Origin of the sequence: Methylomonas koyamae (assembly GCF_001644025.1) — a bacterium.
In the GTDB taxonomy this organism is placed as follows: domain Bacteria; phylum Pseudomonadota; class Gammaproteobacteria; order Methylococcales; family Methylomonadaceae; genus Methylomonas; species Methylomonas koyamae_A.
The window spans coordinates 1-47,779 of the sequence record NZ_LUUK01000173.1 but is presented as its reverse complement, the minus strand read 5'-3'; the positions used below and the strand labels follow the sequence as shown (position 1 = coordinate 47,779).

Genomic DNA, 47,779 nt, shown 5'->3' with positions numbered 1-47,779 from the left:
CGATCTCGCCGCGCCAGCCGTCGACGATGCCCAGGCCCCGGCTGCCGGCCGCCGGAATTTGCCACTCGCCGACCAGCGCGCCCGGCGCCAGCCGGTCGATAAACTGTTCGATCAGCTTCATCGAGGCGATGATTTCCTTATAACGCACCCAAAAACGCGAGGCGATATCGCCCTGATTTTCCAGCACCACCTTGAAACCGACCGCGTCGTAGGGCGGATAGGCCGCATCGCGGCGCACATCGAAATCCTGACCGCTGGCCCTACCGACATAGCCGACCGTGCCGTAGGCGGCGGCGATATCCTCGGACAAAAATCCGGCGGTATATAGACGGTCTTCCAGCGACGAATTCAAATCCAGCGTGGTCATTAGGTCGGCCAATTCGTCTCTGAGCTTGACGATACCGACGCGCATGGCTTGGCATTGCTCAGCCGACAAGTCCGATGTCACGCCGCCAGGAACGACGCAATCCATCATCAACCGATGCCCGAACATCGCGGCCTGGGTGCGCAACCAGTCTTCGCGCAGTCGGGTAAATTGGATTTGCGCGAACGTAAACGCCACGTCGTTGCAGATCGCGCCGATGTCGCCCAGATGATTGGCGACCCGCTCGCGTTCGGCCAGAATGCCGCGTATCAGCGCCGCGCGCGGCGGAATTTCGACACCGGCCGCCCGCTCCATCGCCATGCAGGCGGCCCAGGCGTGTCCGACGGTCGTATCGCCGGACACCCGGCCGGCCAGCCTGGCCAAGCCCGGCGGATCGCGGCCCTCGGCGATTTTTTCGATGCCTTTATGGACGTAACCCAGGCGTTCTTCCAAATTCAGTATCAATTCGCCGACCGCCTGAAACCGAAAATGACCGGGTTCGATGATGCCGGCATGGACCGGACCGACCGGGATTTCGTAGGTGCCGGCGCCGTGCGATTTCACGAAGGCATAATCCATGTCCGGCGGCGTCACGGTTTCCGGGCGGCCTTCGACCGGAAAGTCCTTGCGCAACGGATGTTGGTGTTTGTCCCACGCCTTGTGGCGCGTCCACGGCCGGTTATCCGGATGGCCGACGAACTGGATGCCGAACATATCCTGGGTGTGGCGCTCGCTGCGATTGGCGGCCGGATACACGCCGGCCTGACTGGGCACTTCCGGCTTTGCCGGACCCAGCTCGGTTTGCGCCCAAAGATAAACGCCGTGTTTTTCCAGCAATACATGCACGACAAAACCGGCCGCGCGTTGTTCGGCCCAGCCGGCCGACCAGCGCACGCTATCGGCTAGCGCCAGCTCGGCCAACATGCGCCAATGTTCGGAAGCCACCCGCCAACGGGAAATGGCGTCGCCGGCGGCGTCCGATTCGACGGCGACGCCGGCCGCCGAGAGGGATGAGCGCAAGGCTTCGGTCCAATTCGGATTGCTCATAGCGGCACGCTCCCGGAAATCAACTGCGTGGCTTGCGAAAACCAATTCGCCAGAAAATCGGGAATTGCCAGACCCAACCACAATACCAGCGCCAGATGAATCATCACCGGCCACAGATTGGCTTTAATCGGCTGCTGGCCCTCGGGGCGCTCGCCGTAGACGATGGGTTGAATGTGCCGAAACAAGCCGGCGAAGGCGACGCCTATTCCCAGCAACAATACCGGCGCCAGCCACGGATAACTATGCATCGTCGCCACCAATACCAAAAATTCGCTGGTAAACACGCCGAACGGCGGAAAGCCGGCAATCGCCACGGTACCGATCAACAGCCCCCAACCGATCTCGGGTTGAGTTTTGATCAAACCGCGAATTTTCTCCATCTGCTGGGTGCCGGCCAGTTGCGCGGCATGGCCCACCGTCACGAAGATCGCCGATTTGGTCAACGAATGCACCGTCATGTGCAGCAGCGCCGCGAAGGTCGCCGATGCGCCGCCCATGCCGAAGGCAAAGGTCATCACACCCATGTGCTCTATCGACGAATAACTGAACAAGCGCTTGATGTCTTTTTGCCGGTGCAAAAACAAGGCGGCCACCAAAAACGACAGCAAGCCGAATCCCATCATCAACAAACCGGCCATGTTGGTGTGGGTGGCGCCGTCCACCAGCATCTTATTGCGCACCACCGCGTACAAGGCGTCGTTGAGCAACAATCCGGACAACACCGCCGACATCGGCGTCGGGCCTTCGGAATGGGCGTCCGGCAACCAGTTGTGCAAGGGCACCAGACCGATCTTGGTGCCGTAACCGATCAGCATGAACACGAAGGCCAGCTCCAAAATTTCCGGATTCAAACGCGCGGCGTTGTCGAACAGCACCGACCACAGCAAGGCGTTATCGCCGTCGCCGATCTGCACCGCCGCGTAATACAGCAAGATCGTGCCGAACAAGGCCTGAGCGATACCGACCCCGCACAGAATGAAATATTTCCAGGCGGCTTCTATCGATTCCGGTGTGCGGTAAAGGCTGACCAATAATACGGTCGCCAGCGTCGCCCCCTCCATCGCCACCCACATCACTCCCATGTTGTTGGTAGTCAACACCAGATACATCGCCAGCATAAAGCCTTGATACATCGAGTAATACAGCTTCAGCCGCTTCTCGGTCAATTTACCCCGCTGCTTTTCGTGCTCCATGTAAGGCGCGGAAAAGATCGAGGTGGTCAGGCCGACGAACGCGGTCAACACGATCAGATACACGTTGAACGAATCGACGATGAAGGCCTTGCCGGCCGACAGAATGGTGCCGTTGTTCAACACGTTGACCGCCAGCCAAATCGTCGCCAGCAACGTAACGGCGTTGAAGCGCACGTTGAGTTGGCCGGTTTCGCGCTGGTGACCGACGAACGCGAAAAACAGGATGCCGATCAGCGGAATCAGCATGACCAGATAAGCGGCGATCATCGGTCCACCTCGTGCAAACGGTTCATGCGATCGACATCCAGCGAGTCGATGCTGGTGCTGATATGAAAGAAAAAGATCCCGAACAACACCGCCGCGACCAGCACGTCGAAGGCTATCCCCAATTCGACGACCATCGGCATGCCGCGCGTGGCCACGATGGCGGCGAAAAACAAGCCGTTTTCGATGGACATGAAGCCGACCACGTGGGCAATCGCCTGGCGATGCGAAATCATCAATAACATCCCCAGCAGCACCACCGACAGGCTGACCGCCAACGCATTCAACATCACCGCCGACGAGGTCTGCACGATGGGATGCAGCACGTAATAGCTGAACACCATCAGCGCCGCGCCGCCCAGCATCACGAAGGTGTTGTTTTTCAAGGCCTCCACGTCGCGGTGCAGATTCAGCATCAGTACCTGCCGCCGCAGCATCCACGGAATGAACAACACCTTCAGTACCAAGGTCAACAGCGCGGAAATGTAGAGATGATGGCTATCCAGGCTGTAGGCCGCCAAGGCCGTGGTCAGCGTCAACAGCAAACCTTGCAGCGCGAACACGAAGATCAGCCGCAACAAACGGCCCTGCCCCAGCATCAGAAACGAGGTCAAGCCGACCAGCGCGGCCATCGACAAAATCGCCTGGGTGTAAAAATCCTGTTGTTCGAGATTCATTAGCGCGCCGCCTCCAAGATGATGTGGCTCAACATGCCCAGCAAACCCAGCAGGTAGGCGAAGCTGAGATATTCCTGCACCCGAAACAAGCGCATCTTCGCCACCAGGGTTTCCGAAATCGCCAAGCACACCGCCAACACCGCCAACTTGCCCGCAATCGCCAGCAAACCGTAGCCAAGCGCCGGCAACGTCAATTCCCGCGCGATACCCCAAGGCGCGAAGATATTGGCAAGCAACACCCCGTACAACGCCAACTTCAACTGACTGGCCCACTCGATCAACGCCAAATGGCGGCCGCTGTATTCCAGGATCATCGCTTCGTGGATCATCGTCAGCTCCAGGTGAGTGGTCGGGTTGTCGACCGGAATCCGGCCGGTCTCGGCGATCGCCACCAGCATCAGCGCGAACATCGCGAACACGAAGGACGGCCTTAACACCAAGCCTTCGTAGAGTACATGTTCGATCGCCAGCGACAGATTGGTGGTCGATGCGGTCATCGTCAGCGTGAACACCGCCATCAGCATTGCCGGTTCGGCCAGCGACGAAATCGTCATTTCCCGCGACGCGCCCATACCGCCGAATGCGGTCCCGATGTCGAGCGCGGCCAGCGCCAGAAAAAACCGGGCAAACGCAAAAAATCCGACCAATACGATGACGTCGGCGCTGGCCGAGGTCGGCAAGTCCACCGCTATCAACGGCACCACCGATGCGGCCAGCACCATCGCCGAAAACACGATATACGGTGTGTAGATGAATAGCCACGAAGCATGTTCGGCCACAACCGGCTGTTTACGGGTTAACTTAAGCAAATCGCGATAGGGTTGCAGCAAGGACGGCGCCCGGCGATTTTGCAAATGGCATTTGCACCATTTCAACCAACCGCTCAGTAGCGGCGCCAAGGCCACGAACAGCGTGGTTTGAATCACGGCAACGAACCAGTTCATAGGCTGACCACCCACAACATCAAAATTAACGTAGCAAACGAGTAACCGAGATAAACCCGGATATTCCCGGTCTGGATGCGGCCAACCAGCCTGGCCAGTTGATTGATGCCATGGGCAATGGGTAGATAGAGCCTGGGCCAGCTGTGATCCTGCACTTGCAGGCGGTAATGAATCGCCGCGACCTCGATGTCCCCGGCACCGTGCAGGTCTTTATCGATTTGCTCGTCGATCAACCAGACCTTGGCGAAAATGCGCCGGAACGGCATCGTAAACGCGCTGCAACTGTATTGCATGCGCGCGTTCAAACCGCCGAAGCCGCAATCCCAAGCCGGCGCGCGGCGCATGGTTTTAGTTTCCGGATTGCGGCGCAGATACCAGAACGCCGCGCCGGACGCCAACAAAACGCTGATCAACACCAACAGCGGCGCGTAGGATGCCTGTTGATGCGACACCGGCGCCAGCCGCAACCAGCTCAGCGCGGTGTCGTTGGGCAAGGCTTGACCCAACAATTGCCTGGCCACCTGATTGAGTAAGTCGATGATGAAAGCCGGAAAAATCCCGATGAAAAAACACAAGCCAGCCAACAATTTCAAGGCCAACAGCATGCCGTGATCGTCCACTTCCTGGGCTTTTTCGGCGTTGCGCGAACGCGGCAACCCTAAGAAAATCATGCCGAACACTTTGACGAAGCAAGCCGCCGCCAAGGCCGCGGTCAAGGCCAGGGCCGCCGCCGACACCGGTATCAGACTGCGCAGCACGCCGTTTTCCAGCGCGTCCACCTGCAGTGCGGTCTGGAAGGCCAGCCACTCCGACACAAAGCCGTTGAACAGCGGCAACGACGAGATACTCATGCAGCCAATCAGGAACAGGAAACTGGTCTTGGGCAAGCGTTGGATCAGCCCGCCCATCGTATCGATATTCAAATCGTGAACCTGATGCTGCAGTATGCCGGCCCCTAAAAACAGCAGGTTTTTGAACAAGGCATGATTGAAGGCGTGAAATAAGGCCGCCAATAAGCCTAAGGCCGCCAGCTGCGGAAAGCCGTTGGCCATGAAGATCACCGCCAAGCCCAGCACCATGAAGATAATGCCGATGTTTTCCACCGAACTGTACGCCAGCAGGCGTTTCAGGTTAGGCTGCATCATCGCGTACAGAATGCCGCCCAAGGCCGAGAACGTGCCCAGCACCAACAGCACGACGCCCCATTGCCAATGCACGTCGCCCAGCAAATCGAAGCAAAACCGGATCAGTCCGTAGACGGCCACCTTCAGCATGACGCCGCTCATCAGCGCGGAAATATGCGACGGCGCGACCGGATGCGCTTCCGGCAACCAAACATGAATCGGCACGATGCCGGCCTTCATGCCGAAACCCAACAAGGCCAGCACGAAAGCCAAGGTCGCCCAATTCGAGGACAGTTGCGCTTGACGCAAGGCGTCGAAGGTAAAGCCGTCGGTAAACGCCGCCAACACCCCAAATCCCAGAATGATGGCGAGCGCGCCGACCTCGGCCATCAGCAAATACAGAAAAGCGGCGCGGCGGTTGGCCGGGTGTTCGTGCTGAAACGCCACCAGGAAATAACTGGCGACCGACATCAGCTCCCAGGCGATCATGAAAAAGAAGGCGTCGTCCGCCAGTAGAACCAACAACATACCGGCAACGAACAGACCGGTGAACAAGCCCAACACCGCGAACGGATGTTTTTCTTCTTGATAGGCCGCCACATAACCCGGTCCGTACAGGCTGACCGCGCCAACGGCGATGCCGATTATCAAGTAGAAGAAACCGGACAGACCGTCGAAACGTACATGCCAAGGCAACCACGGCAAGCCCAAGCCAATTCGGTCGGTGACCACCGACGTTTGACTTAACAGCACTGTTAAGCCGGCAAGAACGGCTGCAGTCCCCGCCGCGCCCAACAGCCTGAATACCGTGGTTTTCAGTAACGCCGCGTATCGGCTTTCTTCCAGCCAGGCATCGGCGCTAGTCCAACATCGCCTGCCGGCCGGCCAACGCCGGAACGCGGCGTGGCCTAGCCGAAGCAAACCGGCGCGGCGGTTGACCAGCAGCGCCAGCAGCCCGGACGCAAAACTCAACAGCACCGCGGCATAGGCCAATATCAACACCATGAGGCTATCTCTCCGTTTTCAGCCGGATTCGCTACCGAATCGCTCATTGCCACACCTCGCCGATCTTGTGTTACGACAGATGCGCTCAGGCAATACCCGAGCCAATCGCGCCAACACCCTTACAAAACAAGCGACCGCATCATCGTCGTGCGCTTAATCGACGCTCCAGCGAAACTTTTGGTTGATTTCAACCGGCGCAATTGGTTGATCCGAACCAGTTTCACCACACCCAAGCAGTCGCCTCCCCCTCGAGCTACGCAAAGCAGTGGAACGACTTACGCCACACGGTCTGACGAACACTGTACGCCCACTTTCCGGTGTCAAGTGAGTTATCTCGCAACGCACCGATGCCGTTATTCACAGACACCAACCGGCGCTGGATTTATTGTTTCATCACGCCGACACGGTTGCGGATATCAGTAGAAATGACCGGCGGCACGGGATTCCAGTCCTTAGAGCCGGCGCGTCGTTACCAAGCGTGCCATTCGAACTCAACCCATTCCGGAGACATGCGCGATGAGCCAGCCGATTTTGGAAAGGTCTCGGACCGACGACACCCAACACAGCGGCGGCTGCCCGTTTCACGCCGACTTGACCGAAACGCCGGAACTGGCGGAACTGAGCCAGGACGATTGGCTGTTTCTGCCGATGCATAAACGCACGATCGCCCAATACGTCACCAACGAGACCGGCGCCACCGAACTACGCCTGTATTACGAAGACAAGGAAATCAGCTTCGACGAACCCGAGTTGTTCGCATTCGGCGAAAACCTGGCCAAGCAAGCCAGCTTTCCAGCCATAAGCGCCACCGGTTGGGGCCAGGGCTACGATTGGCCGGTGGTTAAGGATCTGCTCGAAGAGTTGATTCTACAAGGCATCCTGCAAACCACCAACCCGGCACCCGCCCCTAAAATGGCGCAAACCGGCGCCAACCACCTACTACCAACGGCTCCCGCCCAATCGCCGCGCACTTGGTTCGAATGCGAGGCCATCATGGCCGAACTGACCGGCCGGCCGGTGGAATTGGGCTATCTGGAATTGATGATCCCGGTATTTCGGGTGGCTCATATCGCTGTGGATAACGAAGGCCGCCAAGTCGGCGAATCCAACGTCTTCCCGAAACCGTTGCGCGTCGAAGTGGCGACCGAATGGACGACCTGCCCCTACCCCGGCAGCCGCTACCAAAACGAGCGGCCGATGAATTTGACCGCGCTGAAAAGCATGGGCCAGCATTGGTTGCCGGCGATTGCCGCCTTGCTGCAAATCCGCGCCGCCTATCTGCGGCGTTTTCCGGAAGCCCGCGCCGGCTGGACCGTCGGTCATTTGGAGCGCTTGTCGGCGCTGGTGCTGGCGGTTCCGGCCTACCAACTGATGAAAACCGCGCCCCGCGTCGCGAACGGCGAGTTGCATCCGGTGTTGTCATCGATGTACCGCGTCACCGACGGTGTGCGGATGACCACCCATCAAATGCTGTTCCTGCCGGTCGTCGAAACCACGCTCGCCCCCGACGCGCCAATGACAGCCCAAGGTATTTACGACTACGCCGAACGCAACTACGTGTTTCAGTCCGCGCACGGCGTTTGCGCCGGACCGCGCAAGATGATCGAAGAATTTTTGGGCGTGCTGGTCGACGGCACGACGCTGGCCGGCATGGACGACGTTCCGCAAGCCCCGGAGGTCGCGGCCGCGCTGGACGCATTGCCGGCCGCGCTGGATTACGGTCTGTACGGCTTGCAGGCCCACGCCATCGCCTTCTCGGTGTGGCCGCTGATGAGCCGCCATTACGAAGAGCTGTGGACGATTTTGGATACTTGGCCGAACGTCGATTCCGAGCGATTTAACGCGTTCAAGGCGCTAGTGCAAACTCAGATCAAACAGTTGCAATCCAAATCGCTGATCGCTAGCGAAGCATGGCGGGCCGATCGGGAAAAGGTCTACGCCGACATGTATCAAAAAACCTGCGAAGGTTTGGGACTGACGGCGAATGCCGACAGCTTGGCCGAACGCATCGCGCCGCCGGCGGTTAGTGCCTATCACCGGATCGCCGAGGCGCAATTGCGCGGCATCTTGAGTACGCAATTCGGCCGACCGGCCTACGAAGCGGCGGCGTTCGAGCGCTTGATTCGCTGCTTGATGAAATATTTCCGCCGTGAGCAAGGCATTTTGGCCGCCGCCGAACAAACCCAGCAAGCGATCAATCGGCTGCTCGGCCGGCCACAACCCGAGCGCGAATTCTCGGCGGCGGATTTGAATATCTACAACCTGCTGCTCGGCGAAGTCCAGCGTATTCCGCACATCGGCGAAGTCTTCGAGCAATTGTTCCACGTTGAGATACGGGTGACCAAGAGCAACATCGACATTCGCGAGCACGGCTAGCCCGGCACGCGGCCTCGGCTAGGGATGGCCGAGCGCCTTTAACGATTATGTTCGCGTTAATCACGACAGGGATGCGCGACCGTCGCCTCTGGCATCGCTTAGCCAGGACTCGGCTGGCAGGACGCTTAGCCATCGCCATCCGCGGCTACCGGGCCTGAGTGATCGATACCGGGGCGACGGCGAAGATTAACGCGAACATAGCCTTTCGGGTCGGCCTATCGAGTTGGGGCCGGACGCGCGGGCGGAGCGGCCGGACGATCTGGCCGAATGGTTTAACGGGGCGTCAACCCTATTCCGGCGTGGCGCCAGCGATTTTGAATTTAGAGGATAGTCGGACCGCGCCGGCGCAGCGGATTGCGGGCGGTCAAACTCGAACCGGATCAGTCGGCATGGGGCCGGCGAATCGACGTGCGATGGGCACGGGTATAAAGAGGAGAGTGTCATGAAAGTAAAATCCAACATTCGTGCTGGCTTGGCTGTCAAATTGGGCAGTTCAGTCGGCGGCCGTTGCAGCGGCGGCATCGTACTGGCCTAAGCCAAAACCCTAGAGGGAAAAGGACGTCCCTCGCTTCTTGGCTCGGCCGGCCACCAGCCGGCCGCGCCAACCTTATTTTGAAAAACTAATAACGCCCGGACCGGTTTCTCCAAACCCAAACCGCGGAATCAACGGCGAGATTGCAAGCCATCCTTCGTCACGGCAACCCGGTCTCGCAGGGGTTGCGATCCAAGCATTCCGGGACATGATCGAATAAACATCAAGAGGACTGTCATGTACCGCCACCTGTTTAGCGCACGCACCATCGAACCGGCCGCCCATTCCCGAGCCGCCAGGATTTTTCTGAACACCGCCTTGATAACCAGCCTGCTGGCCGGTGCCGGCGTCTCCGCCAATACCACCATCGTGCAAGCGCCGGCCGACGCTCGCTCCTTTGGCTTGGAATCCTTGCGTCTGGCCGTGCGACAAGACGGCGGCGCGCCGCTGCCGGAAGGACTGGACCGCTTCGTCAAGAACCGCGAAGCGGCCCTGCAACTGGGCAAGGCGCTGTTCTGGGACAGCCAAATCGGCAGCGACGGCGTGCAGGCCTGCGCCAGTTGCCATTTTCACGCCGGTGCCGACAGTCGCGCTAAAAATCAACTCAACCCCGACTTCCTAGCGGTGGCCGATACCAGGGCCAATCCGATCGACGGCTATGCCAACGCAAACAAAATCAATGCCGCCGGTTTCGAAATCAAGGGCCCGAACGCCAGGTTAACCCGCCAGGATTTCCCGTTCGTCAAGACCATCGACAGCGTGGCCCAAGGCGCCAATCACGCCATCGATCCCAGTACCGGTAACAGCAACGACATTGCCGGATCGATGGGCATGTTGTACACCTTTTTCGACCATGTGAACCCCGGCCTCGCCGTCGATAGCGGAGCGCCGGTCAAGGACCCGGTCTGGAACCTGCTCGGCAAGAAAAACGTGCGCCGCTCGGTCCCGCGCAACGCGCCGTCGGTGATCAACGCGGTGTTCAACTTCAGCAACTTCTGGGACGGCCGCGCCAATCCGCATTTCAACGGTCAGGACGGTTTCGGCGACCAAAATCCCAACGCCGCCATCGTCGTCAACACGCCGGAAGGACTAGCCCTGGAGCAAATCTCGCTGGCCCAGGCCAGTTTGGCGTCGCAGGCGATGGACCCGACCGTCAGCTTCGCGGAAATGTCGTTTGGCGATCCGCGTCAAAAATCAACCACCGACCCCAGCCTGCCCAACGGCCGCAGCTTTCCGGAAATCGGCAAAAAGCTGTTGGCGGCGTCCGCCGCGTCCGGCAAACCCTTGACGCCGCTGGGACAACAAGTCGTGCATCCCGAGGATTCGGTGCTGGGCGGCCTCGCCAAGGCGCCCTATCGCGGCCTGGATACGACTTACGCCGATTTGATCAAGGCCGCGTTTAACGACCAATATTGGGAATCCGACGAAGCCATCGAAGCGCCCGGCATCGTCTTCAACCAAATGGAATACAACTTCAGCCTATTTTTCGGGCTGGCGGTGTCGCTGTACGAATCGACGTTGGTCGCCGACCGCAGTTATTTCGACGTCTGGATGGAAACCGGCCGCTTTAACGCAGGCTTCGGCGACAAGGAACTGGCCGGCTTGAATCTGTTCGTCAACCAGGGCCAGTGCGTGCAATGCCACGCCGGTCCGGAACTGACCAAAGCCTCGATCCGCGCCGCCAACCAGGGTAAAAACCTGATTCGGCCGATGACTATGGCCGACGGCGGCGCTCTTTACGATAGCGGCTTCTACAATATCGCGGTGACGCCAACCACCGACGACTTGGGCCGAGGCGGCTCCGACAATGCCAATCTACCGCTGGCCTTTGCTCGTCAGGCGCTGATGCAGCGCCGGAATTTCGAAGCCAATCAAGCCTTACCGGCCGGCGAGCCGCGAAAACCCGACCCGATTCCGTTCCCAATTCTGGGCAACGATGCGATTCCAGCGCTGAGCGAAGACGGCAACAGCGCGGTCTGCACGGATGCCAACCATAACCAGGTCTGCGATCCCGACGAAATCCTCAACCGGGACTTTAAACGGGCGGCGGTCGATGGCGCTTTCAAAACCCCCGGCCTGCGCAACAGCCAATTGACCGGCCCCTACTTTCACAACGGCGGCGTCGCGACGTTACGGCAGGTGGTGCAGTTTTACAATCGCGGCGGCAACTTCTGCCACTTCAACGCGCCGGATCTCGCCCCCAACATCAAACCGCTGGGCTTGACCGACCTGCAAGAGGAAGAACTGGTCGCCTTTCTGGTGTCGTTGACCGACCAACGCGTGCGCTACCAAAAAGCGCCGTTCGACCATCCGGAACTGCGTCTGCCGATCGACGGCCGCCCCTACCAACCGCTGGCGAGAATCGGCGCGGTCGGCGCGAGCGGCTCCCACCACCCGCTGCCCACCTTCCTGGACCTGGACCCCAACGACGCGATCCTGACGCCGACGGGCAGTTGCGTATTGGAATAAACGGCAATCGCGGACAAGGCGTCAATGTCTTGGTACTGGAGCCCAGCGGCCAATTCGCCGTCGGCCGGCAAGCCGCTGATTTGAACCATCCCGATTTAATCGGCAATCAAAGCGCCCATTTCGTCGATACCCACGACCATTCGGTTCACGCCACGGCCGTGGGTAAGCAGGAAGGATTTAATCCTATTCTCCCGGGACGAGCACTGACGTAAAAGACTTATAAATCAACGCCTAGCGAATAAAACAATGCTTGAATCAGCTGACTTCAGCCGATGTCTTTGATTTGTCATTTTTATAAAATACGCTCTTTTGCACATCTTCATTCGGTTCGCTTATTCGCGCCAACATGCCCCTCGAAAAAATACTGCTCGTTCTTAGCGTTATGGCCCTGTCGGTACTGGGTTGGTACATCTACACGCCGCCTTACCATTCACCGCGCGAGTATCCGCCGCTAGCGGAAGCCGATCGGCAACGCATGGATTTGCAGTTGCTCAATGAGCTGGCGGTCAACGGTTCAAGGCCGCCACTTTACACGGTCGAAAGGCGCCGGCAACTGATCCTGGACATGGCCAAGCAAGGCTTCGAAGTAGCCGATCTGGCGTATCAACTGTTGAATATCGGCCCCACCGTCAATTCCGGCCGGCATTGGCTGATGCCATGGGAGCGCTCGGCTTACCACCATTTGCGCAGGCTGGCCGACGCCGGCGACCCATCGGCTCAATGCCTTGCGGCCTTGGTGATCGCCCGCTGGGGTTTGGACATGCGGAATTACGAACGTTATGTCGTGCAAGCGGCGAATGCCGGACAGCCGTATTGCATTTTCCTGATGAGTGCGATTCTCAATCCCCCGGCAAAATACTGGCAAAAAACACCTGTGGATGAGCGTAAAAGCGAGGAACTACGGGTTTTAGCTGCAAGAAAAGGAGTGGAGTGGGTTCAACTTTATTTGACGAGCTTGTATTCGCAAGGAATCAAAGGCTATCCGTTGAATATTGGCAAGGCCAAGTGCTGGCTTAGCTTAGCAGAACAAGCAGATACGGGTGGAACTCTGACAGAAAAATCCAATTTGATTTGGTTAACCCAACAGGCGCAAGGAAAAGGCATCGATATTTCGGAACATTACGACCCAAAGCAACGGCGTGAAACCAAACTGACTAACTGATTAAATATTTATACAAGGAACTGGATATGGCAGGTCAAACCGTTCAACAATGGACAAATCAATACAACCAATTACGTCAGAACTATATTAGCGTTAACAACACAATAAAAATTTATTCTAAAGGCGACTCTCCCGCTCTATTCGAAGCCCAACGCCTGCAACTCCGCTTGGAATATCAAATCAACCAGCATATCGATTCAGCCTATACGCCGGAGTTAATAGATACATATCAAGCCTACCAAAATCCAAAAATTGGAATCCAAACTAACATCCCCATAGACGGTATCCTCTACAACAACATCGGCCAACCGCTGATCTGGGACCCCAATACCCACTGGGGTCAGTTCAATCAATTTCGCGAGATCCGAAGTTTTATCCGCAGTGTGGCCGACTTTCATCTGGCGAGTTGTTTGTTGATTGAACGAGTTACTTACCTTCGATCTAACATATTTCTCTCTGGCAGGGTTAGGAAAGTCCATTTCATTCGTTAGGCATGCGCTAAAATGGATAAAGACTTGAGTACCTCAAAGAAAACTGCCATAGCCTGCATACTTTGGTTTGCACTTTGCGCTGTTGCATTTAGCAATGCGGGCTTTAATATTTTTTTTCTTATTGCTTTACCAATTGCCGGTATATGGTGGATGGCTTGGTTCGTGCGATTAATGATTTATCGGTCCCGCCAATACCAGGCTAAAAATAAAAATATCGGCACGAAATATACTTGGATTTATTGGGCACTAGAACCAGCCACGCTAATAATGTCTTTGGTTTTATCGAATTTTGGCGTTTTTTCTTATATTCGATTTATGGCAAGCGAACAGGCTCTTACAAACTATGCGGAGCATGTGCGTGCCGGAAAAGTTGATCTTGCTTTTGAGTTTCAACACCCGCCGCGTCAAGTCGGCTTATACACGGTGACGGTCACAGATTTACTGGCTGATGGAACGGTAAGAATGATTACATCTTCACATTCGGTTATGGATAAAGCTGGTTTTGCTAATTCACCAAATAATCCACCACTGAAGCTGGGCGAAGATTCTTATAAACATATTTATGGACGATGGTGGTATTGGTATGAAAGCTGGTAATTCCATGCCCAATCGGGTCAGGGCGAGTTTCTCTCGGATCCTCCCCACAAGACCTATGCGGGTCCGCTGCGCAAGTAGATGAAACACGGTAATGACAACGTACCCACTGGTCTTTGATCGACACTAATCCCTCCGACATTAACCACGGGTTATTCATTGCCATCTGCGTAATTGGTGTCCGCGACATGGCGTAACGCCCTTTCGAACTGACGTCGGTTTTGATCGCTTCCTTCAGGTTAACGCTCAAACTTACAGTGAATGATCTTGGTGCGCGGCATCGTCACCGTTTTAGCGCCAAGGGTAGAGATTACAGGAGCTTATATATCTGCCCATTAGCAACAGCGCATACACCGTCCGCGCCATTGGTGCAGTTCTGGGACTGGCCGGTAATTTTCCGATAACGCAATAAAAAACCCGCCAAGCCTTACAGCCTGCGGGTTTCTGATCTTCCTTGAGCTTCTCTGAATCGAGAAATGGTGGCGACACCGGGAATCGAACCTGGAACCTCGGGGTTATGAATCCCGCGCTCTAACCGGTTGAGCTATGTCGCCACTGACATCAACTCAAGAGCCGCATAGTGTATGACAAGCTGGTTTTTGTGTCAAACGTTGAAACGGAAATGCATGACATCGCCGTCTTGCACCTTGTATTCTTTACCTTCCAAACGCCATTTTCCAGCATCCTTAGCGCCCTGTTCGCCATTGTAGCCGACAAAATCTTGATAAGAGATCACTTCGGCCCGGATGAAGCCTTTTTCGAAATCGGAGTGGATAACGCCCGCGGCTTGCGGCGCGGTCGCGTTCACGGGAATGGTCCAAGCGCGGACTTCCTTGACGCCGGCTGTAAAATAAGTGGACAAATTCAACAACTGATAGGCGGCGCGAACGACGCGATCCAGCCCTGGCTCATCCAAACCCAGATCCTGCAAAAACTCCTTTTTCTCTTCGTCTTCGAGCTGAGCGATCTCGGCTTCGATTGCTGCGCAGACCGCGACAACCGAGGAGCCTTCCTTTTCCGCGAATGCCCTGACTTGATCCAGCATCGGGTTATCGTCGAAACCGTCGTCCTGTACGTTGGCGATGTATAGAGTCGGCTTGATGGTGATCAAGCATAACTCCTTGATCAACTTGACTTCATCGTCACTCAAGCCGAGCGTGCGGACCGGCTCACCCCGATTCAATTGTTCCAACACCCGCTCCAACACTTCTTTTCGGGCCAATTCGTCCTTGTTTCCGGACTTGGCGATTTTCGCCGCTTTCTGCAATGCTTTTTCGACCGATGCCATATCGGCCAATGCCAATTCGGTATTGATCACCTCGATATCGCCGATCGGATCGACCTTGCCCGCCACGTGAATAACGTTGTCGTCTTCAAAACATCTGACGACATGAACGATGGCATCGGTTTCGCGGATATTTCCCAGAAATTGGTTACCCAAGCCTTCGCCCTTGGACGCACCGGCCACCAGTCCGGCAATATCGACGAATTCTATCGTCGTCGGCAGTATGCGCTCGGGTTTGACGATTTCCGCCAGTTTATCCATGCGCGGATCGGGGACCGGGACCACGCCGACGTTGGGATCGATGGTGCAAAAGGGATAGTTTTCGGCGGCGATCGTGGCTTTGGTCAACGCATTGAATAAAGTCGATTTACCGACGTTGGGCAAGCCAACGATTCCGCAATGAAGTGCCATGGCAATAATTCAGCAGTGATGAGAGTCGATGAAACCCGGCGGGGCCGGAGTACGAAAAACCCGGAATTATAGCAAGGAATGGGCCAGCAAACACCAGAACAAACGTGGTATCTCGATGCCAAGTCTCCGGATGAAAGCCATTGGATTTAAGCGGTCGCCACGAAAACAATGACGGCAATAGCCACCTAACGCTTAGTAGTTGTAATACCAACGCCCGGTGTCCCAGCGCCAGTGATAGTTATATCCGCTAGACCAATAGTTATAGAAGGTCGAACGCCAGCGATCCCAATAGCGGTAGTTGCTTTGCAAGGTTTGCCGAGCTTGGGTAGCTTCCTTTAGCAGCGTACGCGCCTCTTTGTCGCCCTTGCTCGCGGTCATGCTCAGCCATTTTTCGGCCTCGCCGGGGTCCGACCCCATTTCGCCCAAGCCGGTCAAGTACAAACGTCCCAGCGCTTTCTGGGCTTCGAAATGCCCGCGCTCGCCGGCGCTGCGCATCCATTCCACGGATTTATGCGTGTTTTGCTTGATGCCATCGCCGCGAAATAACCGTAATGCTAAATCGTAGGCGGCGGAAGGGTCTTTTTCCGCGAGAGCTTCCAGATCAACCATCCGCTGATTGGCGGCTTCCTCCTCCGGACTGCGTTTGGCCGGGTCGAAGCTTGCGTAATTCCTGGGCCGGTCGGCGCAACCGCTTTCGTCGCAAATGGTAACGGTGTTGACGTTTGCAACCGGCGGCGGCGTCTGCGTACACCCCGGCAAAGTCGCGATTTCCCATAGAATTGCTATCCAGAACGATGCTTTCATATTTGTCGGTCTCGTTATCGCGTTAGTTTCTAACTTGAGCTATCATGCCGGCCTATCTTATTTGCTAATCGGCGCGTTAGACAACTGGTTTTCACGTTCACCCCCGTGTATTTTCAAAGAGAATTGACCCACACAACTGAGGAGTTTTTATGAGCAAACGGCCCACTAACATAATCTGGCTATCGGCTGTCATGGCGACCCTAAGCGGCTGCGCCACGCAACAAGCGGGATTGCAAACGGGCGGCAGCAGCCAAATGGTAACTGGTTCCGCGGGGGGAGCAACCAGTGTGAATGCGAATAAATCCTTGGAGCGTTGCACTACCCCGCTGGGAACCTTGGCCGTCGCCGACGGCCGCTTCAGCGGTTCCAGCAACGTAACTACGGTCGAACCGTTGATTCGGCTGGCGGTGCAACAATCGAATTGCTTTGTTTTGACCTCTATCGGTAATAGGGCCACCCGAGCGCTAATCAATGAAATCACCGGCGAACAGCGCGACTCCGGCGAATACCGCTCAGGCTCCAAGCAACACAAAGGCCAACGCGTCGCCGCCGATTATCTGCTCGATCCGCAAGTCATTGTCGCCAACGAAGCCACGAGCGGCAACAGCAACAACATCGGCGCCGGTCTGGTCGGCATTGGTCTGAGCGCGGCCGGCCTGGGCGCGCTGGGCGCGGCCGCTGGCGCCTTGTCGAACTCGGTGGAGACCAGAACCTCGGATGTGGCATTGACCTTGACGGATATCCGTTCGACGGTACAAGTCGCGATTTCCTCTGGCAGCGCGACCGCCAACAATACCAATTTTTCCGCGGCCGCCGGTATCGGCGGCTGGGGTTATCTGCTCGGAGGCGGGGTCGGCGGCGGTGTCAGTTCCTTCTCGCGCACACCGGAAGGCCAAGCCATCGCGGCGGCATTCTTCGACGCTTACAACAATATGGTCATCGCCGTACGCAACTATAAAGCGCAAGACGTACAAGACGGTTTGGGTACCGGCGGTTCGTTGAAAGTAAAATAGCGCCAGGCCGGCACTCGTTAAAGGCGCTTAACCGGCGCCTTTTTTATTGCCGCGGCGAATTCAACCGTCTTTGGTCAAACCGTTGGAGTACACCACAATACGGTCCCGGCCGCTGGTTTTGGCTTGATAAAGCGCCAAGTCGGCGCAATGAATGATGTCGTCGATATCGATGGCTTCGTGGGTATCGTGGTAACCGCTATCGACGCAATGCAAACCCACGCTCAACGTGACGTTGACCGTTTCCAGCCCGACATGCCAGCGCAAGGTCTTGATTTCCTGCCGGATACGTTCCGCCAACGCGTAGCCGCCCTCGCAGCAAGTATTGGTGAATACCAGCACGAACTCTTCTCCGCCAAACCGAACCAGGATATCGCTAGCCCTGACCAGTTTTTTGAGTGCTTCGGACACCCCTACCAGAACTTCATCCCCAAACAAGTGCCCATGCCTGTCGTTGATGCGCTTGAAGAAATCGATATCCATTACCAGCAGGCAGAAGCTGTTCCGGTAGCGCTTGTGATGCGAGATTGCGATTTCCACTTGGTCGTAAAAGTAACGGCGATTGTGCAATCCCGTCAGTTGGTCGAGCATCGACATACTGGCGAAATGGTCTTTGAGTTGCTTGGTTTCGGCAACCAATGACTCCAATTGCGAGGTTCTTAGCGCAATCTGCTGATCCATTTGTCGCAGCAATCGCCGAGTCGTTATCAATTGGCCCAACATGTTCTTGTAGATTTCCAGCAAGCGCATATGCCAATCGGTGAAGAAATACGGCAGCGGATGCGAAACGTTCAAGACCCCGATCAATTGCTCGTCGCAAGTAAACACCGGCACACTGATCAACGAACCCGGCACCGCGGCGCTGTCGCTTTCCGAGCTGAAGCGTTCGTCCTCGAGGCAGTTCTGACAATACTGCAATTGCCCGGTCGAAGCGGCCAAACCGATCACGCCGTCCCCGACCTTGAATCGGGTCGTGTCGCCGGCCGGCACCTCCGGCAAGTTCAGTTCGACAAAACTCAGGCCGACCACATTGGTTAACCAGCCATCGCCGTCCACCGCAAAAAAAGAACAACGTTCCATGTCCTGATTTTGGATCAAACTGGCCAAGGCCCGGCGAATCAATTGTTTTTCATCGTCGGCCTGATAGCTGACTTCCGACAGTTCTTTAACGGTCGAAAGCGCGTTGAACAAGTCCACCACCAGATCGTGCATGCCGAATCCGTAAGCACCGCCGTTCGTCCCGGAACCATAACTATTGTCGGCCATCAGTTCCCCATCACGTAGGCCAATTGCTGCATTGCCACCCGGCTTTCCAGCAACTGCTCGGCTATCGCATTCAACGTCTCGATCGGCAACCGCAACGCCTGACAATTCTGCAAATAAGCGGCCGGCTCGAATTCGACGCCAGAGGCGAACTCCGCGCTGAGCCGTCGACAAAGACGTAACAAATCCAACAACGACTGCTCCTGCCCGACATATTCGTGGCGCTGATACTCCGACAAGACCAACTGATACAACTCCGGCAAATGCCATTTTTTTAATAGAGCCGCGCCGATTTGAAAATGACTGAGACCAAACTGATCGCTGACCAAATCGGTCACTCGTTCCGGGCCACGCTCGGCGGCGATAAAGATCTGGTTAAGTTGATCCGGCGCCAGAAATCCCAAGGCCAATATACCGATGTCCAATAACAAGCCGCTGGTATATACGGTAGACGGCGCCAAATGTTGCAGCGCGCCTATTTCCGAGGCCAGCTTTTGCGCGGCGACCGCCGTGACCAGGGAACGCATCCAAAAATAGTCGCTTTCGAAAGTTTGACATTTACCGGTATCGAACTGGACGTTAAAAATGACCCCTAACGCCAAGCCCTTGACTAAATCCAGCCCCAAAACCTGAAACACCGCGCTCCGAATGTCGGTAGTCGTCTTGCCTCGCGAAAAATACGCGGAATTAGCCAATCCCAACAGGCGAGCCACTAAACTCGGCGACGTCGAAAGCGCCGCGACCAGACGGTCAATGGAAATATCCGGCGTGTTAATCGCCTGCAAAATTTGCAAACTGGCTTGGGGCAATACCGGCAAATTTTTTAGCGCCCCGACTTGCAACTGCAAGGTTTCCATCGCATTCACTAGCGTCTATCTCGCGAAAAGCCGGAAATTTTTAGACTGACGACCAATCTGCGATAGTCGTTCTCGGGCAGTGCATCCCGAAAAATCGGCAACCTCTCGACACTTCCGCCATCCGTCCGATAATGCAAAATAGTCAGCATCCGAGTTGTCACCGTAGTTGATTCGATTCGTATCGGCTGAAATGCTTCAAGGTCCGCCGATATTTCCCAGCCGCCGCCCGGAGTATAGCGCAGAAAAAATGGCCGTGTTTTTCGAAACACCCCGCTGTTAACCGCCGTCAAAATCAATAAGCCGGCCGCCGCCAACCGATAGACCAACGGCATGCCGTTCTCAAAGCAAGCGTACAGTGCCGCGGCGTGCAGGCCACACAACAACTTGAGCGCCGATCGCGACTCGCGGACGGCAAACTGCAACGGAGGTTCGAAATTTCGCTTCATTAAAACGATCTCGCGATCAGGCTACGGTAAACTAATAGCGGAATGCCACCTTTAAACTTAAACATGAACACCGATACGATCGACAAACTGCCCGACAATCTTGATCCGCGTGACGAGCATGCCACTCTTTACCCGGCCACCGGGCTAGCCGCGATCGAGGTCATCGGCGCCGACAGCGCCCGGTTTTTGCAAGGTCAGCTGACGTGCGACATTCAGCAGATCAGCGAAACCCAAGCCAGTATCGCGGCTTTTTGCAACGCGAAGGGTCGGGTCATCAGTACCTTGCTGGTGATAAAAAAAACCAACGGCTATTGGTTGGTAATGCCAACCTCGCTAGTCACCCCGGTTATCGAAAAACTGCGCAAATACGTGTTGCGCGCCGCCGTGACTCTCGGCGACGCCAGCGACCGTCTAAGCGTCGCCGGGCTGACGATTGCGGCCGGCCACGAATTCCACTCGCTTCCGTTGCCGGAGAAGGATTGGTCGGTCGGCCACGCACCGCTAACGATAGTCAAACTGCCCGGCCGCCGCCGGTTTTTGATCTTGGAAAAGCACGATAGCGCCATACTAACAGACTTAATTAGCCGACCTGAAACCGATTGGCGCTACCAGGATATGCTTGACGGTTTGCCTTGGTTCGATGCGTCTCAATCCGAACAACACTTGCCGCAAATGCTCAACATCGACGGCCTCGGCGGCATCAGCTTCACCAAAGGCTGTTACACCGGCCAGGAAATCGTCGCCAGAAGCCATTATCTTGGTAAGGTGAAACGGCAATTGCTTGTTGGCGGCTGTGCCGGCGAATTGACGATCGCACCGGGTACACCGGTGTTGGATGGCGACACAGGTCAAACCGTCGGCAGCGTGCTGAGCTCCGCTCACGACGGCGACACCCGCTTGCTACTGGTATTACACGCGCTTGAAGGCGAGTCAAAACGCTTTATACTTGGCGACGAACATCAGACGCCGCTTAGTTTAATCCTCGCCGAATAGGGCACAGCATCATGCAATTCAAATCCGTCAACGACTTTTTAGCCCATGTCCAAGCGGAACTGGACGCCAATCGTTTGGTGCTGCCGACCCTGCCGGACGTGGCGATCAAGGTTCGCGACGCCGTCAGCAAGGGCGACGTGACCGCGCAAAGTCTGGCCGAGATCATTGCCACCGACGCGGCGATTTCCGCGCGGCTGATACAAGTCGCCAACAGCCCGCTCTATCGCGGGGCGATGGAAATCAAAAATATCCAGATGGCGGTGACTCGCCTGGGTAACAACACCATCCGAACTTTAGTCACCAGCCTGATCATGCAGCAAATGTTCGCCCCCAAATCGGCATTGCTGGAAAGTTACTTCCGAACGATCTGGGAGCAAGGCGTCAACGTGTCGGCGATCTGCCGGGCCCTGGCCGGTTTTGCTCCGCATCTGAACGCCGACGAAGCCATGCTGGCCGGCTTGATACACCAAATCGGCAAATTGCCGATACTCAGCCTGGTCGAGAATATCCCCGAATTTCGCGACAGTCCGTCCCGCCTCGACAAGTTATTGGAAAAAGCCCACCCGCACGTCGGCAAAATCATCATGGACACCTGGCATTTTCCCGAGGAACTCAAGCCGGTGCCGTCGGAATACGTTGATTTTCAACGCGACGCGGGTCCGAAAGCCGATTACGTCGATTTAGTGCAGGTCGCGTTTCTGCAAAGCGTGGCCGGCACCGACCACCCGGCCTGCCGGGTCGATTGGCATTCCGTGCCGGCCTTCGCCAAGCTCGGACTGGCCGGCGATGCCGAAATTCTCGAAATCGAAGGCGTGTCCGAAGAAATCGAATTAGCTCAATCCCTATTTTTTTAAATCACGATGATAGACCCGCTTGCCGCCGCCCGCTTTCGCCGCTTGGGCACATTAACCATTTTTGCCGTCTACTTCGTGATTCTGGTCGGCGGCATCGTCCGCGCCTCGGGAGCCGGCATGGGCTGCCCGGACTGGCCGACCTGCTTCGGCCAATGGGTACCGCCGACCGACGAAGCGCAGTTACCCGCCAATTATCACGAAATCTATGCCCAACGCGGCTACGAGAACACCACTTTCAACCCGGTAAAAACCTGGACCGAATACACTAATCGCTTGATCGGCGCCAGCACCGGCCTGCTGATATTGCTGACAGCCTGGGCTTCGCGCATTTACCTGAAAGGCGACAAGGGGATCTTCTATCTGGCGGTGACGGTGTTTCTGCTGGTGGGCTTCCAGGGTTGGTTGGGATCGGCCGTCGTCGCCAGCAATTTAAAGCCGTTGATGATCACCCTGCACATGTTGTTGGCGCTGGGCATTGTCGCATTGTTGATCTACGCCATCGCCCGCTCGCAACAACCGCTGTTGGCGCAATTGGACGGCGGGTGGCAAACCCCGCGATTCGCGCTCGTGCTGAAAATCGCGATCGGCATGACCTTGCTGCAGGTTGCGATGGGTACTCAAGTCAGGGAATCGGTGGATTTCATCGCGCACCAGCACAGCTATATCGATCGCCAATTCTGGCGGGATAGCTTTCCCATCATTTTTTACGTACACCGCTCGTTTTCGTCGGTCATCCTGTTCACCAATCTGTGGTTGGCCTGGCAAATCGTCGCGCACACCTCGCCCGGCAGTCTGTTGCGGCGCATGGCCTATGCCCTGTGCGTTCTGATCGTAACCGCGATTCTGGCCGGCGTGAGCCTAGATCGCCTGGGTTTTCCGGCGGCCGCCCAACCGCTACATTTGCTGATGGCGAATCTGATTTTCGGCGCTCAATTTTTCATTTGGATTTGTCTGAAATACGCCTCTGGGCGCCCGGCCTAATCCGTGGACGTTTTATCCAAATTATCAATAAGTTAAAAATAAACCCGGCAAACTGAGGTACAATGGTCGAGTGACCCGGTATCAACCGGGGCGATCTCTTTTTTTCCACAGGTAAATTTAATGTCCGAAACCCCCGCCGCCACGCCTTCCTTCAAAGATCTAGCGCTATCCGACCCCATTCTTAAAGCTCTAGAGGGCATCGGTTACGAAACCCCCTCGCCGATTCAGGCCCAAATTATCCCCTTCGTGATGTCCGGCCGCGACGTGTTGGGCCAGGCCCAAACCGGTACCGGCAAGACCGCCGCCTTCGCTTTACCGATTCTTACCCGAATCGATCTGAAACAAAAAGACCCGCAAGCCTTGGTGCTAGCGCCGACCCGGGAACTGGCCATCCAGGTCGCCGAAGCCTTTCAAAGCTACGCGGCGCATATCAAGGGCTTTCACGTATTGCCGATTTACGGCGGTCAGGACTACACCAGCCAATTGCGGCAACTGAATCGCGGCGCGCATGTCATCGTCGGCACGCCGGGCCGGGTCATGGATCATATGCGGCGCGGGACTTTGAAACTGGATCAATTAACGACGCTGGTGCTCGACGAAGCGGACGAAATGCTGCGCATGGGCTTCATCGACGACGTCGAATGGATTCTGGAGCAAACCCCGCCGACCCGACAAACCGCGCTGTTCTCGGCGACGATGCCGGCCGAAATCCGCAAAATCGCCCAGCGCTATCTGAATCAGCCCGAACAAATTACGATCAAGGTCAAAACCACGACCGCCGAGAACATCCGCCAGCGCTATTGCTTCGTCAACGGCCAACACAAAATGGATGCCTTGACCCGGATTCTGGAAGCCGAGAATTTCGACGGTATGATCATCTTCGTCCGCACCAAGACCGCCACCGTCGAGGTTGCCGAAAAACTGGAAGCCCGCGGTTTTTCCGCCGCCGCGATCAATGGCGATATGTCACAGGCCTTGCGTGAACGGGCTATCGATCATTTGAAAAGCGGCAAGCTGGACATATTGATTGCCACGGACGTGGCCGCGCGCGGTTTGGACGTGGACCGGATCACTCACGTCGTCAACTACGACATTCCCTACGATACCGAATCCTATGTGCATCGGATCGGCCGTACCGGCCGCGCCGGCCGCACCGGCGACGCGATACTGTTCGTTTCGCCGCGCGAAAAACGCTTGCTGGCCAATATCGAACAAGCCACCCGCCAGAAAGTCGCGGAAATGCAATTGCCCTCCACCGAGTTTATCAATAATGCCCGCGTCATCCGCTTTAAACAGCGGATTACCGACACACTGGCGTCGGCGGAGCTGAGCTTTTTCCACCAACTAATCAGTCAGTACCAAGTCGAACACGACGTGCCGGCCATCGACATTGCCGCCGCGCTGGCGCAATTGCTGCAGGGCGACACCCCGCTGCTACTCAAGGACTCGGGGAAAAAACCGGCCCGGCCGACCGACGACAAACCGCGCGAACGAGGCGAGCGCGGCCCGCAGCGCGAACGCGGCCGTGGCGCCAGTCAAGTCGAAATGGAATTGTTCCGAATTGAAATCGGCCGTAACGACGGCGTCAAACCGGGCAATATTGTCGGTGCGATCGCGAACGAAACCGGCATCGACGGCGAACATATCGCCCGGATTAAAATCGAGGAAACGTATAGCACCGTCGAATTGCCGGCCGGCATGCCCAAGGACTTGTTTCAAGCGCTGAAAAAGGTCCGGGTCGTCGGCAAGCCGCTGAATATCTCCCACTTCGACCCGGCAGCCATCAAAAAGGCTAAAAGCAAAAAACGGGTCGGTTCGCCGTCGAAACGCGCCAAACCGCAGGAATGACCCCAGCGGCGGACCGCCCTCCCCCCGGTCAGTCCGCCGAACTGTTGACTTCAACCCGGCCTTGTTCGATGCGGGCCTGAAATACCGGTACCCGCACCGCGGCGTCCTCGAAACAAATGCCGCTCCGCAGACTGAAATGCTGCTTGTACATCGGCGAGGCCACCATCGGCTCACCGCCGATGTCGCCCACCATCCCGCGCGACAATACGTTGGCTTGGCTGAAGGGATCGCGGTTGCCGATCGCGAACACCGCGTTCAAACGGGGCAGAAAAAACAACGCGACTTGCTGGTCGGCCAAGCGGGCACAAATGCCGGAGTCCGCTTGCAAATCCTCGACTCGGCATACTTCTGTCCAACGGCTCATCAGGCAGCCTCCTCGATCAGTTTAAAATGCTTGCGTTCGTCAGGATGGGCCGGCCGAATTTGACCGCGTTCCTCGACAAACACGACATCGTCGTCGCCCAAATCACTGTTGACGAAGTGCCGGAAACGTTTCAAGCGGGTTTCGTCGGCCAGCGTGGTTTTCCACTCGCATTGATACGTGTCGACGACATGCTGCATTTGCCGCTCCAGATCGGCGGCGATCCCGAGCTTGTCGGCCATCACCACCTCTTTTAAGTAAGCCAAGCCGCCGTCCAGATTTTCCAGCCACACCGAGGTACGCTGCAAACGCGCGGCGGTGCGCACGTAAAAAATCAGCAACCGGTCGATATAGCGAATCAAGGTTTCCCTGTCCAGATTGGTCGCGAACAGATCGGCGTGGCGCGGCTTCATGCCGCCGTTACCGCACACATACAAGTTCCAACCGTTTTCGGTGGCGATCACGCCGATGTCCTTACCCTGCGCTTCGGCGCATTCGCGGGTGCAACCGGACACCGCCATTTTGATTTTATGCGGCGCCCGCAAGCCTTTGTAGCGATTTTCCAATTCGATCGCCAGACCGACGCTGTCGTCGACACCGTAGCGGCACCAAGTGCTGCCGACGCAGGACTTCACGGTGCGTAGCGATTTGCCGTAGGCGTGACCGGACTCGAAGCCGGCCGCGATCAACTCCCGCCAAATCGCCGGCAATTGCTCGACCCTGGCACCGAACAAATCGACGCGCTGACCGCCGGTGATTTTGGTATACAAACGGTATTTTTTAGCGACTTGGCCGAGCACGATCAACATTTCCGGGGTAATTTCGCCGCCGGCAATGCGCGGAACCACCGAATAAGTGCCGTCTTTTTGGATGTTGGCCAAAAAGGTATCGTTGGTATCCTGCAAACCCACATGCGGTTTTTCCAATATGTAGTCGTTCCAATACGAAGCCAAGATCGAGCCAACCGCTTGCTTGCAGACATCGCATCCCAAGCCGTGTCCGTGCCGGTCCAACAACTCGTCGAAGGTCTTGATCTGGCCGACCATCACCAAATGGTACAAGTCCTGGCGAGTATGCGGAAAATGCTCGCAAAGATCGGTGCTGACCGCGACGCCGAGTTTGGTCAGTTCGCTATCCAGCACCGACTTCAACAAGGCACTGCAACCACCGCAGCCGGTGGCGGCCTTGGTGGCGGCTTTTAAATCGCCGATGCTGACGCAACCGCCGGCGACGGCGTCGCAAATTTGGCCCTTGCTAACATCGTGACAGGAACAGATTTGGGCGCTGGCCGGCAAGGCATCCGCGCCGAGTCCGGCCGGCGCGTCGCCGCGCGCCGGTAAAATCAGCGTATCCGGTTGCGCCGGCAGTTCTATACCGTTCAAACAATATTGCAGCAAGGTGCCGTAATCGGCCGCGTCGCCGACCAGCACCGCCCCCAATAAGCGCCGGTTATCCGCGCTGACGACCAGCCGTTTGTAGATTTCGCCGGCACCGTCCTGATAGCTGTAGACCAGCGCACCGGGCGTCCGGGCCTGAGCGTCGCCGATGCTCGCGACATCGACACCCATCAGCTTCAATTTGGTACTCATGTCGGCACCGGTAAAGGCCGCGTCAGCCTCGGCTAAGTCGGCCAGCACAGTTCTGGCCATCGCGTAACCCGGCGCGACCAAACCGAAGATCTGGCCGTTCCAGCAAGCGCATTCGCCGATCGCGTAAATATCCGGATCGGAAGTCCGGCACTGATTGTCTATCGCAATCCCGCCGCGCGACCCGGCCGCCAGACCGCTGGCACTGGCTAATTCGTCGCGCGGCCGAATCCCGGCGGAAAACAACACGATATCGGTCTCCAGATGGCTACCGTCGGCAAAGGTCATCCGGTGCAAGGCCGTTTCCCCGTCGATGATCGCGGTGGTATTTTTATTCAAATGGGTAACGACGCCCAAGGCCTCGATTTTCCGCTTCAACATCGCGGCACCGCCGTCGTCGAGTTGCACCGCCATCAGCCGCGACGCGAATTCGACGACATGGGTTTCCAAGCCCAAATCCTTCAAAGCCTTGGCCGCTTCAAGTCCCAACAGCCCACCGCCGATCACGGCACCGATCCGGGATTCGGCGGCGGCGGCCTTGATCGCCTCCAAATCTTCTATCGTGCGATACACCAGACAACGCGGGCGATCCCGGCCGGCGATCAGCGGTACGAACGGATAGGAACCGGTCGCCAAGACCAGTTTGTCGTATTGGATGATCTGGCCGTTTGCGGAAATCACGTGTTTCCGCTGGCGATCGATACCGATCGCTCTGTCGCCCAAATGGATCTCGATACCGTGCCGTTCGAAAAAGCCCGCCTCGACCAGCGACAAATCGTCGGCGGTCTTACCGGCGAAGAAGGCCGATAAATGCACCCGATCGTAAGCCGGCCTCGGCTCCTCGCAAAACGTCACCACGCGATAGCGGCCAGCGATTTCGCTTTCGACCAAGCCGGTTAAAAAATGCTGGCCGACCATACCGTTACCGATCACGACCAAGGTTTGTTGCGTGCTCATCCGCGACTCCTGTTAATTGGGCTGAATTGCTCCGAATCCGCTCACTTTGCGAACGAACTCGGGTACGGTCGTCGTGGAAACTTTTGTTCAGGCCAAAAAAAAGGCGCCCTGGCGAATGATTAACATCATTCGCGCAGGACGCCTTTGTCCAGGTCTAATACGGGGGCAAGTCCAACGACGAGACTTGACTAGTATCAATCAAATTCCATGCCACAACTCTCTTTCTATTGATTTACAACGATTTTATAAAATTCACGGCGCTCGCCCGCGACGATCAGCGCACCCAAACAATGCAAACCAACAAAATATTCGCACCAAACTGGCCCACGATTGACCAAGACCCATGCCCAACGTCCAACGCTTCCCTCTTCGTCTATCGCTTGAGCACACGGTCGCGCGGCCGTATCAACACCGCAACCGTCTTGACTCGTTGAAGTCGCTGGCATGCAATCTGCTTTCCGCTTACCCAAATTCAATCGTTCGGATCTTTCATGACTTTTACGCCGTTCAAGTTACTGTCGCTACAAGGCAAGGCCAAAGTGCTACACATGAGCTGGATGGCCTTTTTCATCAGCTTCGTGGTCTGGTTTAACCATGCTTCGCTGCTGGTTTTGATTCAGCAAGACCTGGGCATCAGTCAAACCGAAATCGACATTTTGTTGCTACTGAACGTGGCGCTGACGATTCCCGCCAGAGTCGCGACCGGCATGCTGGTGGACCGGTTTGGTGCAAAAATCAGCTACAGCGTGTTGTTGGCGGTTTGTAGCATTCCGTGCTTTATGTTCGCCGCCGCCGACAATTTCGCAGAATTGGCTTGGTCGCGATTCTTGCTAGGGTTTATCGGTGCCGGTTTCGTGGTTGGCGTGCGTATCATCGGCGACTGGTTTCCGGCCAGCCAGGTCGGCACCGCCGAAGGTATTTATGCCGGCTGGGGCAATTTCGGCTCGGCATTCGCGGCCATTTTTCTGCCAGGCCTGGCGTTTTATTTCGGCGCAGAGCACGGCTGGCGCTATGCGGTGGCGTTGACCGGCGCGATCGCACTGCTTTACTCGATCGTTTATTACTTTAGCGTGGAGAATTTGCCTCCGGAATTGGCCGGCCTGAAAACCCGACGTCCGCTGGCGATGGAAGTCTCCAGCATCCGCGATCTGTTTTTGTACATGTTCAGCTTGATACCGTTGTACGCGACGATTTCGCTACTGGCCTGGAAGCTGGCGACACCGGCAACGCCGGTGTTAAGCTTAACTTGGCATCTGGGTATCCAGTTGACGATATGGCTGTTATTCCTGGCTCATGCTCATCAACTCGTCAACAACAACGCCGACAAACTAAGCGCCCCCATTCCCAGCATTCACCATTACCGCTACCAGCAAGTGTTCATACTGGCGATCGCGTATCTGGTCACGTTCGGGTCCAAATTGGCGGTGCTATCGATGTTACCGATGTTTTTTTTCCATACCTTTCACGAGACCCAGGGCATAGACATGTTGGATGCCGGCCTGCTGGCCTCCAGCTTCGTGGTGACCAATGTCGTCGCCCGGCCGGCCGGCGGCTGGCTCAGCGACAAGATCGGCCGCAAACTCTCGTTGACGCTGTTCGTGGCCGGACTTGCGGTCGGCTATCTGGCGATGGCCTGGATTTCGCCGGACTGGTCCATCGCCTTGAGCGTGGCCGTCACGTTGATTTGTTCGGTGTTCATGCAAGCGGCCGAAGGCGCCATCTTTGCGTTCGTGCCGTTGATCAAGCGTTCAATCACCGGCGAAGTCGCCGGCATCGTCGGCGCTTACGGCAATGCCGGCGCCATCGTGTTTCTGATCTTGCTGACTTTCGTCTCCACTTTCAGCTTTTTTCTGATGTTGGGCGGCGCGTGCGCGATCCTACTCGGGTTGATTTATTTTCTCAGGGAACCGAAAAACTTTATCACCGAAATCATGCCGGACGGCAGCTTGGTACAAATCGAGCTGGATTGACGATGACAGCGTTGAATGTCTTAGTCGTGGACGAATTCGACAGCGACCGCGTGCTGGAACGCACGCTACGCCAACACGGCTGCGAAGTCGCCACGTTGAAGCTGCAGGAGTTGGATATGCTGCGCATCGTGCAAACCTTGCACCCGGACGTGGTGGTACTCAATCTTTACACCCCTACCGAGCCGATTCTGAAAACCATCGTCGAAATCAATCAGAGCTATTCGTTGCCGGTGGTGATGTTTGCCGAGGACCAGCAAACCGAAACCATCAACAAAGTCATCAAGGCCGGCGTCAGCGCTTACATTGTGGACGGCCTGGAAGCGAAACGCATCAAATCCATCGTCGATATCGCAATCGCCCGTTTCAAGGAACATCAGGCGCTCAAGGACGAATTAAAAAAAACCAAGACCCAGTTGGAAGATCGCAAGCTGGTGGACCGCGCAAAAGCGATCCTGATGAAATCGCAGGGCTTTAGCGAAGAACAGGCTTACCATGCCTTGCGTAAATTGGCGATGGACCGCAACATGGCAATCGGCGAAATGGCGAAGAACGTGATTTCGATGGCCGAACTGTTCAAGTAGAGTCACCTCTACGAGCCGAGAACTACGCTAGTCTCCTTGCTCAGCGTATCGCCTTACCGGAAACTGGTTGGACACCCGACTCCCGCCCCGCCGAATGGCGGCTCCGATAGATTATCGGCCCGAATACTGGGAGACAAACCTAGTGATATCAATAAGACACCCGCCACCACTAGCACTACCCGGCTAATTCCTGCAACTACTCGATTTCGACTACTTATCAACATGAACAGCTCCTAGAAATCATTGAAAACCAAACGTTTACGCAGCAGCTTAGCCGCCGCAAAAAACGAGGCACCGGAACAGTTGCAGTATAATCGATTCGCTACCATCAAGCCCGCCAAAAAATCGGTCGCACCGTTTGACATCGCTGAAAATGATGGCGTTGAACAGCCACCTGTCAACTGAGCAAAAATGCTAACACGTTTTTTGACTTTCGTGTACATTGAAGCCAAATTCGGTAAACAGTCCCGACCTATCGGCCAAGCCTCTTTAGTTTTAATCGATTCCTAATGGTTTATTCATTCGGGATTCAGCTTGCGTGACTAGACTTTTCCTTAACAATCTTGAAATGGAGTCATCATGTTGAAAACCACGCTGGTAGTCTGCGTCGGATTCGTTTTTCCTAATTTTGCGATGGCCGACGACCACGGGCACGGGCACCGCAAACACGGTCACCATCATCGCGAGCCGGTCGTCGTGGAGCACGTTTACCGCCCGGCTCCCGCATTACAACCGCGTTACGCGCAAATGCCCGGCACTAATCCAAGCAATGATCGACGTTCGACCGAAGGCTTGGTTGGCGGCGCGCTCGGTAGCGCGGTCGGCTACGAAATCAGCAAGGGTGACCCGCTGGGCGCGGGTTTGGGCGCTGCCGCCGGCGCGTGGATAGGCAACGGCATCGGCCGCTAAGCCTTGATAGATCAAAACCGCTTTCGCGGCACTAAAGTTCGGGAGGGAGTCTTGAAAACTAAAACATCCAAAGTATCGGCCGGGCATTTGGCCGTAGAGAGACTGTTGAACGTACTGTTGTTTTTTATCGTGTTTTACTACAGTTACTACGTATTTTGCTTGACCTAATTCGACCGAAATACTCGCCCCGCCAGACAGCCGGACAACACGGCTGTCAAGGCGACTGATCTTGCAGATAGCCCTCGACCGCTACACGGCTATCGGCCGGCAGTTTCTTGGACTTCAAGGTTTGTTTTAATTTTGCCTGCAGTCGCGCCAGCAACCTGGGCTGGTCCACCAGCTTATCCATCAGTGTTTGTAGGGCGCTGAAGGCATTGAATCGAACCGCTTCGTCAGGGTCGTTCAATGCCGCTATCAAGGCATCGTAGACCGGCAGCGCTGGTTGATCGAAATAACCCAGACTTTCCGCCGCCGCCGCACGAACTTCCCCGACTCGATCTTGCCGCAAGGCTTCCAATAGATAGCGACCGGCCTCCGGAGTCGGATAGGCCGCCAGTTGTTGAGCGCCTGCGATACGTTGCGCGGGATCGTGATCGCCGAGCCACTGTCTGGCGGTTTCCTCCTGTTCGAGGTCGACACTCTCTTCTTCGGCGATCTGCTCCGGGGTAGACGCTCCACCGCCGGATTCGGCTGACGAAGCAAGCTGGTGCAAGTCCGGCATGGACCGGGACGCCTGAATTGGAACTCCTCCCGCCGCCGGGCAAGGCCGAACGACGCGGACCTGTTGCCAAATCGGCAACAGGCCCAATGCGAGATAAGGCGCCATAAGCAACGCCCCAACCAGGACTAGCGACACTCTCACGCCGATGGCGGCAGGTCGCGCGGCACCTGCCTCAAGCAATCAAGGCGCTTGCAAAGTGCCGTTGGCCGTCGTTGCCGTCGGCGTGGAATTCGGGCAAGCCGGCTGCGACCAGGCGTCCCAATAGCCGCCGGTTCCAGTCAGAATCAATTCGTCGCCCTTGGCCGCGCCGGTCAACGCCGTCTGCGCGGTACCGGCGGCATTCATGTTGGACGTGGTGATGCCGGTACCGGCCGGATGCATGCCCAATGCTTCGCGAACCCGCCAAGCGTAGGCATGATCGCGGCAGGAGGTATCGCCGGAGACGCCGATTGCGCCGACTTTATGACCACCACTATAGATAGCCAATCCGCCGCCGAATACGTTCACGCCGCCGACCCGTTTGTTTTTCAAAGGATCGCTGTTAGTACCGTAGGCATTCGGACTGCCCGCGTAAGCCCGGCTGGCATCAACCGGATTGCTGTGCTGTAGACCGTACAGACTGCCGCCAGGCTGCACCGCCGAGTACAAGTTACCGGTGGAAATGGCATAGCCGTCCAGACTGAAGGCGTTGGCGGTAAAGGCTTTTTGAGCCGAAATGACCCGGCTGCCCAGCCATTCGGAGTTACCTGCCGCCGAGCCGGTAGTACCGCTGGTGGCGACGTGGCACACCTTGCCGGTCTCGTCGACCACGGTCACCCACATATTCAGTCCATACCCTCCAGTGCTTGCGGCTTCCGCGGCACTGATCGCGTCGGTCAACGCCGAGCGCGAAACGTCGCTGCAAGCCGCGGAAACGGTTTGCGCGGACAATACCAGCGCGGCGCTACCCAGGCTTAAGGCCAACAGTTTTTTTGTTTTCATAGTTGCTTCTCTCGTTATTTGATTATTCTGGAATGGCCCCGCGCGTTGAGCGGGAATTTATTTATAGCAAAGGCCCGCCATCCTGTCTAACGGTTTAGCTAGCGCTAATATTGTGACATCCACGGCGCGCACAACACCAATACTAGCGCCGCGAACAGCCCGGCGACGACATCGTCCAACATGATGCCCAAACCGCCGTGGATGCGACGGTCCAGCCAGCCGATCGGCCAAGGCTTGACGATGTCGAAAAATCTGAACAACGCAAAACCCAGCGCCAAGTTCCTCCACGAAAACGGCACCCAGGCCATCGTCAACAACAAGCCGGCGATTTCGTCCCAGACGATGCCGCCGAAATCGTGAACTTGCAGGCGCGCGGCGGCGTAATCGCACAAATGAATGCCGACCGCGATGACTACCGCAGTCGCCAACCAGTAGCCCCAGAAACCGGTTTGCAATAAGGCCGCGTAAACCGGCAAGGCCGCCAACGTGCCGAAGGTACCCGGCGCGTGCTTGATCAAGCCGGCGCCAAAACCGAACGCCAGCCACAGCCTGACATCGCGCAATATGTCGCCTGCCGATAAGCCAGCCTTACCGTAGGACGCTCTAAAGAAAATGCTCATAACCGGTAAACTCCAATAATTCGATAGACCCGGCGCGGCGCAGACGGAGGCCGGATTCGACTTCGATGACGCCGATTTTCCGGCAACCGGCTGGTATCGCGGCGGACCGATCCGGAGGCACCGTAAAGCAAAGTTGATAGTCGTCGCCGGCGGTGAGCGGTAGCCGCCAGTCGCCGGATTCGGCCAAATAGGCGTCCATCGCATCGGAGAACGCCAAGGCCGCCCAGTCCAGACAGGCGCCGACCCGGCTTTGCGTCAAAATATGCCCCAAATCGGCGGCCAATCCGTCGGAAATATCGATACAGGCGTGAGCGATGCCCCGCAACGCCAACCCCAGTTCGACTCTAGGCTCGGGCCGATGAAAACAGCGTAGTGGGATTTCAGGGAACGAGCAGCGATAACCTTGCTTGATCTTCAAGCCCAACCCGGCATCGCCGACAGGTCCGCTCAGATACACAAAATCGCCGACGTTGGCCGCCGAGCGGGTCAACGCCGCCCCGCTCGGCACCGTGCCCATCGCCTGCACGGTCAGCGTCAACGGTCCCGATGTCGTGTCGCCGCCGATCAAATCGACGTTAAAGCGGCGAGCCAGCGTCAAAAAACCCCGCGAAAACGCTTCCAACCAAGTCGGCTCCACTTTAGGCAGGGTTAAGGCCAAGGTCACCGCAAACGGCTCTGCACCCATCGCCGCCAAATCGCTGAGGTTCACGGCCAGCAACTTGTGACCCAAATCCTCGGGCGCGGCATCGGCGAAGAAATGCACGTTTTCGACCATGGTGTCGGCGGTGATCGCCAAGTGCTGGCCGGGCGGCAGACTCATCAGCGCGCAGTCGTCGCCGATTCCGAGCTTGTTGTGGGGATGGCGCGGCGCGTCCGCCGCGAAATAACGGCGAATCAGATCGAATTCGCCTAGTCGTTCAGGCATGAGCCACCCAAGAAATCGCCATCGCGCCGGTCGTCAGACTTTCGGCAACCCTTGCTTCTGCTTAGCGGCGATTTCGACCGCTCGCTGAGTCTGGGAGACTTTGTCAAGAATGCCGTTGACGTATTTGTGGCTACCTTCCGCGCCGAAACACTTGGCCAAGTTAACGGCTTCGTTAATGATGACTTTGAACGGCGTTTCCAACCGGTAAATCAACTCGTAAGCGCCTATCCGCAGTATCGCCCGCTCGACCGGATCGATTTTTTCGATGGGCCGATCGACAAAACCGGCCAACGCCGCATCGACGATATCCAGTTGTTTGGGCACGCCGTGAAAAATCTCGCTGAAATAGCTTTTTTGCGCACCCTTCAGATGCTCTTCTTCCAGGAAATAGGTTTCGATGCGGCTCAGGCTATCGCCCGACATCTGCCATTGATACAGCGCCTGAACCGCGCATTTTCTGGCGTTGGTTTTGGCTTGACTCATTAAAGGCTCAGGTTGTTGAACAGGCTGACCATTTCGATGGCGGACATCGCCGCTTCGGCGCCCTTGTTGCCGGCCTTGGTGCCGGCGCGCTCGATGGCTTGTTCGATGCTGTCGACCGTCAACACGCCGAAGCTGACCGGTACGTCGTACTGCAACGCAACTTGGGCGATGCCCTTGACGCATTCGCCGGCCACATATTCGAAATGCGGCGTCCCGCCGCGAATCACCGCGCCCAGTACGATGATCGCATCGTATTTTTTCGCGGCCGCGATGCGTTGCACCGCCACCGGCAATTCGAAAGCGCCCGGCACTTTGATCAACTTGATGTCGGCTTCGGCGGCGCCGTGGCGGACCAACGCGTCGATGGCGCCGGCTTCCAACTGGCCGACGATGAAGCTGTTGAAACGCGAGGAAACGATACAAAACTTGCCGCCCTGGGCCGACAAATGACCTTCTACGATACTGACTGACATAACTTATCCAATAGAGTTGAGCGATGACGACGCGGCGGCCGGCACCGAAACACCGGCCGCCGCGCAAATAAAAAGGCCGCTAATTTTACGCGGTTTCGGCGTGCGGCGCCCCGAAAAATCGCGATCAAACGCCGAACTCGACTTGCTCGACGATCTCCAGATCGAAACCGGCCAGACCGATGTAATTTTTCTTGGCACCCATCACCTTCAGGCGACGCACGCCCAAATCGGCCAAGATTCGCGAACCGGTACCGGTGGTGCGCCAACCGACTTCGGCGCTGGCTTGGCTTTTGATGCCGTTGTCCTGCATCTGGTAAGCATGGATCAATTCGACCAGTGCCTTGTTGTTCTCGTTCTGGCGAATCAATACCAGCACGCCGCGCCCGGCTTCGGCAATCCGCCGCATGGCTTCGCGGATCGGCAGACTGCAATCGCTACGCTTGGAGCAAAACAAATCGTCGACGACGTTGCGGGCATGCACTCTGACCAGGACCGGTTCCTCGCCGGCGACCTCGCCCAGCACCAGAGCCAGATGCACGTTGTCGTCGTTACGATCTTGATAGGCGTAGAGCCGAAAATCGCCGAACTCGGTCGGATACGCGCATTCGGCAATCCGCTCCAAGGTGTTTTCGTGCTTGATCCGATAATGGATCAAATCGGCGATCGTGCCGATTTTCAGATTGTGCTGCTCGGCGAAGGCCTCCAGATCGGGACGACGTGCCATCGAACCGTCGTCGTTCAGAATTTCGACGATAACCGCCGCCGGCTCGACGCCGGCCAGGCGCGCCAGATCGCAACCGGCCTCGGTATGACCGGCTCGATTCAACACGCCGCCGGCCTGGGCCATCAACGGAAAAATGTGGCCGGGTTGCACCAAGTCGCCGGGCTGGGCGTTCGGTGCGACGGCGCGTTGCACGGTCAAGGCCCGGTCGGCGGCGGATATGCCGGTAGTCACGCCCTCGGCCGCCTCGATCGATACCGTAAAATTGGTCGTGTACGGGGTTTTGTTATCGTTGACCATCAGCGGCAAGCGCAATTGTTGGCAGCGCTCGCGGGTCAAGGTCAGACAGATCAAGCCCCGGCCGTATTTGGCCATGAAATTGATGTCCTCCGGGCGGGCAAACGCGGCGGCCATCAATAAATCGCCCTCGTTTTCCCTATCCTCGTCGTCCATGATGATGACCATTTTGCCGCGTCGCAGGTCTTCGATAATCTCTTCGGTTGTGTTCATTGCATGAATCCTGCGTTATGTAACAAAGCTTCGGTGACGCCACCGCCGCAACGAGCCGCCGCTTCGCCCTTCATCAGTCGCTCCAGGTAACGGGCCAGCAAATCGACTTCCAGGTTAACGTTGCCGCCGACTTCAATCTGGCCGAGCGTGGTTTCGGCCAAGGTATGCGGCACGATGTTGACCGAAAAAAACGCGCCGTCGACGCTGTTGACGGTCAGACTGATGCCGTCGATGCAAATCGAACCTTTCTCGGCGATATATTTAGCCAGCTCATCGGGCGCCTTAAACTTGAAGCGGATCGACCGGCCGTCAGGCTGCTTTTCGACGACGCCGCCGATGCCGTCCACGTGGCCGCTGACGATGTGACCGCCAAGGCGGCTGGACGGCATCAGCGCCAGTTCCAGGTTGACCGGGGTGCCGGCCACGGCATTTCTCAAGGTGGTTCGCGACAAGGTTTCGTTGGACACGTCGGCGACGAAATGGTGTTCGCCCAACTCAACCGCCGTCAGGCAGACGCCGTTGACGGCAATGCTGTCGCCGAGCGCGGCACCCGCCAGCGACAATTTGCCGGTGTGTATTTGCAGACGGCAGTCTCCGCCGCGAGCCTGTATCGCCGAGATTCGGCCGACCGCCAGGATGATTCCGGTAAACATGATCAAATTCCGGTGAACTTAAGAGATGACTATATCAGGCTTCGCAGCGATAACGCAGCCGTAGATCGGGACCCACTTGGCGAGTTTCCAGCAAACGTAAGGATTTTTTGTCCGCCAGACTTTGCAGGCTGGGTAAATGAAACAAGCCCAATCCTTCGCTGCCCAATATGCAGGGCGCCAGGTAAAACAACCATTCGTCGACCAGTCCGCTGTCCAACAAGGCGCCATTCAAGGTCGCGCCGGCTTCGATCCAGACGCTGTTGATTTGCTGCTCGGCCAACAAACGAAAGGCTTGCCGCAAATCGACATGTCCGCCGCTGGCGCCGATCTGAAAAATCCGACAGCCGACCGCGCGCAAGCGATCGGCCTTCTCGGTGTCTTGGCTGCAAGTCAATACCCAGACCTCGGTCCCGGCCTCGAACAGCTTGGCGGTCGGCGGCAAACGCAAGCCGGAATCCAACACCACCTTGACCGGCTGTTCCGCATCGAAATCCACACGGGCGCTCATGCGCGGGTCGTCGGCCAGCACCGTCGCTATGCCGGTAACGATGGCGCTGCTGGCGGCCCGCCAGCGCTGGACGTCGGCGCGAGCTTGCGGAGACGTGATCCATTGACTTTCGCCGCTGGCCATCGCGGTGCGGCCATCCAAACTCATCGCCAGTTTACTGCGTATCCACGGCAAACCGAGTCGCATCCGTTTGAAAAAGCCTGGATTGAGCTTTTCGGCTTCCTGTTGCAGTACGCCGCAAACGACTTCGACGCCGGCGTCGCGCAATTTTTGCAGGCCGCGTCCGGCCACCAGCGGATTGGGATCCACCATCGCCACGACGACCCTGGCAATGCCGGCGGCCAACAAGGCGTCGGTACACGGGCCGGTCTTACCGTGATGGCTACATGGCTCCAAGGTCACGTAAGCGGTCGCGCCGCGCGCATCGGGGGTCTTATTCAGCGCGTCGACTTCGGCATGAGCAAATCCGGCGCGTTGTGTCCAGCCCTCGCTCAGAACCTCGCCGTTTTTGACCAATACGCAACCGACATGGGGATTGGGATCGGTGGTATACAGCCCGCGCTCGGCCAATTTGACCGCGCGCGCCATGAAATAGGCGTCCGAACTAGCCTGGATCATGTTGCTGCAGTGTCTCTATCATCCGGGTGAATTCGCTGACATCCTGAAAACTGCGATAGACCGAGGCGAAGCGCACGAAGGCGACGTGATCGAGCTGACTGAGTTCCTGCATCACCAGTTCGCCCAGCGCCAGCGCCGGTATTTCCCGCTCGCCGCGGGTAACCAGTACTTTCTTGATCCGGCTGATCGCCGCTTCGACCGCATCGACTTGAACCGGCCGCTTTTCCAAAGCGCGTAGCATGCCGGCCCGCAATTTATTTTCGTCGAAACTCTGCCTAGCTCCGCTGCGCTTGACGATGCGTGGCAGCGCCAATTCGACCACTTCGAAGGTGGTAAAGCGCTCCTTGCAAGCCACGCACTCGCGGCGGCGCTTGACCTGATCGCCATCGTCCGCCAGGCGGGTATCGATGACGCGGGTATCCTGCGCGGCACAAAACGGACAACGCATATCGGCAAACTATCTAGGCTAAAAGTCGGCCATTCTATTACAGAACGGGGTTATCTCGAAATCGTTCGCTCAAGACACCCCGCGATCCGGCAGAATTCCATCGGCGATCGAGCGGATATGTACGTCGCGTTGCGGATAAGGAATCTCGATATGATGGGATTGCAACGCGTTGTAAATGCCGACGTGCAGTTGATGGGTCACCGTTGCCCGCTCGGCGAGTTCGCTGACAAACACTTGGATTTTGAAATCCAGCGAACTTTCGCCGAAACCGACGAAATTCACTGCAGGCTCCGGCTCAGGCAACACCAGCTCGGTTGCCTTGATGGCCTCGCGCAAAATCCGCTCGACGATCTCGATGTCGCTGCCGTAGGCGACGCTGACCGGAACCATCACCCGCGTCACGGTATCGGACAAAGTCCAGTTGATCAATCGGTCGGTGATGAAGGTTTTGTTCGGCACCACCAATTCCTTGCGATCCCAATCGACGATATGGGTCGCGCGCATTTGAATGCGGCTGACCCGACCGGTCACATCGCCGACCGTGACGGTATCGCCAACCCGGATGGGCCGCTCGAACAGCAAGATGATACCCGATACCATGTTGGCGAAAATCTCCTGCAAGCCAAAACCCAGCCCCACCGACAGCGCCGCCACCAGCCATTGCACTTGCGACCAACTGCCGCCAAGTTCATTGGCCACAGCCAGAAAGGTAATCGCGGTCAACGTGTAACGCACCAGTTGAATCAAGGCGTAGCGGCTGCCGGCCGTCATCGCGAATTTGCCGACCGTCAACAGATCTACCAAAGCGGGAAAATTGCTGGCAAACACAAACGCCAAACCGCCGTAGAGCAGGCATATCAACAAATTAATCAACGTCACCGGTTGCTGCGCGTCCTTGCCGTCGATCATCTGCCCGTATTGCCAGAGCACGACGTTATCGAACACCGAAAATGCCGGCAGAATATCGCTCCAGATCGCCCAGAAACCGACCAACATCGTCGCCATGACCAGCGTCGTCAGCAGTTTGCGTCCCTGCTGATTGATTTTGGTGATGTCCAATAAGTCCTTGTCGGGCGCGAAAGCCTCGTCGGCGGCGCTACTGGTTTGCACTTGCTCGGCCTGCTTGCGCTTTTGCTTGGCGTTGCGCAAGGCCAGTTGGCGCTCGGTGTGCCGAAACCAGCGCAAGATCAGCGCATACAACAACGCGGTCGCGAACATCAACCGCAGGCTGTACACCAGTTTTTCGTAGAGCTCCAACGCGCTTTGGTAATAACCCGCCACCGCGAAACCGACGATGACCAACGGCGTCAATACCGCGATCGCGTACCAAACGAAGCGCAAGCGGCTCAGCCAGCCGTGCGACAGCCGGTAAAAACTCTTGGCCAAACCGGTTTGCGGATGGGCCAGGCAATGAAACACATAGGTAAACGCCAGCATCAGCACAATCAGCGCGGTACGTCCCAACGCATAGCTGTGCTCCGAAAACAAATCGCTACCGGTCATCGCGGTCACGAAAACGCTGGGCACCAGCAAAAAACGCAACCATTTGATCTGCCGGTACAGCAACTGCGCGACTTGGTTGGGCCATTGAAACAAGGTTTCCGCGACCCCGGACGGCTTGAACAAGCGAAACGAAAATTGCACCACGCACAAGGCCGACGCAGTGGAAAGCAATCCTTCGGCAAACGAGCGGCTGAAAAAATCGGCACGGGCGTTCAATGCCAGCACGCCGCCTATCCACGCCATCAGCAACGCACCGTACAAGGACAGCAGCCCCAGGTAAACCAGTGCCGACAAAGTTTCACCAACGCTGGCGTTGGCGGCATTGCCGCGCAGCAAGGTTTCCAGCCGAAGTTTGACCGACTTGCGAAACCGCCAGTGCAGCAAAACGATCGCCAAGCCGACCAGCACCGATACCGGATTATGAACCAGGCCATCCCAAAATCCCTGAGCGACTTGCCGCCAATTACCGGGGTCAAAAAACCAAAAGACCGAGTGCACAATATCTTTTAGATACTGCTGATCGATGACCGGCGCACTCGGCACCCATAGCAAACGCTGATCGAGGTAGGCGCCGAATTTATCGGCGATACCCAACATTTGCTGCAAGCTGAAATCGACGTCGCCCAAAACGCGGGCGTATTCGGTGTTAGCGCCGGCCAAGCGAACCACCAAATCCTTCTGGTCGTTCAATAACAGGCGCAACTCGGCACGGATTCGGAGTTTCTCGGCGTCGTCGGTATCGGCCGGCAATTGGGCCACCCGGTTCAACAAGGTCTGATTGATATCGGACAGATTTTTCTTGGCTTCGTCGAGCTTGAAGCTTTCCAGACTGGTCAGCGCGATCTGATCTTGAATCTCATCGTTCAGCGCGCCGAACTGCTTATGTTGCGGAATGTTACGACGCTGCTCCCGCAACAGATTGCCCAGCGCCGGACTCAAGCCGGCCAGCGAGATTTTTTGCTCGGCGCTCTGGTAATCCTTTTCCAACTGCTTGTATCGAGCATCCATCTCGTTTTTTTGAATCAGGTACTGCTCCATGTTCTTATTGACCGCCTGCAAACTGCGGTTGTAGCGCATGTTTTCCTTAGTCGCTTCGCGGATCAACGGATGCTTGCCCTCGGCGTCCTTCTCCGCCTGCAACAACTCGTCACGCTCCTTGTCGATCAATTGCTGACGACGGTCGAGCAAGTGATTGTCCAAATCGGCGATCAGCATGGCCAGTTGCTCTCGCTGCAAATTTAACAAATGCATCCTGTCCTTTTGCGCCTGTAAGCGCAGCGGATTGCTGATGTTTTCCAGTTCCAGCGTCTTCAAGGTACTGTTCAGCAACTTGACGCGAGTTTCCAACTGAATTTGGCTGGCTTCTTTCTCGTAAAGATTGTCCCCGCCCCGGCTGGCGAGCAATTGCTGTTCCTGTTGGCTGCTGGCCTGCTTGCCCTTCAGTTCCGAAACCTTTTCCCTGAGCAATTGCGGCCGATTCATCAACTCGCCGATCTGCGCTTCGACTCGGCTGATTTCGGCATCCAAATCGCTAAGTTTGGTTTTCTCGATGATTAAACGCTGCTCCAACTCGTCGGTCGGAAACAGCGACCAACGTTCCGGCCGGCGATTCTTCAGGTTGGCTTCGGCTTCTTCGATCTGTTTGGCAATGCGCTTGGTTTCCAGCGGCAAGCTGTTCAAAGCCTGTTTGAACGACTCGGCTTGAGCGTCCTGAGCTTCGGTTTCGTTAAGGTTATCCTCGCTTTCGTAATAAGCGGACAAGATGCGATTTTTCAAGTCCTCGCCCAGATTCTGCTTATCCTTGACGAACTGAATCCGCTGTTTGATGTCTGCGATCGACGCCGGCTTGATCGCCGCCTTTTGATTTGCGGCATGAGCAAGCGTTACACTGAAAAACAATAATAACAGCGGCCAAACCAGGCTGATTTTGAACGAATGTGGCTTCATGCGCGCTTGGGAAAACGTGAAAATAAACGGAAAAACATCATGAGCGACCGCGAAGGCGTGATCAAATACCGGCTCGAGCATCAGCTCGCCGATTTACCGGTCGACTTCGGCTTCGCCGAACTGAACGCCTGGCGATCGATCATGCATCGTTTGGGTCTGATCGGCCGGGTCCCCGACCGTTACGATGGCTTGGGTTTCGGCAACATCAGCCGGCGACTGGTTCCCGGCCGCGACGAATTTATCATCTCCGGCACCCAAACCGGTCACTTGCCGCAACTCGAGGCCCGGCAATTCGTCTGGGTCGTCGAGGCCGTTCCCGAACAAAATCGGCTGTGTTCGCGCGGCGCCTGCCAACCGTCGTCGGAAGCGCTGACCCATGCCGGCGTGTACCGTGAATGCCCGGACGCGCAAGCCGTCATCCATGTGCACAGCCCGGAAATTTGGCGGCAAACCGCCGCGCTGGCCTTGCCCCACACCGGCGCCGACATTCCGTACGGCACGCCGCGAATGGCGGAGGCTGTCGCCGAACTGTTCGCCAACGGCGACTTGCAGGCCCTACCGTTATTTACAATGCTGGGCCATCTCGACGGTGTCGTCGCCTTCGGAACCAGCTTGGCCGACGCCGCTTGCCAGCTGCTTTGCCAATTGAGCCGAGCGATCGCTATTGAGCAATGCCCGCCAGCCCGCTAAAATGCAGCATTCATTAGTATTTATTAATTTTATCATGCCGGAAATCATCATCTATACCGCGAAACTCTGCCCGTATTGCACGATGGCCAAGCGTTTGTTCGACAAGAAAGGCGCGAGTTACACCGAAATCGACGTCGACAGCGAACCGGGTTTGCGCGAGGAAGTCATGGAGAAGACCCGCCGCCGCACCGTGCCGCAAATATACATCGGCGACCGCCACATCGGCGGCTTCGACGATCTCTATGCATTGGATGTTGGCCGCGAACTCGACCCTTTGTTGCAGGCTTGAAGGCCTCGACTATTTAACGATCACCAATTGCACGCCGAATCGGCAAGCCAAATCGTTGGCTTCCACCCAAACCACTTTGCCGAGCGCGCTAAAACCCAATTGATTGACTTGTAGCTTGACCGGGGCGCCGATCTTCACCGAAGCCGGCGCCTGGACGCGCAAGCACATGCCTTCGGTAGAACGGTTGATACCTTCCGCGCTGTAGCGATCCTTATCGATGAACAGATCGACCTCGAAGCTTTCCGTTTTCCGATAGCCCCGCCTCCGCCGCCAAAGTTTTTGGGCGTTGTGGACCACATCGCGAAACTCCAAGCCCATCATGATCCGTTGGCGTTCGCGCTTGACCCAGACGATATCGACTTCGCCGGCCAGCGACAGGGCCTCGACGAAGATCTCGGCGCGGCGGTCCTCGGCCAGCAGGCTTTCGAACTCGGCAATACCGCTCAGCAGTTCGCCGGGTTCCACCTCGATCATCGCGCCTTTCAACGAGACATCGTAACAACCGAGTTTCAATACCTCGCCGCCGACATATAAAAAACCTTCGGCGCTAAAGTTTTTCCGGTATTCCTTGCGGTCTTGAAACATACTGAAAATCCAGGTGATAGTTCGGACAAAGATAGCCGATATTTCGCACTACGCCGAATCGGCGATCGTCGCGCGACCAGCGTTCTCGACGTTCGCGGCCGATAAACCCGCCAGCAAGTCGGTCTTGATATCGTCGAGATTCTCCAAACCGACCGAAATCCGCACCAAGCTGTCCTTGATGCCGGCTTCGGCGCGAGCCTCCGGCGACAGGCGGCCATGCGTGGTGGTGGCGGGATGGGTGATCGTGGTTTTGACGTCACCCAGATTGGCGGTAATCGACAGCATCCGAGTAGAATCGATCAGCCGCCAGGCCTCGTCCTTGCCTCCGCGCAATTCGAAACTGACGACCGCGCCGAAATGGGTTTGCTGGCGTTTAGCCAGTTCGTGCTGGGCGTGTGAGCTAAGACCCGGATAATGCACCTTGGCGACCGCCGGCTGGCTTTCCAGCCATTGAGCCAGTTCGAAAGCTCGGTCGCAATGCGCCTGCATTCGCACGGCCAAGGTTTCCAGACCGGACAAAAACACCCAGGCGTTGAACGGACTCATCGTCGCGCCGCCGGTCCGCAGATAGGGATAGACCTGTTTTTCGATCAGGGCTTCGCTGCCGACCACCGCGCCGCCGACGCAACGGCCCTGTCCGTCGATGTATTTGGTCGCGGAATGCACGACCAGATCCGCACCCAGCAACAGCGGCTTCTGCAGGATCGGCGTGCAAAACACGTTGTCCACCACCAACAAGGCGCCGTGGCGGTGGGCGATGTCGGCCAACACGCGAATGTCGGCGATCTCGATCAGCGGATTCGATGGCGTTTCCAGGAACAAAAGCCGAGTATTCGGCTTGATGGCCGCCTCCCAGGCCGCTGGATCGGTCAAGGCCACGAAGTCGGTTTCGACCCCGAATTTGCCGAAGTAATTTTGAAACGCCAACACGGTGTTGCCAAACACGCTGCGCGAGCAAACCACGTGGTCACCGGCCTTCAGCAAAGCCATCCCGACCGCCATGATGGCCGCCATCCCTGACGCAAACGCCAAACAGCGTTCGCCCTGTTCCAACAGGGCCAAACGCGCCTGGAAGGCAGCGACCGTCGGGTTGGTGAAGCGTGAATAAATATTGCCCGCTTGCTGACCGGTAAAGCGCAAAGCCGCTTGTTCGGCGGACTGAAACACGTAGCTGGAGGTCGCGAAAATCGGCATGCTATGTTCGTCTTCGTGGGTTCGGCGCTGGCCGGCCCGAATCGCCTGGGTCTCCGGCCCGAAGTCTTGCCAATCGAATTCGCTCATTATTTCGCCACCTGCATATCGATGATGAAGTTGCTGCCATTGCGCTGAGACTGCGCGTGATCGTTGCGCAGGGCCTCGATACGCGCCAGATACGCCATGTCGATGTCGCCGGTGATGTATTCGCTGCTAAAACACGAAGTATCGAAATGCTTAATATTGGGATTACCCCTGCCGACCGCTTCGATCAAATCGCTCAGATCTTGGAATATCAATTTATCGGCGCCCAAGGCCTTGCAAACGTCCTCCTCGCTCCGGTCGTGGGCGATCAACTCGCGCGCGGCCGGCATGTCGATGCCGTAAACGTTGGGATAGCGCACCGGCGGCGCGGCCGATGCGAAGTAGACTTTCTTGGCGCCGGCATCGCGGGCCATTTGAATGATCTGCTCGGAGGTGGTGCCGCGCACGATCGAATCGTCGACCAACAATACGTTCTTGCCGTCGAATTCCAGCGAAATCGCATTCAGCTTTTGCTTGACCGACTTCTTCCGCATCTTCTGGCCGGGCATGATGAAGGTCCGGCCGATATAGCGATTTTTCATGAAGCCTTCGCGAAACTTGACGCCCAGGTCGTGGGCGATCTGCGAGGCGGCGGTCCGGCTGGTATCCGGAATCGGAATCACGACATCGATATCGTGATCCGGCCATTCCCGCTGAATTTTTTCCGCCAGTTTCTTACCCATCCGCATCCGGGCTTTGTACACCGAAATGTTGTCGATGATGGAATCGGGCCGGGCGAAATAGACGTACTCGAAAATACACGGACAATGATCGGTGGTTTCGGCGCACTGCCGGGTATGCAGCTTGCCGGAAGCCTCGATAAACACCGCTTCGCCGGGCGCCAGATCGCGAATCAAGCGAAAATCCAACACGTCCAAGGCCACGCTTTCCGAAGCGATCATGTATTCGATGCCTTCATCCGTTTTGCGTTCGCCATACACGATCGGCCGAATGCCGTGCGGATCGCGAAAACCCAACACGCCGAAACCGGCGATCATCACGACCACCGCATACGCACCTCGGCAGCGTTTGTGTACCGCGCTGACCGCCTGGAACACGTCGTCGACGGTCAAACGCAGCTTGCCGAATTGTTGCAGCTCGTGGGCGAACACGTTCAACAACACCTCGGAGTCCGAGTCGGTGTTGATATGGCGCTGATCGTCGACGAACACCTGCCGCTTCAATTCCTCGGTATTGGTCAAGTTGCCGTTGTGCGCCAGCGTCAGGCCGAACGGCGAGTTGACGTAAAACGGTTGGGCTTCGGCCGAACTGGTGCAACCGGCCGTCGGGTAACGCACGTGGGCGATCCCCATATTGCCTTTCAGCTTCATCATTTGCTCGGTTGAAAACACGTCGCGCGCCAGCCCGTTATCCTTACGCAAATGCAAGCGCCCGCCGTCGCAGGTGACGATGCCGGCGGCATCCTGGCCGCGATGCTGCAACACCGTCAGGGCATCGTAGAGATCCTGATTAACGCTTTGATGAGAAACGATTGCCGCAATACCACACATAGCTGATCCGATTTAACGATAATGAATGTAATCCGCCAAACCTGCCGGCATATGGTTTTTCAACCACAAGGCCAGCGCCTGGAACGGCGGAATGAGAACCGACTGTTTCCACCAAGGGTCTTCCGGCAGCGGCGTCACGCCGGCCATCATCACCAGCAAGGCCACCAGCACCGAACCGCGCACGATGCCGAACAGCATGCCTAACAAGCGATCGCTACCGGTCAATCCGGTGGATTCGATCAACTGGCTCAATAAAAAGCTGATCAAACTGCCCAGAATCAAGGTCGCGAAAAACAGCAGCGCAAACGCCGCGGCGGCGCGGGCCGACGGATAACTGATCGTCGACTGCAACAATACCGCCACATCGCGGCTGTAGTGCACACCGACCCAGACCGCGACCGACCATATCGTCAGCGCGAACGCCTCCTTGACGAAGCCGCGAAACAAACCCATCAGGGCCGAACCGCCGACGATGACGATAATCAGGTAATCGACCCATAGCATTTGCTGCCAAGGCACAAAATCCAGCATCGCTTAAACCGGGATCGTTAGCTTACTCGTCCGGCGAAACAAAACTGTTCACGTTGATTTGCGCCAGTTTAGCCTTGATCGCTTGAGCCTTGGTCTTATCGACGATCGGGCCGATCCGGACTTTGAACACCGACCCCTTATCGCTGGCGAACTCCTTGACCGAAGCGGCGAAACCTTGTTGTTTCAGGCTTTCTTGCAATGCGGCCGCGTTCGGTTTCTGACTAAACGTACCGACCTGCAAATACCAGCGGTTGCTTTCCTCTCCGCCGACCGGCGCCTTAACGGCCGGCGCGGTCGCCGGTGCAACGACCGTCTCGGGTTTGGTTTCCGGCAATTTTGTCGGCTTCGGCTTGGCGATGGCACTGGGCGCGACCTGAGCCAAGGGCTGTACGGCCGGTGCCGCGGTCGGCGCCGGCAATTTGGTCG

Annotated in this window: 45 protein-coding genes and 1 tRNA gene; 17 read left to right on the top strand and 29 right to left on the bottom strand. The window is 56.9% G+C overall.

Annotated elements, in window-relative coordinates:
- From A1355_RS13620 to hyfB, 5 genes are all read right to left on the bottom strand, one after another.
- Positions 1–1,411 (bottom strand): NADH-quinone oxidoreductase subunit C (locus A1355_RS13620; protein WP_064029012.1); only part of this gene is annotated, 1,411 nt, incomplete at its 3' end.
- A complete protein-coding gene (locus tag A1355_RS13615) occupies positions 1,408–2,871 on the bottom strand; it encodes a hydrogenase 4 subunit F (protein ID WP_064029009.1) in 1,464 nt (487 codons plus the stop codon). The genes A1355_RS13620 and A1355_RS13615, both read right to left, overlap by 4 nt.
- Positions 2,868–3,545, bottom strand: a complete 678-nt coding sequence (locus A1355_RS13610) for a hypothetical protein (protein ID WP_064029007.1) — start codon at positions 3,543–3,545, stop codon at positions 2,868–2,870. The genes A1355_RS13615 and A1355_RS13610 overlap by 4 nt, the downstream gene beginning before the upstream one ends.
- Entirely contained in the window at positions 3,545–4,489 is a 945-nt protein-coding gene (locus tag A1355_RS13605) for a respiratory chain complex I subunit 1 family protein (RefSeq protein WP_064029005.1), read from the bottom strand. Before A1355_RS13605 ends, A1355_RS13610 begins: the two co-directional genes overlap by 1 nt.
- Positions 4,486–6,618, bottom strand: a complete 2,133-nt coding sequence (gene hyfB / locus A1355_RS13600; protein ID WP_064029004.1) for a hydrogenase 4 subunit B — start codon at positions 6,616–6,618, stop codon at positions 4,486–4,488. Before hyfB ends, A1355_RS13605 begins: the two co-directional genes overlap by 4 nt.
- 516 nt (positions 6,619–7,134) lie before the next feature.
- Between hyfB and A1355_RS13595 the strand changes: the two genes are divergently transcribed.
- The 6 genes from A1355_RS13595 (at position 7,135) to A1355_RS13570 (ending at position 14,245) form a co-directional block, all read left to right on the top strand.
- Complete coding sequence (locus A1355_RS13595; protein WP_064029003.1) at positions 7,135–8,994, top strand: hypothetical protein; 1,860 nt, start codon at positions 7,135–7,137, stop codon at positions 8,992–8,994.
- Between the two features lie 769 nt (positions 8,995–9,763).
- The gene (locus tag A1355_RS13590; RefSeq protein WP_064029002.1) at positions 9,764–11,995 is read left to right on the top strand and encodes a cytochrome-c peroxidase; all 2,232 of its coding nucleotides are present in this window, start codon (positions 9,764–9,766) and stop codon (positions 11,993–11,995) included.
- On the top strand, positions 11,980–12,207 hold the full coding sequence (locus A1355_RS13585; protein ID WP_064029001.1) for a hypothetical protein: 228 nt from the start codon (positions 11,980–11,982) through the stop codon (positions 12,205–12,207). The genes A1355_RS13590 and A1355_RS13585 overlap by 16 nt, the downstream gene beginning before the upstream one ends.
- 134 nt (positions 12,208–12,341) lie before the next feature.
- Complete coding sequence (locus A1355_RS13580; protein WP_231883667.1) at positions 12,342–13,157, top strand: hypothetical protein; 816 nt, start codon at positions 12,342–12,344, stop codon at positions 13,155–13,157.
- 26 nt (positions 13,158–13,183) lie between these two features.
- Positions 13,184–13,648 carry a hypothetical protein gene (locus A1355_RS13575; RefSeq protein WP_064028999.1) on the top strand — a complete coding sequence of 155 codons (465 nt, stop codon included), beginning with the start codon at positions 13,184–13,186 and terminating at the stop codon, positions 13,646–13,648.
- A 12-nt stretch (positions 13,649–13,660) separates the two neighbouring features.
- Complete coding sequence (locus A1355_RS13570; protein ID WP_064028998.1) at positions 13,661–14,245, top strand: hypothetical protein; 585 nt, start codon at positions 13,661–13,663, stop codon at positions 14,243–14,245.
- Positions 14,246–14,719: 474 nt separating this feature from the next.
- On the opposite strand, the gene A1355_RS13565 is transcribed toward A1355_RS13570, so the two are convergent.
- The 3 genes from A1355_RS13565 to A1355_RS13555 form a co-directional block, all read right to left on the bottom strand.
- Positions 14,720–14,796, bottom strand: a tRNA-Met gene (locus tag A1355_RS13565).
- A gap of 50 nt (positions 14,797–14,846) precedes the next feature.
- Positions 14,847–15,938: a redox-regulated ATPase YchF gene (gene ychF, locus A1355_RS13560; protein ID WP_064028997.1), complete on the bottom strand. Its 1,092-nt coding sequence runs from the start codon at positions 15,936–15,938 to the stop codon at positions 14,847–14,849.
- A 192-nt stretch (positions 15,939–16,130) separates the two neighbouring features.
- Entirely contained in the window at positions 16,131–16,742 is a 612-nt protein-coding gene (locus A1355_RS13555) for a tetratricopeptide repeat protein (RefSeq protein WP_064028996.1), read from the bottom strand.
- A gap of 287 nt (positions 16,743–17,029) precedes the next feature.
- On the opposite strand from A1355_RS13555, the gene A1355_RS13550 reads away from it, so the two are divergent.
- Positions 17,030–17,755, top strand: coding sequence for a hypothetical protein (locus A1355_RS13550; protein WP_231883666.1), 726 nt, complete (start codon positions 17,030–17,032; stop codon positions 17,753–17,755).
- 60 nt (positions 17,756–17,815) lie between these two features.
- On the opposite strand, the gene A1355_RS13545 is transcribed toward A1355_RS13550, so the two are convergent.
- Genes A1355_RS13545 through A1355_RS13535 form a run of 3 tightly spaced genes read right to left on the bottom strand, consistent with a single transcriptional unit; the run spans position 17,816 to position 20,318 of the window.
- On the bottom strand, positions 17,816–19,018 hold the full coding sequence (locus A1355_RS13545) for a sensor domain-containing diguanylate cyclase (RefSeq protein ID WP_064028991.1): 1,203 nt from the start codon (positions 19,016–19,018) through the stop codon (positions 17,816–17,818).
- Positions 19,018–19,872: an HDOD domain-containing protein gene (locus A1355_RS13540; protein WP_064028988.1), complete on the bottom strand. Its 855-nt coding sequence runs from the start codon at positions 19,870–19,872 to the stop codon at positions 19,018–19,020. The genes A1355_RS13545 and A1355_RS13540 overlap by 1 nt, the downstream gene beginning before the upstream one ends.
- Positions 19,873–19,880: 8 nt before the next feature.
- Positions 19,881–20,318, bottom strand: a complete 438-nt coding sequence (locus A1355_RS13535; RefSeq protein WP_064028986.1) for a protein YgfX — start codon at positions 20,316–20,318, stop codon at positions 19,881–19,883.
- Positions 20,319–20,381: 63 nt separating this feature from the next.
- Between A1355_RS13535 and A1355_RS13530 the strand changes: the two genes are divergently transcribed.
- The 4 genes from A1355_RS13530 (at position 20,382) to A1355_RS13515 (ending at position 24,994) form a co-directional block, all read left to right on the top strand.
- Entirely contained in the window at positions 20,382–21,311 is a 930-nt protein-coding gene (locus A1355_RS13530) for a YgfZ/GcvT domain-containing protein (RefSeq protein ID WP_064028984.1), read from the top strand.
- Between the two features lie 11 nt (positions 21,312–21,322).
- Entirely contained in the window at positions 21,323–22,165 is an 843-nt protein-coding gene (locus tag A1355_RS13525; RefSeq protein WP_064028981.1) for an HDOD domain-containing protein, read from the top strand.
- A 6-nt stretch (positions 22,166–22,171) separates the two neighbouring features.
- Complete coding sequence (locus A1355_RS13520; protein WP_064028979.1) at positions 22,172–23,146, top strand: COX15/CtaA family protein; 975 nt, start codon at positions 22,172–22,174, stop codon at positions 23,144–23,146.
- A 120-nt stretch (positions 23,147–23,266) separates the two neighbouring features.
- Positions 23,267–24,994 (top strand): DEAD/DEAH box helicase, encoded by a 1,728-nt coding sequence (locus A1355_RS13515; RefSeq protein WP_064028977.1) that lies wholly within the window; start codon positions 23,267–23,269, stop codon positions 24,992–24,994.
- 28 nt (positions 24,995–25,022) lie between these two features.
- On the opposite strand, the gene nirD is transcribed toward A1355_RS13515, so the two are convergent.
- Complete coding sequence (nirD, locus tag A1355_RS13510; protein WP_064028975.1) at positions 25,023–25,358, bottom strand: nitrite reductase small subunit NirD; 336 nt, start codon at positions 25,356–25,358, stop codon at positions 25,023–25,025.
- A complete protein-coding gene (gene nirB / locus A1355_RS13505; RefSeq protein WP_064028973.1) occupies positions 25,358–27,898 on the bottom strand; it encodes a nitrite reductase large subunit NirB in 2,541 nt (846 codons plus the stop codon). The genes nirD and nirB overlap by 1 nt, the downstream gene beginning before the upstream one ends.
- A gap of 491 nt (positions 27,899–28,389) precedes the next feature.
- On the opposite strand from nirB, the gene A1355_RS13500 reads away from it, so the two are divergent.
- The 4 genes from A1355_RS13500 (at position 28,390) to A1355_RS13490 (ending at position 31,358) form a co-directional block, all read left to right on the top strand.
- On the top strand, positions 28,390–29,868 hold the full coding sequence (locus A1355_RS13500; RefSeq protein ID WP_064028971.1) for an MFS transporter: 1,479 nt from the start codon (positions 28,390–28,392) through the stop codon (positions 29,866–29,868).
- A gap of 2 nt (positions 29,869–29,870) precedes the next feature.
- Positions 29,871–30,449: an ANTAR domain-containing response regulator gene (locus A1355_RS13495; protein ID WP_064028969.1), complete on the top strand. Its 579-nt coding sequence runs from the start codon at positions 29,871–29,873 to the stop codon at positions 30,447–30,449.
- A 243-nt stretch (positions 30,450–30,692) separates the two neighbouring features.
- The gene (locus tag A1355_RS25250) at positions 30,693–30,854 is read left to right on the top strand and encodes a hypothetical protein (RefSeq protein ID WP_157197878.1); all 162 of its coding nucleotides are present in this window, start codon (positions 30,693–30,695) and stop codon (positions 30,852–30,854) included.
- Between the two features lie 174 nt (positions 30,855–31,028).
- Positions 31,029–31,358: a hypothetical protein gene (locus A1355_RS13490; RefSeq protein WP_064028967.1), complete on the top strand. Its 330-nt coding sequence runs from the start codon at positions 31,029–31,031 to the stop codon at positions 31,356–31,358.
- 214 nt (positions 31,359–31,572) lie between these two features.
- Here the strand turns inward: A1355_RS13490 and A1355_RS13485 are convergent, their stop codons facing one another.
- The 11 genes from A1355_RS13485 to A1355_RS13435 form a co-directional block, all read right to left on the bottom strand.
- Positions 31,573–32,079 (bottom strand): HEAT repeat domain-containing protein, encoded by a 507-nt coding sequence (locus tag A1355_RS13485; RefSeq protein WP_064028965.1) that lies wholly within the window; start codon positions 32,077–32,079, stop codon positions 31,573–31,575.
- A gap of 180 nt (positions 32,080–32,259) precedes the next feature.
- Positions 32,260–33,060: a GlcG/HbpS family heme-binding protein gene (locus tag A1355_RS13480; RefSeq protein WP_064028963.1), complete on the bottom strand. Its 801-nt coding sequence runs from the start codon at positions 33,058–33,060 to the stop codon at positions 32,260–32,262.
- Positions 33,061–33,164: 104 nt separating this feature from the next.
- Positions 33,165–33,680, bottom strand: coding sequence for a phosphatidylglycerophosphatase A (locus tag A1355_RS13475; RefSeq protein ID WP_064028961.1), 516 nt, complete (start codon positions 33,678–33,680; stop codon positions 33,165–33,167).
- Positions 33,664–34,605: a thiamine-phosphate kinase gene (gene thiL, locus A1355_RS13470; protein WP_064028959.1), complete on the bottom strand. Its 942-nt coding sequence runs from the start codon at positions 34,603–34,605 to the stop codon at positions 33,664–33,666. Before thiL ends, A1355_RS13475 begins: the two co-directional genes overlap by 17 nt.
- Positions 34,606–34,638: 33 nt before the next feature.
- Entirely contained in the window at positions 34,639–35,088 is a 450-nt protein-coding gene (gene nusB / locus A1355_RS13465) for a transcription antitermination factor NusB (RefSeq protein WP_064028957.1), read from the bottom strand.
- Positions 35,088–35,561: a 6,7-dimethyl-8-ribityllumazine synthase gene (ribE, locus tag A1355_RS13460; RefSeq protein WP_064028955.1), complete on the bottom strand. Its 474-nt coding sequence runs from the start codon at positions 35,559–35,561 to the stop codon at positions 35,088–35,090. The genes nusB and ribE overlap by 1 nt, the downstream gene beginning before the upstream one ends.
- 124 nt (positions 35,562–35,685) lie before the next feature.
- Positions 35,686–36,792 carry a bifunctional 3,4-dihydroxy-2-butanone-4-phosphate synthase/GTP cyclohydrolase II gene (gene ribBA, locus A1355_RS13455; RefSeq protein ID WP_064028953.1) on the bottom strand — a complete coding sequence of 369 codons (1,107 nt, stop codon included), beginning with the start codon at positions 36,790–36,792 and terminating at the stop codon, positions 35,686–35,688.
- Positions 36,789–37,445, bottom strand: coding sequence for a riboflavin synthase (locus tag A1355_RS13450; protein ID WP_064028951.1), 657 nt, complete (start codon positions 37,443–37,445; stop codon positions 36,789–36,791). Before A1355_RS13450 ends, ribBA begins: the two co-directional genes overlap by 4 nt.
- 34 nt (positions 37,446–37,479) lie before the next feature.
- A complete protein-coding gene (gene ribD / locus A1355_RS13445) occupies positions 37,480–38,571 on the bottom strand; it encodes a bifunctional diaminohydroxyphosphoribosylaminopyrimidine deaminase/5-amino-6-(5-phosphoribosylamino)uracil reductase RibD (RefSeq protein ID WP_064028949.1) in 1,092 nt (363 codons plus the stop codon).
- On the bottom strand, positions 38,558–39,019 hold the full coding sequence (gene nrdR / locus A1355_RS13440; RefSeq protein ID WP_064028947.1) for a transcriptional regulator NrdR: 462 nt from the start codon (positions 39,017–39,019) through the stop codon (positions 38,558–38,560). Before nrdR ends, ribD begins: the two co-directional genes overlap by 14 nt.
- Before the next feature lie 69 nt (positions 39,020–39,088).
- A complete protein-coding gene (locus A1355_RS13435; protein WP_064028945.1) occupies positions 39,089–42,469 on the bottom strand; it encodes a mechanosensitive ion channel domain-containing protein in 3,381 nt (1,126 codons plus the stop codon).
- 39 nt (positions 42,470–42,508) lie between these two features.
- On the opposite strand from A1355_RS13435, the gene A1355_RS13430 reads away from it, so the two are divergent.
- A complete protein-coding gene (locus tag A1355_RS13430; protein ID WP_064029018.1) occupies positions 42,509–43,159 on the top strand; it encodes a class II aldolase/adducin family protein in 651 nt (216 codons plus the stop codon).
- 34 nt (positions 43,160–43,193) lie between these two features.
- Positions 43,194–43,448: a glutaredoxin 3 gene (grxC, locus tag A1355_RS13425; protein WP_064029016.1), complete on the top strand. Its 255-nt coding sequence runs from the start codon at positions 43,194–43,196 to the stop codon at positions 43,446–43,448.
- A 9-nt stretch (positions 43,449–43,457) separates the two neighbouring features.
- Here the strand turns inward: grxC and A1355_RS13420 are convergent, their stop codons facing one another.
- The 5 genes from A1355_RS13420 to A1355_RS13400 form a co-directional block, all read right to left on the bottom strand.
- Complete coding sequence (locus A1355_RS13420) at positions 43,458–44,033, bottom strand: PilZ domain-containing protein (protein ID WP_064028944.1); 576 nt, start codon at positions 44,031–44,033, stop codon at positions 43,458–43,460.
- Between the two features lie 48 nt (positions 44,034–44,081).
- Positions 44,082–45,314 (bottom strand): O-succinylhomoserine sulfhydrylase, encoded by a 1,233-nt coding sequence (locus A1355_RS13415; protein ID WP_064028942.1) that lies wholly within the window; start codon positions 45,312–45,314, stop codon positions 44,082–44,084.
- Positions 45,314–46,822 (bottom strand): amidophosphoribosyltransferase, encoded by a 1,509-nt coding sequence (purF, locus tag A1355_RS13410; RefSeq protein ID WP_064028940.1) that lies wholly within the window; start codon positions 46,820–46,822, stop codon positions 45,314–45,316. Before purF ends, A1355_RS13415 begins: the two co-directional genes overlap by 1 nt.
- Positions 46,823–46,834: 12 nt before the next feature.
- Positions 46,835–47,353, bottom strand: coding sequence for a CvpA family protein (locus A1355_RS13405; protein ID WP_175463627.1), 519 nt, complete (start codon positions 47,351–47,353; stop codon positions 46,835–46,837).
- 22 nt (positions 47,354–47,375) lie between these two features.
- Positions 47,376–47,779 (bottom strand): SPOR domain-containing protein (locus A1355_RS13400; protein ID WP_197471807.1); only part of this gene is annotated, 404 nt, incomplete at its 5' end.

Bases quoted from the DNA above. Each gene is read 5' to 3' on its own strand.
- A1355_RS13615 (WP_064029009.1), bottom strand. From the start codon at position 2,871: ATGATCGCCGCTTATCTGGTCATGCTGATTCCGCTGATCGGCATCCTG.
- A1355_RS13610 (WP_064029007.1), bottom strand. From the start codon at position 3,545: ATGAATCTCGAACAACAGGATTTTTACACCCAGGCGATTTTGTCGATG.
- A1355_RS13605 (WP_064029005.1), bottom strand. From the start codon at position 4,489: ATGAACTGGTTCGTTGCCGTGATTCAAACCACGCTGTTCGTGGCCTTG.
- hyfB (WP_064029004.1), bottom strand. From the start codon at position 6,618: ATGGTGTTGATATTGGCCTATGCCGCGGTGCTGTTGAGTTTTGCGTCC.
- A1355_RS13595 (WP_064029003.1), top strand. From the start codon at position 7,135: ATGAGCCAGCCGATTTTGGAAAGGTCTCGGACCGACGACACCCAACAC.
- A1355_RS13590 (WP_064029002.1), top strand. From the start codon at position 9,764: ATGTACCGCCACCTGTTTAGCGCACGCACCATCGAACCGGCCGCCCAT.
- A1355_RS13580 (WP_231883667.1), top strand. From the start codon at position 12,342: ATGCCCCTCGAAAAAATACTGCTCGTTCTTAGCGTTATGGCCCTGTCG.
- A1355_RS13575 (WP_064028999.1), top strand. From the start codon at position 13,184: ATGGCAGGTCAAACCGTTCAACAATGGACAAATCAATACAACCAATTA.
- A1355_RS13570 (WP_064028998.1), top strand. From the start codon at position 13,661: ATGGATAAAGACTTGAGTACCTCAAAGAAAACTGCCATAGCCTGCATA.
- ychF (WP_064028997.1), bottom strand. From the start codon at position 15,938: ATGGCACTTCATTGCGGAATCGTTGGCTTGCCCAACGTCGGTAAATCG.
- A1355_RS13555 (WP_064028996.1), bottom strand. From the start codon at position 16,742: ATGAAAGCATCGTTCTGGATAGCAATTCTATGGGAAATCGCGACTTTG.
- A1355_RS13545 (WP_064028991.1), bottom strand. From the start codon at position 19,018: ATGGCCGACAATAGTTATGGTTCCGGGACGAACGGCGGTGCTTACGGA.
- A1355_RS13540 (WP_064028988.1), bottom strand. From the start codon at position 19,872: ATGGAAACCTTGCAGTTGCAAGTCGGGGCGCTAAAAAATTTGCCGGTA.
- A1355_RS13535 (WP_064028986.1), bottom strand. From the start codon at position 20,318: ATGAAGCGAAATTTCGAACCTCCGTTGCAGTTTGCCGTCCGCGAGTCG.
- A1355_RS13530 (WP_064028984.1), top strand. From the start codon at position 20,382: ATGAACACCGATACGATCGACAAACTGCCCGACAATCTTGATCCGCGT.
- A1355_RS13525 (WP_064028981.1), top strand. From the start codon at position 21,323: ATGCAATTCAAATCCGTCAACGACTTTTTAGCCCATGTCCAAGCGGAA.
- A1355_RS13520 (WP_064028979.1), top strand. From the start codon at position 22,172: ATGATAGACCCGCTTGCCGCCGCCCGCTTTCGCCGCTTGGGCACATTA.
- A1355_RS13515 (WP_064028977.1), top strand. From the start codon at position 23,267: ATGTCCGAAACCCCCGCCGCCACGCCTTCCTTCAAAGATCTAGCGCTA.
- nirD (WP_064028975.1), bottom strand. From the start codon at position 25,358: ATGAGCCGTTGGACAGAAGTATGCCGAGTCGAGGATTTGCAAGCGGAC.
- nirB (WP_064028973.1), bottom strand. From the start codon at position 27,898: ATGAGCACGCAACAAACCTTGGTCGTGATCGGTAACGGTATGGTCGGC.
- A1355_RS13500 (WP_064028971.1), top strand. From the start codon at position 28,390: ATGACTTTTACGCCGTTCAAGTTACTGTCGCTACAAGGCAAGGCCAAA.
- A1355_RS13495 (WP_064028969.1), top strand. From the start codon at position 29,871: ATGACAGCGTTGAATGTCTTAGTCGTGGACGAATTCGACAGCGACCGC.
- A1355_RS13490 (WP_064028967.1), top strand. From the start codon at position 31,029: ATGTTGAAAACCACGCTGGTAGTCTGCGTCGGATTCGTTTTTCCTAAT.
- A1355_RS13485 (WP_064028965.1), bottom strand. From the start codon at position 32,079: ATGCCGGACTTGCACCAGCTTGCTTCGTCAGCCGAATCCGGCGGTGGA.
- A1355_RS13480 (WP_064028963.1), bottom strand. From the start codon at position 33,060: ATGAAAACAAAAAAACTGTTGGCCTTAAGCCTGGGTAGCGCCGCGCTG.
- A1355_RS13475 (WP_064028961.1), bottom strand. From the start codon at position 33,680: ATGAGCATTTTCTTTAGAGCGTCCTACGGTAAGGCTGGCTTATCGGCA.
- thiL (WP_064028959.1), bottom strand. From the start codon at position 34,605: ATGCCTGAACGACTAGGCGAATTCGATCTGATTCGCCGTTATTTCGCG.
- nusB (WP_064028957.1), bottom strand. From the start codon at position 35,088: ATGAGTCAAGCCAAAACCAACGCCAGAAAATGCGCGGTTCAGGCGCTG.
- ribE (WP_064028955.1), bottom strand. From the start codon at position 35,561: ATGTCAGTCAGTATCGTAGAAGGTCATTTGTCGGCCCAGGGCGGCAAG.
- ribBA (WP_064028953.1), bottom strand. From the start codon at position 36,792: ATGAACACAACCGAAGAGATTATCGAAGACCTGCGACGCGGCAAAATG.
- A1355_RS13450 (WP_064028951.1), bottom strand. From the start codon at position 37,445: ATGTTTACCGGAATCATCCTGGCGGTCGGCCGAATCTCGGCGATACAG.
- ribD (WP_064028949.1), bottom strand. From the start codon at position 38,571: ATGATCCAGGCTAGTTCGGACGCCTATTTCATGGCGCGCGCGGTCAAA.
- nrdR (WP_064028947.1), bottom strand. From the start codon at position 39,019: ATGCGTTGTCCGTTTTGTGCCGCGCAGGATACCCGCGTCATCGATACC.
- A1355_RS13435 (WP_064028945.1), bottom strand. From the start codon at position 42,469: ATGAAGCCACATTCGTTCAAAATCAGCCTGGTTTGGCCGCTGTTATTA.
- A1355_RS13430 (WP_064029018.1), top strand. From the start codon at position 42,509: ATGAGCGACCGCGAAGGCGTGATCAAATACCGGCTCGAGCATCAGCTC.
- grxC (WP_064029016.1), top strand. From the start codon at position 43,194: ATGCCGGAAATCATCATCTATACCGCGAAACTCTGCCCGTATTGCACG.
- A1355_RS13420 (WP_064028944.1), bottom strand. From the start codon at position 44,033: ATGTTTCAAGACCGCAAGGAATACCGGAAAAACTTTAGCGCCGAAGGT.
- A1355_RS13415 (WP_064028942.1), bottom strand. From the start codon at position 45,314: ATGAGCGAATTCGATTGGCAAGACTTCGGGCCGGAGACCCAGGCGATT.
- purF (WP_064028940.1), bottom strand. From the start codon at position 46,822: ATGTGTGGTATTGCGGCAATCGTTTCTCATCAAAGCGTTAATCAGGAT.
- A1355_RS13405 (WP_175463627.1), bottom strand. From the start codon at position 47,353: ATGCTGGATTTTGTGCCTTGGCAGCAAATGCTATGGGTCGATTACCTG.